Here is a 55810-nt window from a genome sequence, read left to right as displayed (position 1 = left end):
GGAAGCCTGCAACAACATCGGCCTCTTCATCGCCGGTGGCATGCTGACCAAGCCTGCACACGCCTTCTCCGCACTTCAGGCCGTCCTCATGGCCGCCTCCGCCGGCTCCTTCAGTCACCTGACGGACGAAGACTTCATCCTGGACAAGCGCGTCATCGGCGGCATGCAGCAGGTTTCGCTGCTGCAGGCAGCAGAGCTGGGCGACGACGTGGTCCTCAACAGCCCGGTTCGCACCATCAAGTGGGATGAGAACGGCGTGAGCGTCGTCTCCGAGCGGGCCACCGTCAATGCGCGGTTCGTGATCATGGCCGTTCCGCCGAACCTGTACTCCCGCGTCTCATTCGACCCGCCGCTGCCGCGCCGCCAGCACCAGATGCACCAGCACCAGTCGCTGGGCCTGGTCATCAAGGTTCATGCTGTTTATGACACGCCGTTCTGGCGTGAAGAAGGACTGTCCGGCACCGGCTTCAGCGCCGGCGCACTGGTCCAGGAGGTCTACGACAACACCAACCACGGAGATTCCCGCGGCACTCTGGTTGGCTTCGTGTCCGACGAAAAGGCCGATGCCGTGTTCGAGCTCAGCGCCGAAGACCGCAAGAAGGCCATCCTGGAGTCGATCGCCGGCTTCCTGGGCGACAAGGCCCTCACCCCCGAGGTCTACTACGAGTCCGACTGGGGCTCCGAGGAATGGACCCGAGGCGCTTACGCTTCCAGCTACGACCTCGGTGGCCTGCACCGCTACGGCAAGGACCAGCACGCGAACGTCGGACCCATCTATTGGTCCTCGTCCGACCTCGCAGCCGAGGGCTACCAGCACGTGGATGGCGCGGTCCGCATGGGCCAGGCAACTGCCGCCCGAATCGTTGAGGCCAACAAGTTGGCTTCTGTACCTGTCGCCTGACGCGATCAGCACCACACCGGCAGGCTGGGGGAGCACCATTCCCCGGCCTGCCGGCTCCACTGTTTAAACAGCACCACAGGAAGGACCACCATGCGCTACGTAGTGGGGTACACCGCCAACGCGAGGGGGCACGACGCCGTTCACCTTGCCGTCGCGCTGGCCCGGAACCACGATGTCAGCCTGGACCTGGTCCTGGTGATCCCGGAAGATTCCCCGTTTAACGCGGTCTACCCGCCTGAGGCCGGCTACAACGACATCCTCAACGAACAGGCACAGCGCTGGCTGGACGAAGGCCTTGCGCTGGTTCCGGCCGACGTCACCGCCCGCGCCCACATACGCCGCGGTGACTCCGAAGCCCGGACGCTGATTGACGCTGCCGTGGAGATGGACGCGGCGGCCCTGGTTATCGGCGCAACCAACGATGGCCTGTTCAAGCGGTTCACCATTGGCTCCGTGGCGAGTTCGCTGCTCCACTCGTCTCCCGTTCCGGTCGCTTTGGCGCCCCACGGTTACCGGCGCACCGAGCCGATCACGCGCTTGAGCTGCGGTTTCGGGACGCGTCCGGGCGCTGATGAACTGCTCGACGTCGCTGTCGAGTCCGCGCGGGACCGTGGCCTTCCGTTGCGGCTCGTCTCCTTGTTGGCGCTCGACGGCGGTAACTCGCCTGGGTTGGCCGACGCCGCCTGGATGCATGCCGCCGACCGTCTTGCCGCCGTCGGAAGTTCTGTGGACGCGGACGGTTCTGCGGACGCGACCGCCGCCGGTTCCCTTCAAGGTGAGCCGGAGATCGTCGTGGCGCAAGGCCGGACGATCGAAGAGGCCGTTGACCGACTCGACTGGGAAGACGGCGAAATCCTGCTGATCGGTTCCAGCCGCCTGGCACAGCAGCGGGCCACTTTCCTTGGCACCACCGCAAACCGGATCCTGCGTGCCCTCCCCGTTCCCATGATCGTGGTCCCCCGCGACTACACGCGACAAAGCTCCTAGCAATCGCCTGAGAGGCAAAACCCATGTCAACTGCACCAAAGACGGTCCAGTCGAAAGAGACATCCCTGAGTGAAAAGGGACTGAAAGCCGGATCGGTGGGCCTGATCGGCGCCGTCGTGATCGGTGTTTCCTGCATCGCGCCCGCCTATACGCTCACCGCGGCCCTGGGCCCCACCGTGTCCGAGGTTGGTGTGCATCTGCCCGCCATCTTCCTGGTGGGATTCATCCCCATGCTGCTGGTGGCGCTCGGTTACCGCGAACTCAACAACGCAATGCCCGACGCCGGTACCTCCTTCACGTGGGCGACGCGCGCCTTTGGTCCGTGGATCGGTTGGATGGGTGGCTGGGGGCTGATCGCGGCCACGATCATCGTGTTGTCCAACCTTGCCGCCGTCGCCGTGGACTTTTTCTACCTGATGCTCGCGCAAATTTTCAGTAACTCGGAACTGGGCGAGCTCAGCAAGATCCTGCCGCTGAACATTGCAACGACCCTGGTGTTCATCGCCCTGGCCTGTTGGATTTCCTACCGGGGCATGGAGACCACCAAGGGCGTTCAGTATGTACTTGTGGCCTTCCAGTTGCTGGTCCTGGGCTGGTTCGCGGTTTCCGCGTTCGCGCACGTGGCAAACGGAACGGCCTTCGATGCCACCGCCATTTCGCCCGACTGGTTCAACCCCTTCGCCGTGGACTCGTTCTCACAATTCGCCGCGGGCGTGTCGCTCTCGATCTTCATCTATTGGGGCTGGGACGTCACGCTAACCATGAACGAAGAGACCAAGAACCCGGAGAAGACTCCAGGCCGTGCCGCGACCATCACCGTGCTGGTCATCGTGATCATCTACATGACGGTTGCCTTGGCGACGCTGTCCTTCGCGGGCGTTGGCGAGACCGGTCTGGGTGCCGGCAACCCCGAGAATCAGTCCAGTATCTTCGCCGTGCTCGCAGGTCCTGTGATGGGCCCGTTCGCGATCCTGATGTCGCTGGCCATCCTGAGCAGCTCGGCCGCATCCCTGCAGTCGACGTTCGTTTCACCCGCCCGCACCATGCTGGCCATGGGCCATTACCGCGCTATCTCTCCTCGCTTTGGCCGCATTAGTCCTACTTTCAAATCGCCAAGCTTCGCCACCATTGCGGCTGCGATCGCTGCCGCCGGCTTCTACGTGATCACCCGGACGGTGTCCGAGAACGCGCTGTGGGACACCATCACGGCCTTGGGCATGATGATCTGCTTCTATTACGGCATCACCGCGCTGGCCTGCGTCTGGTTCTTCCGGGCCGAGGCTTTCCGAGGTGCCCGGGCGTTCTTCTTCAAGTTCCTCGCCCCGCTGGTGGGTGGCGTGATCCTGCTGGTCATGTTCGTGAAGACGGCCATGGACTCGATGGATCCTGAGTACGGCTCGGGTTCGTCCGTGGGAGGCGTGGGCCTGGTGTTCGTGCTGGGCATGGGCGTGATCCTGCTGGGCGTGGTGGTCATGCTGGTGATGTACCGGCTGCGGCCCGAGTTCTTCAAGGGCAAGGTTTTGTAGCTCTTCTACCTCGGCGCGGGTAGGGCGGGGACTCCTGCTGCCCGCTCCGCTGCGGCGAGGGCTTCAGCAAGGCGCTCGACGGCGGCACGGTAGTCGGTGCCGGCTGTCATCTTGCAGTATTCGGCCTCGCGCATGGCCCGCGTGAGCGCCGCCGTTTCCGCAGACCTCACATCCGTCATGGCTGGGAAATCGATGGTCTTCGCCGGATCGAGTTCGTAGCGACGCCACCGCTCCAGGATGCTCTCGTGGCGGGCAGCATCGTCCGGGAAGCCAGCACGACGCCGGGGCTCGGCTGCGTGGATCCGCTCCACTTTGCGGATGCTTACCACGGTTCCTGCCGCGGTGGCGATTCCGACGAAAACCATGATGAGTCCGGCCGGAGACCACTGCACGGTGGGGACGAGGATGGCGGGTGCTATGACTACGAGCCCCCCGAAAACATCCCAAAAGAGCCCGTCCGGCTCAGGGCCGCGGCCGTGGGTCAGTTTCCTGTGCAGGACGTATGTGGTTGCTGCGGTTGCGAGAACCAGAACTACACCCCACAGGAGCATCATGGCGGGCATCGGACCACCTCCAGGCGACATCACGCTGCTTTGACTTCAGTATGCGCTAGTGCCTGCGCGGGCGACACCTTCCACCGGACAATTCACCACCGCACGCGCAGGTGAATTGTCCGAATGAGGGTGATTGCTGCCCGGGCCCTGTCAGACCCGGGGCGTAGCCTAGGCACCATGAGACTGAAAATGTGCAGTATCCACGTCAAGGACCCCGCGGCCGCCCATGTCTTCTACACGGAGACCCTGGGTTTTGAGACCTTGATGGCTATGCCGGAGTACAACCTGTTCATCATCAAGGATCCCGGGGCTGACAACAGCAGTTCTCCCGGGCTGTTGCTGGAGCCCAGTGACAACCCCATCGCCTCGAACTACATGAACGCTTTGCATGAGTCCGGATTGGCCGCCATTACCTTCGGCGTGCCCGATGTCCAGGCTGAGTATGAGCGTTTGCTTGCCGCCGGCGTGAAGTTTCAAGGTGAACCGTCAGAGGATCCCTCCGGAGTCAGCGCAGTCTTCGACGACGGTTGCGGCAACTTCATTCAGCTCCATCAAGACTAGCTCGGCTTAAACAACTGTGGCCGGGACATCAAGTCCCGGCCACAGCTAGTGAAAGCTACGCGTGATCGCGCTTGGAAGTCTTCGGGGCGTCGCGCTTTGCGGCTGCGTTGTCCCGGGCTTCCTTGGTGGCGGCCTTCTTTGCGGCTTCATCCTTGACGCGCTGCGCTTCGGAGCGGACAGCTGCGTGCGTGGCGCGCTCGGTGACCAGCCACTGCGGCGGAGCCTGCAGCAGCTCGGTGATTTCCGCGGTCGTGAGTGCCTCCTCAACGCCGCCGCGGGCGAGGCCGCTAATGGAGATGTTGAGCTTGTGCGCGACTACCGGGCGCGGGTGCGGGCCGTTGCGGCGCAGTTCGGCGAGCCACTCCGGCGGGTTGGCCTGGAGTTCGGCGAATTCCTCACGGGAGATGGACGAATCCTGGAACTCCTGGGGTGTTGCGGGCAGGTAGATGCCGAGTTTCTTGGCAACTGTTGCCGGCTTCATGGACTGGGAGTTCGAGGACGTCATGCTTCAAGGGTATCTGGCCGGTACTGTGAGTGTGTGCCAGACGCTGAAGATTCCGCCGAAACAACCGAACCCCTAGCCGGCCTCCGCTTCGCCTATGTTGCGGGCGTGACTCCTGGGAAATGGATCCGGCGGTGGGAAGAGCGGATGCCCAATTTCCCGTTGCACTCCTTCATGTCCGACGACGCCGCTCAGGTTTCGGTGTTGCGTGACGGTTCCGCAGACCTCAGTTTCGTCCGGTTGCCCGTGGACCGTGAAGGCCTCAACGTCATCCCCCTGTACGAAGAGCAGCCCGTGGTGGTAGCTCCCAAGGGGCACGAGATCTCGGTGTTTGAGGAAGTCGCGCTGGAAGACCTCGCCGAGGAGAACTTCCTGGATGTTGACGAGATGGGCGGGCCGGACATGGCCCTCCAGGTGGTCGCATCCGGTGCCGGTCTGGTGATCATGCCGATGTCCGTGGCACGTCACCTGAACGCCAAGGACACTGTAATGCGTCGCCTTACCGGTGCTCCCGGGACGCAGATCGGCCTTGCCTGGCTGCTTGGAACGGACAGTCCCGTGATCGAGGAGTTCATAGGGATCGTGCGGGGCCGGACAGCGCAGAGCTCGCGCCAGCCTTCAGCCCAGCAGGAGAAGCCCAAGAAGGCGCCTAAGCCTGATCGTCGTGGTGGCGGCCCCAAGAAACCGGCAGTGGCGCAGCGATACGCCCCGAATCCGGACAAAGGCCGTGGCAAGGGTTCACGCAAGAAGGGCAAACGGTGACGCTCCTGCCCACTTAGCGGGTGGACGTGCCGGATTTTGCGGCCAGATCGCTGGCTTTTTGCTCTTTCGCCTGAGGCAACCGGGGAGGAACGCGGCCTATTCCGGGCTTACTCGCCGTGGATGGCGGTTTGCTGCTGTTCAGAACGGTTGAGGTAGGCCAGGAGCAGGTCCCCGGCGCGTTCCCGCTCGCCGGCTTCCAACGCTGAGCAGATCTGCTCATTTTCCTTCAGCCAATCGCTGTAGAAGTGGGCGTTCATGGTGGCCTTATGAAAGTAGAGCCGCATCTCGGCCAGGATCTGGGCCATGATCGTGTTCAGCCGGTTGCTCTCGGCCAAGGCAACTATTGCTCCATGAAAATGTTGGTTTGCGCTGCCCAATCCCTCATTATCGTTGGCGGCAGCGGCGCGCTTGCCCTCTTCGACGGCGGCCCTGACGGCGGCAATGCGTTCCGGCGAACCACCCGCTCGGATAGAGCTGACCTCGATTGCGCGACGAACTGTGTAGACGTCGTGGATGTCGCCTGCTTCTAGGGTGGCCACAAATACACCCTTATTTGGCTGACGCAGCAGTAGCCGCTCCCCGGCCAGCTCGGCGAACGCTTCGCGGACCGTGTTCCTGGAGACGCCCAAATCCTCAGCGATGGTGGCTTCGGTGAGCTTGGCGCCTGGGACCAGGAAGCCCTCAGCAAGTTGGTAGCGCAGTTCTTCGGCGACCCTCTCCGCAACGGACGGGACCTTCATGCGTACCCGTGCCCGCGCGCTATCAAAGCCGGCGTGTTCGCTGGAATCCTGATCTGCACCGGCCATAACTCCAAAATTACACGATTACCCACAATTCGGATCGCTGGATTGTTGAACAATCCGGCGATTTGATGCATGCTGGATGTAACGCACATCACGAGGCAGGGATCACATCATGGCAATCATCGATTTGAACAGCGACGTCGGAGAGTCTTTCGGACGCTGGACACTCGGCGATGACGCAGCCATGTTCGAGTCCGTCTCCAGTGCCAATGTTGCATGCGGATTCCATGCTGGCGACCCCAGCGTCATCCGCAGCACGTGCGAAAAGGCGGCCAAGGCCGGCGTCGTGATTGGCGCCCATGTTGGCTACCGCGACCTCGCTGGGTTCGGCCGCCGCTTCATGGACATCGATCCCATGGAACTGGCTGATGACGTGGTTTACCAGATCGGTGCGCTGCAAGCGTTGGCGGCCACCACGGGAGCCAGCGTCCAGTACGTGAAGCCGCATGGCGGTCTCTACAACGCAATCGTGAAGCACACCGCCCAGGCGCGTGCCGTCGTAGACGCCGTGAAATCGGTTGACCCCAACCTCCCGATCCTCGGCCTTCCCGGTTCCGAAGTCCTGCGTCTCGCAGAGGAAGCCGGCCTCCGGGCTGTTTCCGAAGCGTTCGCAGACCGCGCCTATAACCCTGACGGCACGCTTGTCTCGCGCTCCCAGCCGGGCGCGGTTCTGCATGATCCCGCCGAAGTGGCCGAACACGTTCTTCGGATGGCTACCGAACAATCCGTCAAGACCGTTGACGGTTCCATCCTGAAAATCCGCGCAGAAAGCATCTGCGTGCATGGTGACTCACCGGGAGCCGTGGCAATGGCTACCGCTGTGAAGTCCGCTCTGGCCGACGCCGACGTCAGCATCGGCTCGTTCCTCTAGCCCGCCCCGGGCTCCCCGCACCATCCCTCATCCCCCCGGAGAACATCATGACCAGCACCAACAACGCAGCCAAGGCAGCGACAAGGAAGCCACCGCCCGGCGCCATCAAGGCGTACGTCGCCAGCCTCACCGGCACGTCGCTTGAGTACTACGACTTCGCCATCTACTCGGTGGCCTCGGCACTCGTTTTCCCCAAGATCTTTTTCCCGGGCAACGACGAATTCGTTGCGCTGCTGCTCTCTTTCTCAGCCTTCGCGGTTGGGTACCTGGCTCGACCCATCGGTGGCGTGATCTTCGGGCGCCTCGGTGACAAGATCGGCCGCAAGTACGTCCTGGTCTTCACGCTGGTCCTGATCGGTGTGGCCACGGTGCTCATCGGGGCGCTGCCCGACTACTCTGTGATCGGCGTAGCGGCACCCACTATTCTTGTGCTGCTGCGTCTGGCGCAGGGTATTGGTGTTGGTGGCGAATGGGGTGGCGCAGTGCTGCTGTCCAGCGAATTCGGTGACCCCAACAAGCGCGGCTTCTGGTCCTCCGCGGCCCAGATCGGCCCGCCCGCCGGCAATCTCATGGCCAACGGTGTCCTGGCAATCCTTGCCGCTTCCCTCAGCGAAGAAGCATTCCTCTCCTGGGGCTGGCGCGTAGCCTTCCTTGCTTCCGCACTGCTGGTGGTCTTCGGCCTGATCATCCGACTCAAGCTCGAAGAAACCCCGGTCTTCAAGGCCATCCAGGCCCACGGCGACCGTCCCAAGGCTCCCATCAAGGAAGTCTTCACCACCCAGCCCAAGGCCTTGGTCGCCGCAGCACTTTCCCGCGTTTGCCCTGACATTCTCTACGCGCTGTTCACGGTGTTCGTAGCCGTCTACGCCACCAAGGAACTGGGCATGACCACAGGCAACGTCCTCTCCGCCATCTTGATTGGCTCTGCGTTCCAGCTCTTCCTGATCCCGCTGGCCGGCGCCCTGACGGACCGCTTCAACCGCCGGTGGGTCTACGGAATCGCCGCAGCGGCCACGGCAGCCTACATCCCGCTGTTCTTCCTCATGATCCAGGGCAAGTCCGTGGCCATGCTCACCATTGGCACCGTGATCGGCTTGGCCCTCCACGCCTTCATGTACGGTCCTCAGGCGGCCTTCATCACCGAACAGTTCCCCGCCCGGCTCCGGTACGCCGGCAGCTCGCTGGCCTACACCCTGGCCGGTGTGATCGGTGGAGCAGTTGCACCCATCATCTTCACCGCTCTTTACGGTGCAGCTGGCGGTGGCTGGTACCTGATCGCCGGTTACATCCTTCTGGCGGCCATCATCACAATCGTGGGCATGCTCCTCGGCCGTGACCCCAAGCCGGAAGAAGACGTCCGTTTGATGCAGGGGACGCACGCTCAGCCGGCGGCGTAACTAAAGATGGAAACCGTGATGCAAACCACCACCGCTAAAAGGGTCCGCTCTGTCAGACCCGTCGGCACCCGTGCGGTGCTGGCCGAGCTGGACGGACTGCAGGACGTCCTCGCCCTGCAGGACATGCTCTATAAGTCACCGCTTCCGGGTCAGGTGGACGTACTTGCCGCCGCAGAAACGGTCATGGTGGTGGGCGAGTCCGCAGCGGCAACCCGCACCATAGGCGCGCGGCTCATGGAGTTGGAACTGACGGCGCCGGAGGTCACTGACTCCGGACTGGTGGTCATAGATACCGTGTACGACGGCGACGACCTCGCCGATGTCGCGGAGCTCACCGGGCTCAGCGTGGAAGGCGTCGTTGCCGCGCACACCGGCCAGATCTGGACCGTAGCCTTCGCTGGCTTCGCGCCCGGCTTCGGCTACATGGTGGGCGAGAATGAAGCGCTCACGGTTCCTCGCCGCTCATCCCCGCGCACAGCGGTTCCTGCAGGATCGGTGGCCCTCGGTGGTCAGTATTCTGCCGTCTACCCGCGCCGTTCCCCGGGTGGCTGGCAGCTGATCGGCCGGACCGGCGCACGGATGTGGGACCTGAACCGATCGCAGCCAGCCCTCGTAAGGCCGGGCGATCGTGTGCAGTATCGGGCAGTCCGGGAAGTCGTGACCACCAGTGACACTCCGGCGCGCGAACCCGAAAAGGAGCACCACACTGAGTCCGGACTGAGGATTCTCAATCCGGGCGCGCAGAGCCTGATTCAGGATCTCGGCCGGCGAGGTTTTGGTCCGTTGGGCGTGTCTGCTGCGGGGGCCCTGGACAGGGCCTCGTTGCGGCGCGCCAACCGGCTGGTCGGGAACGCTTCCTCAGCCGCTGCCATCGAATCCGTCAATGGCGGGCTCACGGTGGAAGCTGTGGGTGATCAGGTGATTGCCGTGACCGGTGCGCCGACGACGCTGACCATCGAGTCGCCGTCGTGGGTTGCGTCTGACGACGACGACGACGGCGGCGCCCGGCCGGGTGCGAGGCGGACCGTTCCCATGGCCGCACCTTTCGCATTGCTCGACGGCGAAGTCCTCACCCTGGGCGCTCCGGAATCGGGGTTCCGAAACTACGTGGCGATCCGTGGCGGAGTGGACGCCCCGGAGGTCTTGGGCAGCAGATCCGCGGACACGATGTCAGGGATCGGGCCCGCACCGCTGGCCATCAGGCAGGTCCTCGCCACCGGCGAGCAAACTGCGTCCACGGCTGTTGGCGCCCCCGAATTGCAGCCGGACTTCCCTGGCGCGGGTGTCACAGTGCTGGACGTTGTCCCCGGGCCGCGCGCCGACTGGTTCGACCAAGAAGCCCTCGATTCCCTCTGCAACCAGGAATGGCTTGTCACGCCCCAGTCCAACCGCGTGGGCATGCGCCTGGACGGCAAGCCGCTGGAGAGAACACGGGAAGGTGAGCTTCCCAGTGAAGGCACCATGGCTGGCGCCCTCCAGATCCCGCCCGCGGGACTGCCCGTCCTCTTCCTGGCGGACCACCCCATCACCGGCGGATATCCCGTGATCGGCGTGGTGCGGGACGAACACTTGGATAGAGCTGCACAGGTTCCCATTGGCGGAAGAATCCGCTTCCGGCTGGTTCCGGATTCCGCAGACTTCACCACGACTACTACCAAGACCCCAGAGAAGTGAGTATTTGATGCGCAAGGTCCTGATCGCGAACCGTGGCGAAATCGCTGTCCGTGTCGCCCGAGCCTGTGACGACGCCGGCATCCAGTCAGTCGCCGTCTACGCAGACATCGATGCCGATGCCATGCACGTTGGCGCTGCTGACGAAGCCTTCAGCCTGGGCGGCAATTCGCCGGCTGACACCTACTTGAACATTGAAAAGCTGCTGGCCGTTGCGGAGCAGTCCGGCGCGGATTCCGTCCATCCCGGATACGGCTTCTTGTCCGAGAACGCGGACTTTGCACAAGCAGTCCTCGACGCCGGACTCGAGTGGATCGGTCCCTCACCGGAGTCTATTCGCCAGTTGGGCAACAAGATCACGGCCCGCGAGATCGCTGTCCGGGCCGGTGCGCCGTTGGTTGCAGGTAGTGACGGACCGGTGTCCTCTGCTGCGGAAGCCCGGGCCTTCGCGGAGGAACACGGTCTTCCGCTGGCTATTAAGGCTGCATTTGGGGGCGGTGGCCGTGGGCTGAAGGTGGTTCGCGAGCTCGCTGAAGTGGAAGAAGCGTTCGACTCTGCAGTCCGTGAGGCCGTGGCTGCCTTCGGCCGTGGCGAGTGCTTCGTGGAACAGTACTTGGACCGGCCGCGGCACGTCGAGGCACAGGTCATCGCGGACAAGCTGGGCAACGTCATTGTGGTGGGCACCCGCGACTGCTCACTCCAACGTCGCCACCAAAAGCTCGTGGAAGAAGCCCCCGCCCCCTTCCTGAGCGATAGGCAGCGGCAAAAGATCTACGAGGGCTCCAAAGCAATCATCCGTGAAGCCGGCTATTACGGCGCCGGGACCGTGGAGTTCCTGGTTTCGGCGGACGGAGCCGTGGCGTTCCTTGAAGTCAACACACGACTTCAGGTGGAGCACCCCATCACGGAGGAAACTGCCGGGATTGACCTGGTGCAGGAGCAGTTCCGGATCGCTGCAGGTCTGCCGCTGAGCATTTCCGAAGACCCGACTCCTCGAGGGCACTCGTTCGAGTTCCGCATCAACGCCGAAGACGTAGGCCGCGGCTTCCTGCCGTCCCCGGGAACAGTGGCTTCTTTTGAGGCGCCCACTGGTCCCGGCATCCGCATCGACACAGGCGTACGGTCCGGCTCATTCGTGGCACCGCAGTTCGACTCCTTGCTTGCCAAGCTGATAGTCACTGGAGCCGACCGACAGCAAGCCCTTCGCCGTGCGCGCCGTGCCCTCGCAGAAATCAAGATCACCGGCCTGGCTACAGTTCTGCCGTTCCACCGCGCGGTTCTGGAGTCCGACGACTTCACGTCAGTGGCTGGCCTGCGCGTACACACGCGCTGGATAGAGACCGACTTCGCGGACCAGATCCCCGTGGATCCTGACTACAACGTCATTGCCCCGAGCGGAGAACGCAGGACCATCACGGTGGATGTCGACGGCAAACGGCTCGCAGTGGGGCTTCCCGCAGACCTGCTGGACGGCTGGGCACGCTCCGGCCACGGGCTCCCGGCCACGGCGGACGTTACGGGACTGCCCGGATCCTCGGACAGCACTGACTCGCCCGCCGAATCCGCCTTGGTCTCCAGCATGGCCGGCACGGTGGTGAAGTGGCTCGTGGAGCCCGGTACTGCGGTAGCTGCCGGGGACCCTTTGGTGGTTCTTGAAGCCATGAAGATGGAAACCCAGGTCCCGGCACACCGTACGGGCACACTCTCCGAGGTGTCGTCGGCTCCCGGTGGAGTGGTGACTGCGGGTGCAGTGCTGGCCCACATCGAGTAGTTACGAGGTAACGGCCACACCCAGCACGCTGTCCAGGAGGCTGTTGGAGAACTTCCCCGTGGGGTCGTTGGCCTGGACTAGAGCACGGAAGTCCTCGAAGCGCGGGTAGAGCGCCGCGAAGTCGTACTCGCCGGGTGTGAAGAGCTTGCCCCAATGCGGGCGGGCGCCAAAAGGCCTTAGTGCTGTTTCAAGCTCGGGGAGTATTGCTTCTACCTCGGCCTGCAGCGGCTTCCACGTGAAGTGGAGTGCCACGCTTTGCTGCTGGTAGAACGGGCTAAGCCAGAACTCGTCGGCGGCCACGGTGCGAATCTCGGAGACGAACAGCAGCGGCGCGAACTTATGGGCGAGTTCCCGTACAGCCCGCAGCGCGGCGGGTGCCTGTTCCAGGGGAAGGAGAAACTCGCTTTGCAGTTCCTCGCCGTTGCTCGGGGTGAATTCGTGGCGGAAATGCGGCAACCGGTCCAGCCACTTGCCGGCGACGTCCAGTTGCTCGGTGCAGTTCTCGGCTGACATGTCCGGCAAGGGATGCATGGCCGCCGTCGCAGCCGTTGCCCCAAAGAGGTCGGTCAGCGGAGCCTCGGAGTCCAGGGCTTTGAACCACACCTGCGGGATGGTGTCGCCGGTGTAGTCGGTGAAGAAGCTAACGCTGTAAGCGCTGGAAGCGATGGCCTCAAAGTTTGCCAGCGCTCCTTCCCAGGAAAGTCCGGTGAGCACACGCTGCCGGACGTCATAGCTCGGCCGGACCGCGAGTTCCAGCCCTGTGACGATGCCTAGAGCGCCCATTCCCACCACGTTGGCGAGGAATTCGTCGTCGTCCGCCGTGAGGGTCACCAGCTCGCCTGAGGCGCGCACCAGGTCAACACTGACGACGGCGGCAGCCAAGGAGGGGTTGTTGACTCCACTGCCGTGCGTCCCGGTTTGGATGGCGCCGGCCACTGAGATGTGCGGAAGGGACGCGAGGTTGTGAATGGCGTAGCCCTGCTCTTCGAGCGCGCGGCCCAGGGCTCCGTAACTGATGCCACCACTGACTTTGACGGTATTCTTCGCGGTGTCCAGCACGACTTCCTGGGGCAGGGCGTCCAGCAGGATGTGTGTGCCGTCGGTGTCGGCGACCGTGTTGAAGGAGTGCCGGGAACCGAGTGCTTTGATCCGCGACGCGTTGGCTACGAGTTCCTGCAGCTCCTCCACCGACGTGGGACTGTGGACGTCCGCAGACGAGTACTCAAGGTTTCCTGCCCAGTTCTTCATCGAATCATCTTCCCGCTCTGATACTTATTGGCTCCCGCAATTGTTAACGTTCACAACTAATTGCGTCAAGGGGTGTCCACGCCGTTGCGGCTAGAGTTCAAGAAACCCGCCGTCTATCAGGAGCTGCACGTGAGCAAGGGATCCAAGCCCACCATCAGGGACGTAGCTATGGCGGCGGAGGTTTCGCTGACCACCGTGTCCTATGTGCTCTCCGGCCGGCACGGCGGCACTACCCGGATCAGTCAGCCCACGCAGGACCGGGTCCTGGCAGCGGTCAAGGAACTGGGGTACGTGCCCAATCAAGCCGCACGTGGCATGCGTCGGGGCAAGACGGACGTTGTGGCGGTGGCTATCGGCAACCTTGAATGGCCGTGGGACCGTGCCCTCGCCACAGCCGCAGCAAGGATCCTTCCCGAGCGTGGCTACCAGCCGGTGATCCTCTTGGGTGATGACTGGCGGAAGTTCATGATGTCCGGCGGCGCGGATGGCGTCATCATCGGCTACTTTCCAGAGGCCAGGTCCGAGGACGAAACCGTCACGGAATTAGCACGCCGTGGCGTCGCCCAGGTGGTGATCTCGGGAACCATGAAGCCTGCGGGTTTCGATGTCCTTGCTCCCGAGGCCGATGCCGGGCTCGCCGAGTGCATGGAGTTCCTCACCGCATCCCACCGCAGGATTGGCTGCATTCGAAGAGCGGACCCGGCCGGCAGGCCGAAGAGCCGGTTCGCCGCTTACGCAGCCGGACTGGAGAGGGCGGGCATCGCGCTGGATGAGTCTTTGGTCAGGACGTCGCACCACCGTCCGGCCACGGCGTATCAGTCGGCCCTTGAGTTGCTCCAGCTACCGGACAGGCCAACTGCCATCTTGTGCACCGACGACATGGAAGCCCTGCAGACCATCCGTGCCGCTTACCGACTGGGCCTCCGCGTCCCCGAGGACGTCCAGATTGTGGGCGTCGGAAACTCTACCGAGGGCCAGGACTACGATCCCGCCCTGACAACGGTGGGACCTGAACCGATCTTTGAGCAGGTAGTCCGGATGTTGCTCGATCGCTTGGCGGGAATTACGCCTGCCGAGGGCATTCGGGTAGCGTCGCCGTGGAAGTTGCACCGCCGCGGCACCACGCAGGGATAGCTAGTCCTTCAGCGGACGGCGAGCCAGCCAAGCAGCCACGATTGCGCCCGAGATGTTGTGCCACAAAGAGAACACAGCGGACGGCAGTGCGGCCAGCGCACCGAAGTGCGCAGTCGCCAGCGTCGCGGCCAAGCCGGAGTTCTGCATGCCGACTTCGAATGCGAGGGCGCGGCGCGCCTTGTCGTCCAGGCGGCCGAGCTTGCCGGCGAGGTAGCCGAGGCCCAGGCCGAAACCGTTGTGGAGGACCACTGCCAGAAACACGATGGCGCCTGCGGCAACGATCTTGCTGGCGCTTCCCGCCACAACAATGGCCACGATCAACGAAATCACGACGGCGGATGCCCACGGAAGTGCCGGAAGCACCTTTGCGACGAGCTTCGAGAGGAATAGCCGGGCCAGGAGGCCTGCGATCACCGGCAGCAGCACGGTCTTCACGATGTCCATCACCATGGCGCCGGCATCAATGTGCAGGAAAGATCCGGCCAGGAAGAGCGTCAGGGCAGGGGTCACGATGGGCGCGATCAGTGTGGAGACTGAGGCCACGGCTACAGAGAGCGCAACGTCGCCCTTGGCAAGGAAGGCCATGACGTTGGAGGCGGTGCCGGAAGGTGCGCAGCCAACGAGGATCAGGCCGACAGCCAGTTCGGGCGGCAACTGCAAAAGGACGGCAATAAGCCAGCCAGCGCCGGGCATGATCACGTAGTGCGCCACGATGCCGAGCGCTACAGCCAAGGGGCGGCGGGCCACCGAGGCAAAGTCCGGAGGGGTCAGGGTGAGTCCCATGCAGAACATGATGACGCCCAGCAGATAAGGAACCGCGACGCCCATGGGCTTGAACAGATCAGGAATCAGGAAGCCGAGGACGCCGGCTACCACCACGAGAAGCGGGAACACTGTGACGGCGATGCGCGCGATCTTGGCTTCAGCGGCAAGGGCGGCGTTCGCGGGAGCAGCGGGTTCTTCGGTTTTCGACGGGGTATTGGTTGCCTCAAGCATTCATCCATGCTCACATCTGCCCCGTAGCCCCCACTAATTCTTTACTTGCAGGGGAGCGTATATGTCAGATGACCGCTCTTTACCACCCAAATGCTACTTAGTTGGGCTAGGAGTTGAGCTTGCCGGCCAAGCGCTCACGCATACGGACGCTGGCCTCGTTGAGCCCAATGAACTCCACTTCCCGGCCGTGATTCCGGTACTTCTCAGTCACCGAATCCAGCACGGCCACCGTTGAGGCGTCCCAGATGTGCGAACCGTGCAGATCGATGATCACCCGATCTATGCCGTCCGAGGAATCCTTCGCGTAATCGAATTGCGTGTACAGATCATTGGACGAAGCGAAGAACAGCTCGCCGTCCACCGTGTACGTCGCAACCCTTTCACCGTTGAGTTCCAGTTCGGTCCGCTCCACGGTTGCGAAATGGGCCACCCGCCGCGCGAACAGCACCATTGCGGTCACGACGCCGACGCCGACACCCACCGCCAGATTGTGCGTCGCCACCACCGCGGCAACAGTGATGAGCATGACCGCGGTTTCGGACTTCGGCAGGCGCTTGAGTGTGGAAGGCCGGATGGAGTGCCAGTCGAAAGTAATCAGCGAAACGAAGATCATCACAGCCACCAACGCCGCCATGGGGATCATGCCCACAACGTCACCCAGGACCACCACCAAGATCAGCAGGAACACGCCGGCCAAGAACGTGGAGAGCCGGCTGCGAGCCCCTGAGCCCTTGACGTTGATCATGGTTTGGCCGATTACTGCGCAACCACCCAGACCACCAAGGAAGCCCGTGACAATGTTCGCGGCACCCTGGCCCCACGAGACCCGCGTCTTGTTGGAACGGGTGTCCGTGATGTCGTCCACGAGCTTGGCAGTCATCAACGATTCCAAAAGGCCCACCAGCGCCATGGACAAGGCAAACGGTGCAATGATCTGGAACGTCTCCAGGTTCAGGGGCACGTTGGGCAGGAAGAATCCGGGCAGGCTGTCCGGGAGTTCGCCCTTATCGCTGACGGTGGGAACGTCGACGTTCCCCAAAACAGTGACCAGCGTGATGGCTACGATCGCTACCAAAGGTGCAGGAATTGCTGTGGTGATGCGGGGCAGCCCGAACACGATCACCAAACCCACCACCACGATCGGATAGACCATCCAGGGCACGTCAAAGAGCTCGGGCATCTGGGACATGAACACCAGAATTGCCAAGGCGTTCACGAATCCGATCATCACGGACCGCGGGATGAAACGCATCAGCTTTGTGACGCCAAGGACAGCAAGGATGATCTGGAAAACGCCCGCCAGGATGATAGTGGCAATCAGGTAGTCAAGCCCATGTTCTTTCATCACCGGAGCGATCACCAGGGCCACGGCACCGGTGGCCGCAGAGATCATGGCCGGGCGACCACCCACAATGGCAGTGACCACGCCCATGGTGAAGGACGCGAACAGCCCGATGCGCGGATCAACGCCCGCAATCACCGAGAACGCGATGGCCTCGGGGATCAACGCCAGAGCCACTACGAGTCCCGCGAGGGACTCCGTCAGGAGCCGGCGGGGCGAGCGAAAGGTCGCCCGCAGTGACATGAGTTGCTCGGGAGTCATGGGTCCTTACAGTGCAGTTGTCTTAGAGCGCTGTCTGGCGGTAGCGCTCAATCTGCTTTAGACGCCGCTGGAGGCTGTCGCGCCGCGGGTGCGGGACGACGTCGGGCGCCTCAGCGGTGAGATCAATGTGTTCGGTTCCGTACTGCCACAGCAGGAGGTCATCCAGGAGGCGGTCGGGGCCGGGGGAGTAACGGTGGTCCAAAGCCTTGCGGACCTCGGTGATTCGGTTGGCGCTGAGCAGGCCGGCTAGCTCCACGGTCTTGGTGAGTCCGTGTGCGGCGAGCAGCTCGGCAGCCCATCCCCAGTCGTCATCAACTTTACGGTCAACGTGCGGTAGGAGCGTACGCCAAACGTCGCGTACCCGGTTTGGCGTCAGGGGCATGCCTCCATCGCCTTCGAGATCCCAGTAGCCGCGGACTTCCTCATAACGCTCGTGAAGATCGGCGAAGGCGCTCTCAACGGTTTCCAACATGGCGGCAGTGGCCGTGAACTGGCGGTCGAAATGTGGTGTCCAAGCGCGCGGATCTTCGGCCTTGAAACGGATGTCGTGCTCGATCTCGCTCCAAGCGTGTGCGAACACCGTGCGGATCTGGCACTCGAAGAAGTAGCTGCCGTTGGCGGGCATGTCCGGATTGAAGACGTGTTGGTACTCCTTCACGGCCTCGTTCTGGATGGTCCGCAGGATGAGGTGCCGGCTGGAGTATCCGTACGTTCCGGACTCGATGGAGCCGATGTCCTTCTCGCGGTCGCCGCGGCAATCGAAGAGCTGACGCTGCCGCTTGATGATGTTGGCTACCGCTGCGTTCTCAGCCGGCAGCTTGGTGATGACACGGATGCCCACCATGTCGTTCAACGTGCGGAACGGGTCCGGGAACTTGAGTACACGCGGCCCGCCGGGCTCCAACGGATCATCCGTGCGGGAAATCTTTTCGCGGAACGACTCAACGGTTTTGGTCCGCCCCGTGACAAACAACGGAGTGACCTCAGCATCGTTCAGCATATCCCTCAGAGTGAGCAGCACATCCCGTGTGACCCGCTTCAATGCAGGGCGAACACGCTCGTAGAGCGCCACATTCGCATCCACTGCGTCGCGCTGGGCCTGGTCCAGGCTGTCCCAATTGCTTGCCATGCCCCCAGCTTACGGGGCGGGTCCGACACTCAACCGAGCCACTCGCCGTCGGGGTGCCTCTAGCCAAACTTCCGAATCGTCACGATAGGCTCAGTACAAAGGAGGGCGCAATGTTGCGGCACAAGTACAGCTACGGCGAACACCCCAGTCAGTGGGGCGAACTCTTCATACCTGAACCGAGCAACGGAAACCATCGCGGCGCATCAGCTGTGGCCGGTGGAATCGCCGTTGTGATCCATGGCGGCTACTGGCGGTCACAGTACGGCGCTGAGCTTGGCGAGCCCCTTGCGCGCGATCTCGCCGCGCATGGCATCACCGCCTGGAACCTCGAGTACCGGAGGGCCGGAAACGGCGGTGGTTGGCCTCATACCTTCGAGGACATCCTGGCCGGCATCGACCATCTGTCCGAAATCGCCGGCCAGCACGACCTTCAGCTCGGCAGGGTGGTGGCACTGGGCCACTCGGCCGGCGGCCACTTGGCTGTTTGGGCCGCAGGCCGGCAGCGGCTTTCTGAAATCGGAACACCCGACGCCGACCGCCAACTCCAGCGCGGGCCGGAGGATAACGCCGTGCACCTGACGGGCGTCGTCAGCCAGTCCGGCCTCCTGAACCTCGCCGCCGCCGAGAAACTGAACCTCAGCAACGGCGCGGTCTGCAACCTCATGGGTGGGGACTCCGGTAGATACCCCAAACGGCATAAATACGCCGACCCCATGAGTTCCTTGCCCATCGACGTCCCCGTATATGCCGTGCACGCCACAGAAGACGAGGATGTTCCTGCGAGTCAGTCCGAAGCTTATGTCGCGGCTGCAACGGCAGCAGGCAGTGCGGCCCAGTTGTTGCGCGTCCCGGGTGACCACTTCGACCTCATCGACCCCAAGGCCGTGGCGTATAAGAAGTGCCGCGAGCTGGTGCAACGGCTGCTCTCGTAACCTGTGGTTCGTGGGGGCCGGCTCTGGCAGAGTGGTCCCATGCTGACAGTCATTGGTGAAGCCCTGGTCGACGTCGTTCAACGCTCCTCGGGAATCGAGGCGCATGTGGGCGGGAGCCCGCTCAACGTTGCCGTCGGTTTGGCGCGGCTGGATCACCCGGTGCAGTTCATCGGCCGCTACGGCAGGGACGCCTATGGTGATTCCGTTGCTGCGCACTTGCGCTCGAGTTCCGTGATGGTTCCGCTTCCGCCGGACGAGAAGCCAACCAGCGTGGCCACCGCGCAGATCGACGACGACGGCGCCGCCACCTACGCTTTCGACCTCGCTTGGGAGCTGCCCGGGCTCGCCGGACGGTTGCCGCTCATGCTGCAAGGCTCCACCCTGCTGCACACGGGATCCATTGCCACCTTCCTGGAGCCAGGCGCCGCGGAGGTGCTTGCCGCCGTCGAGTATGCCCACCCGAGCAGCACCATCAGCTTCGACCCCAACTGCCGTCCCAGCATTATTACGGACGTTGAGTACGCGCGGACGCAAGCCGAGCGCTTTGTGGTGCTGTCCGACGTCGTGAAGGCTTCTGACGAGGACCTCGAGTGGCTGTATCCCGGTGTTGATCCGACGGAATCCGCGCGTCGGTGGCTGTCTTTGGGCGGCGAAGAAGGTCCGGCGTTGGTGGTGGTGACTCGGGGTTCACGCGGGCCGTGGGGCGTCACAAGGGCAGGCGAAACCCAGGTTCCCGCACCGTCCGTGAACGTGGTGGACACTGTGGGAGCAGGGGATTCCTTCATGGCCGGGCTGTTGTCTGCGATTGTGGATCACGGCCTGGATGGCGCGCAGAACCGCGGCGACCTCAGGGCGATGCCCGCAGAAACGCTGGCCGCCATCATGGACCATGCAACACGGGCGGCTGCCGTAACCGTGTCACGGGCAGGCGCCAATCCGCCCACCCGGGCCGAGCTCAACCATGGTGTGGCCTAAGCGGAGCGCAGGCGCTTAACCTGCCCCGTGTCCGGCAGCCACTTCCTCACCGACCTTCACAGGACCCGGGGGAGTGCCTTCCCCGAATGGGCTGCCACCGAGCGATTCCCGTCCGTGAGGAGTGAGCCAGCCGGATAGATCCGGACCGGCGGGGACGATCTGCGTGGGATTGATGTCCTCGTGGACGATGTAGTAGTGCTGTTTGATCTGCACAAAGTCAGTGGTGTCCCCGAACCCGGGTGTCTGGAACAGGTCCCGGGCATAACCCCACAGTGCCGGCATCTCGCTGAGCTTGTTGCGATTGCACTTGAAGTGTCCGTGATAGACGGCGTCGAAGCGTGCCAGGGTGGTGAAGAGCCGCACGTCTGCTTCCGTGATGGAGTCACCCACCAGGTACCGCTGGCCTGTGAGCCGTTCCTCGAGCCAGTCCAACGCGTTCCACAAGCGGGTGTAAGCGGCATCGTAGGCTTCCTGGGAGCCTGCGAAGCCACACCTGTAAACGCCGTTGTTGACCTCGGTGAAGACGCGTTTGTTGACCTGGTCGATCTCCTCCCGCAGGTGCTCCGGGTACAGCTGCGGAGCGCCGGGACGGTGAAACTCTGTCCACTCAGTGGAGAAATCCAGCGTGATCTGGGGGAAGTTGTTGGTCACTACTGCGCCGCTGGCAATGTCCACTACGGCCGGAACGGTGATGCCGCGCGGGTAGTCGGGGAAGCGGCGGAAGTACGCTTCCTGCAGCCGTTCAATGCCCAAGACGGGATCTTTGCCCTCCGGGTCCACATCAAAAGTCCAGGATCGGGCATCGTGGGTGGGGCCGGGCTGGCCGAGGCTGATGACATCCTCAAGTCCCAGGAGCCTACGGACGATGACCGTCCGGTTGGCCCAGGGGCAGGCCCGCGCCGCAATCAGTCGATACCGGCCGGGTTCCACTGGCCAACCCGGTTCGCCGTTGGGTCCTGAAGCGCCGTCGCGGGTGATGCGGTCCTCGATGTAGTTGGTATCCCGGTTGAACTCGTTTCCGGTGACGTACGCGCCGCGTGTGCTGTGCTCTTCGCTTATGGTTTTGTCACTCATCAGCCCAGCCTATTCTCCGGTTTTGGGAATGTGCACGGTCAGCGAAGGGGGATTAGGCCACGCTGAGCCCACGTAGACTGACATGATGCGGCTCGTAGCAAGCGATATTGACGGCACCATCCTCGGTCACGACGGAAAAATCAGTGACCGGACCATCAAGGCATTCCAGGCGTGCCGCGACGCAGGGGTGGAACTCGTCTTCGTCACGGGTCGTCCGCCGCGCTGGCTGTACCCGCTCCAGGAGCAGCTGGGTCACAGCGGGATCGTGATCTGTTCCAACGGTGCCGTGGTGTGGGATCTCGAAACCGAGAAGGCCCTGTCCTCGTGTGTCTTGGACGCAGAATCCGTCTTTGAAGCCCGCCGCATTATCAAATCCATCCGGCCTGACGCCCTGTTCGCTGTCGAAACCCTCACGGGTTTCCAGCTGGAGCCGGGCTTCATCGAGAACGAAACCAGCGAACTGCTCGCGGAGTTCACCCCCAAACCGCTGGCCGAGACGCTCACGGCGGATGACGCCGTCGTAAAGTTCCTGGCGATCACCCGGGAAGGCACCCCGGACGAGTTCCTTGCCGAGGTGCAGCCCGCCGTAGCCCACCTTGTGTCCACCACACACTCAGCGCCGCGGACGGCGATGCTGGAGATGTCCGTTCCGGGCATCAACAAGGCCGTCACACTCGCCCAGTACGCCGAGTCGCTGGGGATCGAAGCCGCCGACGTTGTGGCGTTCGGGGACATGCCCAATGACATCGAGATGCTCCGCTGGGCCGGGCACGGTTACGCGATGGCCAGCGGCCACCCGGAAGCTATTCTGGCGGCTGGCCAGCAGGCGCCGCACTTCGACGACGACGGCGTAGCTCAGATTCTCGAGGCAAAGCTGACTGAGCAGCGGGTCTAGTTCCGCCCGACGCGGGGAATCCAGCAGCGTACTGAATCACGGTAGTGCCGGAACTCGGCTCCAAACCGGCTTTCGAGGTCTGCTTCTTCGAGCGGCCGGACAGCATAGTTCCACAGCAGCGAGCCGATCGCCGCGTATGCGACCACGAGCCATGAGCCCAGGATCAGGCCAACCGCAACGCCTTGGGTGATGCCGGCAACCGCCATCGGGTTCCGAACCCACCGGTAAGGTCCGGCGATAACCAGGCGGTTGGGCATGGCGGAGGGCAGAGGGGTGCCGCCTCCGGCAGAGGACATGGTCACCGCGGACGCGATACCGAGGCAACTGGCCAGCACCAGCACCACCAGGCCGGCTGGCGCTGCGGTGGAGGGAAGAGCCAGCGAAACGGCCCACCTTTGCTCGAACCAGCAGATGACTGACGGAAGCACAACCAGGAAGAGTCCCCAAAAGAGGGCCAATTGACCCATAGTTGCCGCTACGTTAGCCGCAGCGCCGCGGAGGGTGGGTGCCGGACGGAACGCGAATGGCCCCCGCACGATCAACTCCGTGGGGACACGGCCCTCCACCACAAGGAACAGCGCAATGGTTGAACAAGCGGCCGCAGCCAGCATGATCAGGACGCCCCACCCGGCTTCGGTACTGAATGTTGCGTAGGTGGCGAGGGCGACCGCAACGAGGCCGGTCCAGCTGGTAGCCACCATCGCGCCGGCCCGCACCCCGAAGGCGGCCCAAGCGGAAGCGACGACGAACAGCGGAACATCAAAGGCCGCCACAAGAACGGGGTCCAGACTGCCGAGAGTGGCCGTCCGAATGGCTGGTGACAGGAAAACTCCCACCCACCACGCCAGCCCAGCCACGGCTTGGACAGCGAAGTAGATCCGGCCCCACCCTTGCGCCCGCGAAGCGGTAGGAGCCTCGCGATTCACGGGTGCCGCACGCCCTCTCCTGCCAGCAACGCGCGGTAGCCCTCCTTGTAAGTGGGAAAGGTGAATTCGAAACCGGTCGCCCTAATCCGCGCATTTGAACAGCGCTTATTGCCGGGGCCGGCGTCGGACGCGCCGCCAGGTTCCGCCGTCGGGGGTTCCGGGCATCCCATCTCAGAGGCGAGGAAGCGCATGACGTCGCCCATTTCCGCCGCGTGATCATCAACGCCAACGTAGACCCTGTCCGGGGTTGGCGTCATGGTGGTGAGGTGGACGATCATGGCCGCGGCATCGTCCCGATGGACGCGGTTGGTGTGCCGGGGTTGGGCGGGAATGACGGCTTGGCCGGTCCGGACCTGGTCGATCAGCCGGGTGCGACCAGGGCCGTAAATACCGCCGAGCCTTAGGGAGATGGGCTGTGTGGCCGTGCCGCGAGTCCGGGAGAACAACAGCTCCTCAGCCTCCACCAAGACTTTCCCGCTGAACCGTGTGGGCTCCGTGGGTGTTGATTCGTCCACAACAGCTCCGCCGGAATCCTTGTACACAGCCGTTGAGGAGACGAAGAGGATCCGCTGCGGCTCAATGGATTGCCGTTCCAGCGCATCCAGGACGTTCTTTACACCGTTCAGATAGGCCGCGCGGTACGCCTCTTCGGTGGAAGCGTCGGCCGCGACAGCCACCACCACGATGTCCACATCCGCGGGTAATTCCGGCACACGCTTGGAGAGGTCCGCGAAGACACCCCGGATCCCGGACGGCAGCTTCTCAGGGGACCTGCGAAGGCCCACAACGTCATGGCCAGCGGCCGCGAAGCGGAGTCCGGCTTCGGTTCCAAGGTCGCCGCAGCCGGCAATCAACACAGTCATGCCCCTAGTTTGTCAGTACCGCAGTGTCATCCAGTTCCCAGCCTCCATACAACCGGCGTTCACGTTGCGCCCGTAGGCTTCCAGCCAAGGACCCGTTCGCATCGTGTCTTACAAGTCGGATTTGCAGGGGGAAACATGGCCAAGCGCAGGATCAACAACGTCAATACCGCGCCAATGCGTCGCATCGAACCGGATCACCACTGGCGGTCGCTTCGCCAGGGAGACCGGGTCAAGGTCACGCTGACGCCCGGCTTCGAATCGGCCGGAGTGGTGGACGCCGTTACTGGCGATGCCACCGCGGTGTGGGTGGAGCTCGACGGCGGTCGCGGCCGGACGCTGGTGCATGTCAGCGACGGCGTGGCGATCGTTCCGCAATCGACGGCGGTCCTCCCGCAGGAGAGCTAACCGCACCTTCGCCATGGGCTACGCTACGGGAGTGACGCTGCCCTATTTCTTCCGCAAGGACGGTTCGGTGGGCCCGTTGGCCTTCGCCCACAGAGGGTTCTCGTTGGACGGCCTGGAGAATTCCATGGCCGCGTTCCGGGCAGCGACGGAACTCGGAACTGTGCACCTTGAAACCGACGTCCACACGACGGCCGACGGCGTATTGCTGGTATTCCACGATTCATCCCTGGACCGGGTTACCGATTCAGTGGGCAAGATTTCCGAGCTGACCGCCACCCAAGTTGCTGCTGCCCGAATCGGCGGGGTGGAGCCGGTCCCAACCTTTGATGAGCTGGTTACCGCCCTGCCCCATGCCCGGCTGAACCTGGACGTCAAGGACTGGAACTCGGTGGGTCCCATGGCTGCTGCGATCGAGAAGCATGGTGTCCATGACAGGGTGTTGGTCACCAGCTTTTCGGACAGGCGTCGACGAGCAGTACTTTCCAGGCTGTCCCGTCGGGTGGCTTCCTCTGCCGGCAGCTCGCTGACCGCGCTGTTCGTTGTACTTGGCCCGGTGCTTCCGGCGCCTTTGGCACGCAAGCTGCTTGCCGGCGTCGACGTCTTCCAAGTCCCTGTCCGTTACGGGCGGGTCCCCGTGGTGACCCCGGGGTTCATACGCCGCGCCCATCGCCTGGACAGGCAAGTGCATGTGTGGACCGTCAACGATCCCGTGGAGATGGAGCGTCTCCTGGACCTCGGTGTGGACGGCATCGTGTCCGACCGCCTTGACCTGCTCAAGGAAGTCCTGGTGCGCCGGGGCCAGTGGGCGTAAACCGCCGCGCGAGTTGGTATTAATTGCCATTTCGGCGGGGGTTAGTTGCCGCCCTCGATCGCGGCCGGACGGGTTTGGCTTGCGCGGATCCTCTCCAGGTGGAACTTATTGCTGCGGTCGAAGTTGAAGATGCCGTTCTTCTCCTGGAAAACGTCCGTTAGCTGCGTGTAGCAGTAGCCGAACATGTCCGGGTTATCCAGCAGCACAGAGCAGAGGCCGTCGAAGCGGGTGTAGAACTCTTCCTCGCTGCTGACGCGCTGGCCGTAGCCCCATGACGTGGATACATCGCTTCCTTTCACCGCCTGGCGGGCTTCAACTTCGTTCCACCAGATGCCACCGAACTCCGAGACGAAGAACGGCTGGCCGGCGTAGGGCACAGAGTATTCCTCGCCGTCGGCTTTGCGGTTGATGTACGGCTTACCCTCGGCCAGGCCTTGCTGTTCAATGCGGAAGCGGTCCGGGTCTTGCTCGTAAGAGTGGGAATCGTAGATGTCCGTTTCCCGGATCCGATGCGCGTAACCGGATGCGTCGATGACAGGCCGGGTGGGGTCGGCGAGCTTGGTGGCCAGGAACATGGCCTCCGTGACGTCATCCAGGACCGTCAACCGATCGTGCAGAATCTGGTGTGTCTCATTGAGGGGGCACCAGCCGATGATCGAGGGGTGGTTGAAGTCGCGCTTGAGCACCTCGAGCCATTGGGCTACGAAGCTCGCCGTGGGTTTCTGGTTGTGGCCTATGGTGCCGCCGCCGGAGACACCCCAGTCACCGAACTCGCCCCACACCAAGTATCCAAGCCGGTCCGCGTGATAGAGGAATCGCTCTTCGAAGACCTTCTGGTGCAGGCGGGCACCGTTGAATCCCGCGGCCATGGACAGCTCGACGTCCCTGACCAGGGCTGCCTCGTCCGGGGAGGTCATGAGCGACTCCGGCCAGTAACCCTGATCCAGGACAAGCCGTTGGAAAACAGCCTTGCCGTTGATGCGGACAACCTTGCCGTCCAACGCAATCGATCGCACGGCTGCGTAGCTGCTGACGTGGTCAACAACCTCGCCGGAGCCGTTCCGCACACAAACCTCGAGGTCGTAGAGGAAAGGATCCTCGATGGACCAGGGCCGGAGGGAGCCCTCCGGAATGCTGAGACGGAGTGACGGAGTGAGGTCAAGATCGGCCTTCGCCGATTCCTCGATCCGCATCCCCGAACCGTCAGACAGGACGGCGGTAACCGTGTGCCCGCTCCTGTTCTGGCTGACGGGCACCTCCAGGGTGATGCTGGAGTCCGCGAGGTTGGGGGTCATACGGAGCCGCTTGATGTGAACTGCGGGGACGGCTTCCATCCACACCGTCTGCCAAATCCCGGTGGTCCGGGTGTACTGGCAGTGGGTGTTGTTGTACCAAGTGGCCTGCTTGCCACGCGCCTGCATTTCGTGCCGCGAGTCCCTGGCCCGCACCACGATCACAGCGTCCGTTCCGGGCTCGACGACTCCTTCGAGGTCCGCAGTGAAGGGCGTGAAGCCGCCGCGGTGGCGGGCTACTTCAACCCCGTTCACCCAAACTGTGGCGTCGTGATCCACGGCGCCAAAGTGCAGCAGGACGTTCTGACCTGCCCATTCCTGAGGGATTGTCACTGTTCGTCGATACCAGACGGCTTCCATGAAATCGACGTGCTCGATCCCCGAAAGGGACGATTCCGGTGCGAACGGAACCAGGATCTCGCTGTTGAGTTCGCGGGTGGTGAGTCCGCGTTCCAGACCGGAGTCGCCGGCGTCGATCTCAAAACCCCAGGTTCCGTTGAGGTTCATCCACGTCTCGCGGACCAATTGCGGACGGGGATGCTCGGGTTTGGGCATGGCGAGGGTCACATTTTGGCTCACAATCAAAAACCTAACGTGCCACGGGGTTGAGTACCACCGGCCGCCGCGCAAGGATGAATACCGTGACCCGATTCCGTTTAGCAATCCTTGACGATTACCAGCAGGTCTCCGGCGATTATGCCCCGTGGGATTCACTGCTCGACGACGGCGTAAAGGTCAGCGTCTTCAGCGCACCTTTCCTTTCGAAAGAGCAAGCCGTGGCCGCCTTGGCGCCGTTCGACATCATTGTGGCGATGCGCGAGCGAACCCGTTTTCCACAGGATGTCCTGGAGTCGCTGCCGAACCTGAAGCTGCTGGTAACCACTGGCATGGCCAACGCTGCGATCGATCTCGAGGCTGCGTCGGAGCGGGGCATCGTAGTGTGTGGAACGGGTGGTTCACCGGCTGCGGCGCCCGAACTGACGTGGGCTTTGCTGCTCGCTTTTGCCCGCAACCTGGCTGTGGAGGAGAACTCGCTGCGGGCCGGCGGCTGGCAGACCGGAGTTGGGTTTGAACTCGAAGGCAAGACGCTTGGAATAGTTGGACTGGGCAAGATCGGCAAGCGGATGGCGGGGTACGCCAAGGCATTCGGGATGGACGTTCTCGCGTGGAGCCAAAACCTCACGGCGGAAACGGCTGAGGCGGCTGGAGCCCGCAAGGTCAGCAAGGAAGAGTTGTTCAGGGAGTCCGACGTCGTGACGCTGCACTTGAGGCTTTCCGAGAGGACCGAGGGCATAGTTGGCTCGGAGGAACTCCGGCTCCTCGGCCCCGACGGCGTGCTGATCAACACCGCCCGCGGCCCCTTGGTGGATGAGGAAGCTCTGATCCGGGCCTTGGAAGAGGGGTGGATCCGCGGCGCCGCACTGGATGTCTTCGACGAGGAACCCCTTCCGGCCGGCCATGCGCTGCTGCATTCCCCGCGGACTGTTCTCTCGCCGCATATCGGCTACGTGACGCACGAGAGCTACCGCCAGTTCTACGGTGGGGCCTTCGAAGATGTGAAGGCGTGGCTTGATGGGGCTCCTGTGCGGGTGCTTGGCGGGTAGCTCCAGCCGTTGCTGTGCGCGCGTCGCACCCGTTAGCGCCAAGCGCACCCGTTAGCGCCGCACGCACCCGTTAGCGCCGCACGCACCCGGTGGGCGTGCTAGCCGCACCCGGTAACGCCAAGCGCACCAGAGGTTACGGGGGCGCGTGGCGGCTATTGGTGCGCCGCTCTGGAAAGAGGGCCTTCCATCGCCAACATTACGCGCCGGGCAAGCGCTTTCCGAGCGAAGCTGGCAAGATGGACCCATGCGTATCCTCATCGCCCCTGACAAGTTCAAGGGATCCCTGACCGCCGCCGAAGCCGCGTCAGCCATGGCCGAAGGCGCACTGCGCGTTTATCCGGATGCCGTAACCACCCAGTTTCCGGTGGCCGATGGCGGCGAAGGCACCTTGGATGCCGCGATTGCCGCGGGCTACGAGGAGCGGAACAACGCAGTCGTGGGCCCCATCCTCAAGCCCGTTGGGGCCTCGTGGGCGATCCGCAAGGATGCCTTCGGCGGCGCAAGCGCAGTCATCGAGACCGCAATGGCTTCCGGCTTGGCGCACATGGAGCCCACCCCTGAGAACTCGCTGCGCGCCCACAGCTACGGCTGCGGCCAGCTGGTAGCGGCAGCCCTCGACGCCGGTGCAACCGAGATCGTGCTCGGATTGGGCGGCTCTGCAATGTCCGACGGCGGCAGCGGCGCCTTGCGTGCATTGGGGCTCAAACCCCTTGATTCGGCCGGCAATGTGGTGCCGCTCGGCGGAGGTTCCCTGACCGACGTCGTTGCTTTGGACGTCTCCGAGCTGGATCCGCGGCTTTCGAGCGTAAAGTTCCGTATCGCCGTCGACGTCCAAAACCCGCTGTACGGCCCGGAAGGTGCCGCCCATGTTTTCGGCCCGCAGAAGGGTGCCGATGAGGACGCCGTTGAAAAGCTCGACGCCGGTCTCCGCAACTGGGCGTCGCTCCTTCGGGAAGCCACTGGCCGCGACGTGAACGTTCCGGGAGCTGGAGCAGCGGGCGGGTTCCCGGCGTCGTTCCTGGCTTTCACTGACGCCGCGCTGGAAGGTGGGTTTGCGCTGGTGGCAGGGCTGACGGGTCTCGCGAAGCACCTTGGCGAGGCCGATCTGGTGATCACCGGCGAGGGCTCCATGGACGAGCAATCGCTCACGGGCAAGGCCCCGATTGCCCTGGCCGACGCCGCGAGCGTGCATGGAATTCCCGTGATTGCAGTGGCTGGACGCATCACGGTGACGCCGGAAGACCTGGCCAAGCACGGAATCGTGGCAGCCGCTCAGTTGCTGGACGTAGCGCAGCGCAAGGATGGCGTTCCGGACGTCGCCGACGCCGTTGCGAACGCCGGGAAATACCTCGCGTGGGCTACGAGCCAGGTGCTCGAAGGCGCCTGATTACTGGCGGTAGCCCTCCACTTCGCTGACTGGTCGTGCCGAAGCGTCGTCAGGGTTCTCTCCTGCGTCCCTCTTTGCCCGGCGTTGGCGCAGCAAGTCCCAGCACTGGTCGAGCTGGGCTTCCAGCTGCGCCAAGCGGGCGGTGCTGTCGCCGCCGCCGTCATCCGACCCGGCAGCATCGCGGAGGCGGTGTTCCTCCTCCACCAGCGATTGAATTCGCTCCAGAAGATCCTGATTGTCCATTGTCATGACTCCTCGTAGTGGTTTGCGCGGTTAGTTAGCAACGTAGTCCTGCTGATGGGGTGCGTCTACTGGTAGCCACCGGCATACTTGGCTCATGAAATTCACTACCACCATCGTGGGCGATGGCAACAAGGCGGGCATCGAGGTTCCGGACGAGATCGTTGATGGGCTGGGTGCAGGCAAGCGGCCCCCGGTGGTGGTGACCATCAACGGCCAGAGTTATCGCAGCAGCATCGCCGTGATGGGCGGTAAATATATGGTGGGTGTCAGCTCGGCAAACCGTGAACTGACCGGGGCTGCGGCGGGGGACACCGTGGACGTCGGCCTTGAAGTGGACACCGAACCGCGGGTTATCGAGGTTCCCGAGGACCTGGCCGCCGCGCTGGACTCGGAGCCTGACGCGAAGGCGTTCTACGCCACTTTGAACTACAGCAGCCAACGGCGCTACGTCGAGCCGATCGGTGATGCCAAGACCGAGGAGACGCGCGCCCGGCGGATCGCGAAGGTAGTTTCGGATTTAAAGGCCGGCAAGAAATAGCATCCTTGGGACAGGCTCGTTGGCAAGAACTTGAACTGAATCACGACACGTTCCGTCCTCTGGGTTCACTACTAAGTCGTGACAGGCTGCAGGGCGCACTCCGGATGCGGAACAGCTGCCACAGTCGATGAGGAGATGAGACCCTCTTGTCGGCTGGTCACGGCGCACGAGCAGGGCCCCATCTCTCGGCTGGCCGGCCGTGCGTGTGTCCGCTGGCTCAACGGACAGTGTGGCCGGCTCTGACTTAGACCACCGGGGCCGGCCACATCCCGAGCGTTTTTGGTCCTGGCCTCAGGGCCAACGTTATGATGTCCGGGTTCCGTTTCTTGCCTTGATCGGGCGCTGGAGGATGAAGACCTAATGCTGACGACGCGGCGAATCATGGCCTGCCTGGCGTTCCTTGTCCCGGTTGCCGGGCTTTCAGGGTTCGCGGTGGTCATGGCCTCCAAGATCGTCAAACGGGGTCCCAAGGACTATCGCCGGGCTGAGATGACGGAAGACGGACGACGCATCCGCATCGACTTGGACGACTACACCAAAGCCCCGGGCGACTTCGGCGTTTTCGATCCCGCGACAGAGAAGTACACGCGAGTCGGCGAGGTCACGCTGGTCAATGAGGACAAGAAGTACGTAGAACGGCGGGTTGATTCTCTTGGGTCCGCCACGGGTAGTCTGGGGCCAATCGTCGACTGGACCCCGGACGTGTTTTTCGAGCCGTCTTCTGTCGGAGGAAGCTACAAAGAGGTGGACGTCCCCACGGAGTATGGTGCGGCGCCTGCATGGCTCTTCGAAGCTGAAAACACGGACGTATGGGTGATCCATATCCATGGCAGCTGGACCGACCGCTCCATCATGTTCAGAGACGTCCACGCATTCAGTCCTTTGGGATTCACATCCTTGGTCCCCACATTTCGCAGCGACCCGGAGGTCAGCCCACCACAGGCCGAATCGAGTCACCTTGGTCAAACGGAATGGCGTGACGTGGAAAGCGCCGTGTCCTACGCCGTAGCTCATGGAGCCAAGCGCATTGTTCTCTCCGGCTGGTCAATGGGTGGGACCATTGCCCTCCTCACAGCGGAGCACAGCGCCCACCGGGACCGGATCGTAGGGCTTGTCCTGGTAGGCCCCGTCACGAGCTGGCGGAAGGCCATCGCGGCAGGGGCAGTGCGGGCAGGGGTGCCGGCAATTGGTGCCGGCCTTGTTATGCGCCTGTTGGAGGCTCCGTTGTTCGCCAGGATGCTCGGGCTGGAGGAACCGATCGATTTCGATGCACTTGACTGGGTGGACGTACCTAGCCGGGTGGCAGTCCCCACCCTCGTCTTGCACTCCAACGCAGACCAAGAGGTGCCTTGGGAGATCTCGGCCGCGTTCCAACGTGCGAATCCGGCCACCGTCACCTTGATTACACTCCCTGAGGCTCACCATACCCAGGAGTGGAACGCCTCGCCCTCTGCCTTCACCAATGAACTCAAGAGCTGGGTCAGCAAGACGATCCTGAATTGACTAGAGCTACGTCTGCGCGTCCAGCTTGGCTTCAATGTGGCTGATCCGGCCCTGAACAGACTCCGGGAACTCCATCAAGTTCACCCGCTCGTAGTTGTGCAGGACTATAAGGCTCTTGTAGACGCCATTTTCGAGTGTCTCATTGAAGAGGTCCCATGCCGGACTGACGCGCGACCGATCTGCATTAACCCGCATTCTCATCGCAGTCAGCCACAGGGCATCGATCATCCAGAGACGCAACCTAGGGAGCTGCTTGGACAGGAAAAGAATCAGCCACCCCGCCGCCGTCACCGTGAGGCCTATATAGAAAAGGCGGTCGAACCAGGTTCCGATCGCTCGGGCGAAGTCGTCCCAGGGCGAGAAGTAGTACAGCACCACATACGCGATATGGCAGGAAACAGCCACTGCAACCACCATCAAGCCCGCTGAGAATGTTGCGTATGGTCCCTTGGCGTTGTGCCGAAGCATGTAGATGATCCTGAGCACGGTGAACAACAACGCGAACATGTACGTCCCGCTGTACACGGCAGTTGCCAGCTGGTCCATGCGGGTATCGATGAAGTCGGCAGCCGTTGGAGCTTTGTCCGCAATCAGGGAGAAGCTGGCAATCATGACGGGAATGCTCAGCAGCGGAGCGTAGTAGGTCCATCTGACAACGGGTACATTCGCCAAGCGCCGCACGCTGTCGTTGAAGAAGAAGATCGCCAGCAGCGCGAAGATGGCCTGAAGCAGGTTTGTCACGTTGACGCCACCGAGGTGGCTGTCGATGTCCTCCAAGGGTGTCACCGTTCCCAGGACATAGAGCGCCGCGAGTCCGAATACTGACGCCACCCACGAGGTCCGGGATTCCGCCACTTTGATCACCGATGGGATCCGAAGGAGGCACAGGGCGCTCAGCAGCGCGAAAAGCAGCAGTTTCATGGTCTGTTATAGGAAAGGATCAGGATCGGACGAGCTGCGTGAACGGGTCTTCTTCGACATCTCGAAAGCGAAGTCCTCCACCCACCGTTCCACGGGATGATTTGGAACGGACCGGCACGTGACACTGATTGCGTCCGCGGTTTCCCGCAGCATCTCTTCGGAGAGGTCCGGCAGAGCCAAGGCCATCTGAAAGCTCTCCAAGTAGATGTGTCCGAGCTCGTGATATATGCAGTGAAGTTTGTATTGTTGCGACTTCTGCGGGGGAAAATAGACGTTGATGCGGTCTTCGAATTCGGCTTTGAATGCCGTCAGCGCACCCCAGGACTCCTTGTACTCGATCAGATTGATCGGCTTCTTGCAGATCACGGTCAAGCGGTCCACAACTTCCTTCATGGACGTGGTGCCGTCACCGCATAACTCTCGAACCTTGTCCTGAACCGACGGGAGAGTCATTCATCCTCACCGTTCATCGACGCATCGATAATCCTGGTGATTGTCCTTAGCGTTTCGGGCGAAGTTGCCCCAAGGTTTCTCGCGGCAAAATTCTTCACCTTGAGCTTGCGCATCTGCACAAGGAACTCCATCCGCGCTTCTACCTCGGGAGGAGTCTCACTGTTGAGATCGACGAGGTAACTGGCTGGTACGGCAAAAACGAGCTCGGCGATGCCCTTCAGGAGTTCTTGATCCGTCACCAGGCTGCCAGTGCCATTGATTAAGTAAGACCACCGTGTTCGCGACATGTGGATTCCGTGAGAAGAAAGTGCTTCCTCGACATGAGGGTAAGTGAGCGCCGTGTTGTTATCGGACTCCCAGATATCCACCAGGATGCCCATGCGATCCGCCAGGCGCTCTTTCTTCTGTTGTTGCGTTAGGAACACTCTGGGGGCCCCATTTGCCATCGTTAAAGCTCCTTCAGCCAAGGTCAGCTGTTTATGGTGCGACCGCTGCACAGAGCAGGCGGACAGCCGACAAAGAATTTTACCTGATGCTGTTCACAGCGTATAGGCCATGAGTTACAACTGAGTTGTACATGTGCGGAGCATGTCTGTAGGCTGTCGCTTACTTGATTTCTTGGGGGATTCAAGTCCACACCGCCGAAACCCGCCCTGGGGACAGGTTCTCAGGAGCCGGGTTTCGGCGGCACTTACCGTGGCACTGTCACGAACCCTGCCGGCATCTCTCGTCCCCGGAGCGGATCCTGCTCAGATTACCTGCGCTGTCTTGCGTAATGAATCACCCCGGTGCGCCACATAAAGCGCGGGAGAGAAGTGGCGCTTAAGGGGATGATCTGTGGTGCAAAAGGACTGTCGGAACGACCACTGCCTGGAGGGGTGGATCTGGAAGCAAGTCGGTGAGTTCCCTGATGGGGCTTGCCCGGATTGCGTGGCCGAGGACCAGGGTCAATCTGGGACCAGGACCAACTCGGGAAACCGTCCGGCCCAAGCGTGCTGAGGAGTTGGCAGCGCAGGGTCCTCCGCAGATAAGCGCGTCTCTTTAGGCGACCGCCGCCGTCGATGCCTTCCGCGCTATCAGCGCGACGCCCGCTGACGATGCGAGGAAGACAGCACCCAAGACTACCCACCCCAGCGCACCATGTTCGACCACCGTGGCGGTCACCACGAGCGGTGCGAGCATGGCGCCCAGCGCTGATCCCATACCGAACATCCCTTGGTAAGCGCCGGCTTGGAGTGGGTTGGCGAGCTCGAAGCTGAGTCCCCAGGCTCCCGCTTGCGAGAGGATTTCCGCAAACGCATGAAGGAGAGCTGCGCCGCACAGCAGGGTGACGGCGGCGATGACCGGCGCCCCGCCCGCCGCTGCGTAGAGCACGCAGGCTACGGCCATGAGCACCCCACCAGTCAGCACGATCTTTCCTGCACGGCGAGGGTGGTCGGTGCCCCGGGAGAGCGGCACTTGCAGCAGGACGACACACACGGTGTTGATGACAAGGATGACGGATATCAGGACCTCCGGGGCACTGGTGTCCTGTGAAATCCACAACGGAACACCCATTTCGGCGAGTCCGAACTGCATGCCAAAAATACCGGACAACACGGTCAGCAGTACGTAGCGACGGTCCCTGAAGGGTGAGATTCCGCGCTTCGGTGCCGGGGCGGCGGGATCACGGCGCGGTGCGTCTACACGCTTGGGGAGGCGGCGGAGGTGCAGGGCGCTCAGGATGTAGACCACGCCGGCACTGATCATCATTCCCCGGAATGCGTCGGCGGTTCCGGCCAACAGTGCGAGTCCGGCAATCATGCCTCCAACAGCAATGCCGAGGTTGGTGACGGTGCGGAGGACTGCGCGCGCATTCACACGGTGAGGGCCGTCGAAAGCCCTGGCGATGATTGCGGAACGCGTGGCGTTCGCACCCCGATCGAGGCCTACCGCGATGCAGGCAAGCACGACGGCGGTACTGAAGTTGCCGGCGAACGTGTAGGTTGCGATCGCGAGGCCTTGGGTGGCTACCATCCCGACCAAGAGCCGGCGCGCGGAAAAGTGGTCGGCAAGTCGACCGCCGATATACGAAGTTGCGACGCCGACGCCGCTGGAAACCGAGAGGATCACTGCGATTTCCACGGCGTTCAGGCCGACAAAGCGGCTGAAGTACAGCACGGTCAGGGTAAGGAAGATGCCGCGGCCCAGTGTGGAAACGAGGATGGCTGAAGCGAGGATCTTGAGGGTGGGATCGGAGAGTGCCACGCGGAGGGTGCGCTGTGGGGCAGGAGCGGTGTCTGCGAGGGATTTAGTCACGCCCAGAGTTCTGCCACCCCCTGACAGCGGTTGGAATTGATGTAGCGTAATGCTTCATGTTGAGGTACGAATTGTCAGACGCAGACCTGGGCGGCGTGCGTTTTGGCATCTCGCCTTTGTGCGAACTTGGACTTTCCTTGAGGGCTATTCGCGATCCCAGCCAGTACCCACTTCAACTACCTTGGTTGCGTCGGACAGAAGAGGCCCGTTCGCGCCTGGACCACGAGGGTTTGCTGGCCCTGGTTGATGACCGATTGTGGACGCCGGACTTCCTGAACCCCCGGCCTGAGTCCCCACTCACCCGGATCGACGACGAGTTCGCGGCATTGGAGCGGATTTCCGCCGAGCAGTTTCATGGTGACCTCATCCGGGTGCACGGCGATGTTCCGGCTGTTTTCGCCGGCCCTGTAGGTCCGGCGATCCGGCGAATGGTCCGTATCCTCCGGGAGTTCTGGGATACCTGTTTCGCCCCGCACTGGCTGCGGATGCGCACCATCCTGGAAGCGGATATCGTCTACCGCGGCCGACAGATTGCGCAGGGCGGCCTGTTCACCATGCTCAACGATTTGTCCGGTGCAGTGGAGTTCGACGGCCGCGTCATTTCCGTGAGACTGAAGAACCCGGCGTCGCGGACCGAAACGACTGACGGTCTGGGGTTGACCCTCGTTCCCACCATGTTCACCCGCAGGGCTTCTGCTCCCGTGAACCACGGCGACCCGCCGCTGCTGATGTACCCGGCCCGGGGCCAAGGTGCCATGTGGGAGACCGAGCGGGTCACGAATCCGGCCGCGATAGTCGCCGTGTTGGGTGAGGTTCGGACCAGCCTGCTCACGGCCCTGGCTGCTCCCGCCTCGTCCACCGAGTTGGGCCTTCGTTTCGGCGTCACAACGTCCGCCGTGAATCAGCATCTCAGAGTGCTCCGAGACGCCGGACTCGTGACCTCAACCCGCTACGGACACAGCGTGCTCTACTTCAGGAGCGAGCTGGGCGCGTCGTTGCTGTTGGGGTGATCGCTGAGGCGGCCCGACGGCGGCAGGCGGGTGCCGCCGTCGTGCGTTCAGTCTTTGCGCAGACTGTATGTGCTGACTACGTTGCCCTTACTGGTGGCGTACTGGTTCTCGAGAACGAGCCGGTGTAGGGGATCGCCGTCTTCGAAAAGTCGTCGCCCGCTGCCGGCCACCACAGGGTGTGTCATCAGGGTGAGCTCGTCGAGGATGCCCGCGAACAGCAGCTGTCGGACCAAGGAGATGCTGCCGCAGACAGCGATTTCGCCGCCTTCCCGCGCCTTCAGGTCGGTGACGAACTGCTCAACATCACCCTCGATCAGGTGCGAGTTCTCCCATTCAAGGGGCTCGGTGAGGGTGCGGGATGCAACGAACTTCTCCACAGGGTTGATGAAGGCGGCAAAGTCGTCGTCTTGCTGCGCGTTCGGCCAATAACCGGCCCATTCCTGGTAGCTGACACGGCCCAACACCACGGTGTCCACCGTGTTGATCATTTTGGTCAGTCCCGCGCCCAGTTCGTCGTCGAAGCTGTCGAACTGGAACTTGAAGGGGTCCTGCACCACGCCGTCCACTGAGTGGAAAAGGCCAGCGGTAACTTTGCGCATCTGTGTCTCCTGTTGGGCGGCGGCGTTGAACGGCGCTGTTAGGCGGCGCGGCTGGTGGTTTGGAGGATGCGAGGCGCAAGGGCCGTCACGTTGCCGAACTCTGCGGGCAGACGGACCGGCACCTCGTGGAGCGCGGCGTACCCTTGGAGTTGATCCAACGCGTCCTCATCAATGGTCGCTTGGGTAAGGTCCATTTCAACTCCGAGGCCACCGCCCAGGCTCTTGGTCCGTTGGACCACGGGGTAGAGCCCCTGGAGGCTCAAAGTGGTCACACGACCGGTCGCTGCGATCTGGATCAGTTCGCCGTCAACGTCGACGCGAACAACTACGGAGAGCTTGTCGCTGGCCAATGTACTGCCTTTCATCCTTGCTGCCACGCTGCAGCGCCCCCCAGCGTATGCGTCGGGTGTGACCTGCGCAACATTGCGACGGCGGAACTGCCGCCAGCGCTGCGGTCACATAGCACGTATTTCTGCGAGGAAACTGTATTCTCTACCGAGAGGCCTCTATCAGGCCATCCATAGCCTGAATATTGGGGGAGAAGTGCGCTCAAATACCGACGCTGGCGTGCCGGAAAAGTCTCGTCAACGTAGGCTTTTGTCCAAGCTGACGGCTGCGCTTGTGGCCGTGCAGTTGATGATGGTCGGGCTCCCTACCCTGCCGGCCCAGGCCGCCACAGTGGCGAGCGAAGCTCCCCAACTCACAGCCGTGGAGTTGGTCTCTGCAGCCCAACTAGCGCCTGGGCAGACTGCGAAGGTGCGATTTACTTTGAGCCAACCGGCTCAAAGTGTCGTATTCAGCTACTACGACGAGTCGCTCTCGGAGACCCGCCAAATCAAGTGGTCGGGGAATCCCGGCCCGGGCGCCTTTACCGCGGATGCCTCGGCGGTCGTTGGCGGTGATGACTACTACGACGGCCTATACAGGTTGTCCTCCATTGACGTGAAATACGAGAAGCCAGGCGTGGATTACCCTTATGTCCGGTTCCTCCGCAATAGCACCTATGAGGCCTTAAACGTAGACGGCGCCGGGGACCCTCGCCTTCAGTCACTGGACTTTGTTATCAAGAACCCGTCTCGTGTCCTGCTTGTACCGCAAAACACCCTTGCGCCTAGCTTTGCAGCCAGGATGGATCTTGACTGGAGTCGGGCGGTTCAAGGAACGATTTCCCCGGGCTCGTGGACCACAGGCGTCAATATCATCAAGGTGCAATGGGTTGTGGACGGCCTGGTTGAGAATTACGGCACCATGGCCTCGACGAAACCCTTCGTTGGTTGGGCATCCTCGCCTAATTACGGGAAGAACCTCAAGCTTCGGATCACCACCATTACGCCCGGTTTCAAATCAGTATCCGCAGAGTCGGTGCCGTACCTGTTCGTTGCCGCCAGCCCCTTCGTTATATCAGGCAAGCCGTGGATCGGTTCCACGTTGAATACCAACTTTGATGTCGCGTCCGTTAAGGGCATTCCCCTCGGCGCGAAACCCAAAGTGGAAGTGCTTTGGCGAACACTTTCGACGTCCTATGCTGGATCACCGGCGGCTCCCGGCGCGAGCTACCTGGTCAAAGACTCAGATGGCGGGGGTTCAATATCGGCTCTAGTCGTCATTTCCCTTGACGGCAAAATTGTTGGTCGTTTCGGCAGTGAATGGACGGCCGAAGTGACTAACCCTGCTCCGTCGCGACAGTTTGAGAGTAGGGGAGTCAGCGACTATTACATGGTTCGAAGTGCTGATGGCAGGCTGTGGGAGTGGGGCCCGTATTTTGGAGCGTTCCCCAGGGAAATCGGAACGGGGTGGAATGTCTTTGACAAGATCTTCTCCCCCGGCGACTTCAACGAGGATGGGTTCCCCGATGTCATGGCCCGGAAACCGTCCGGAGAATTGTGGATGTATCCCACCGACGGACAGTCGTGGTGGAAACCCGCGTCCGTGGTGGGCGTCGGCTGGCAGGGAATGACTGAACTCATTGCTCCCGGCGATTTCGACTCGGATGGCCACGACGACGTCCTGGCGAAGGACCGCGACGGCAGGCTGCTCCTTTACCCCGGCAACGGCAAGGGCGGCTGGTTGGCTCCCCGACAAGTTGGTGCTGGTTGGAATATGTTCAAAAGGGTCTTCTCGCCCGGTGACTTCGACGGAGACTCGCACGCAGACCTCCTCGCCACGAACAGCAGTGGCCAGCTGTTCCTCTATTCCTCAAACGGCAGGGGAGGATGGCTAGGCGCCAAGGTGATCGGCTCCGGTTGGCAGTCCTTCAAAACGATCTATAGCGCAGGAGATAGGGACGGCGACGGCTGGCACGACGTTCTGGGTGTCGATGGCGCGGGGTACATGTACGTCTACCCATTCAAATCGGGTCACTGGAAGCCGCGCTATTTGGTTGGCGCGGACTGGGACGTCTTCACCGCACTGTTCTAAGCAGCGGGCAACTTTGTAGCGAAACGGCAAGTGCCGCCGTCGTACTTCCTGAAAGTACGACGGCGGCACTTGCCGTAAGTGGGCAGGGCCCGTTAAGCGGTTTGGCCGGCGTGCTGGCCCTCGGAGATCTCCTCCACAACCTTGCTGTTGAAGGCGGGGAGGTCGTCCGGAGTGCGGCTGGTAACCAGGCCTTGGTCCACAACGACTTCTTCGTCCGTCCAGTTGGCGCCCGCGTTCTTCAGGTCGGTTTGGAGCGTGTGGTATGAGGTGACGTTGCGGCCCTTGATGACGCCGGCGTCGATGAGGATCCATGGTCCGTGGCAGATGGAAGCCACCGGCTTGTGCTGCTCAAAGAACGCGCGGGTGAAGTTCTGCGCATCCTTGTCGACGCGGAGATGATCGGCGTTGACGACGCCGCCGGGGAGGACCAGCGCGTCGAAGTTGGAGGCATCCGCGTCGGCCACTGCAAGGTCGACGTCGAACGTGTCGCCTTTGTCCACGCCGTTGAATCCTTGGAGTTTTCCCTTGGAGGGGGCCACAAGGGTGGGCTCGCCGCCGGCGTCCTTGACGGCCTGCCACGGGCTGGTGAGCTCCACCTGCTCCACGCCGTCAGTCAGCAGAAATGCGACCTTCTTGCCTGCGATGTTGTGTTCTGACATTGTTCCTCCTCGTTGCGCAGCGGGGTGCTTTTTGGGCGATGCCGCCGCTGTGAGAGTTGTTTGTCTGACCTGTTCCACCCTAGGGAAGGATGCTTTAGTAAGCAAGCTGACTAATTCTGAGTATTCACTGGGAAAGTTGCTTAACTATCGAATAACGATAGAATCTCATTGTTGTTCGATAAAGGAGATTCCCATGGGAAAGCTGACAATCCTCGCGCTGCGGATCGTCATCGCGATGGTGCTCGCTGGCTCGCTGTTCATTCAGCTGTGGATGGTGCCGTTATTCTCGGTCGATCTAGTAGAGGCCGGAGCTCCGGACGGTCCGCGCATTGCGCTGCTGGCCATCGTGGTCCTGGGGATTCTGTGTGTCCAGGCGGTGGCAGTCTGTGTGTGGCGGTTGCTGACAATGGTGCGTCGCGGCACCGTGTTTTCGCATGGGGCTTTCCGTTTCGTGGACATCATCTTCGGGACCATCGCCTTTGCTGCGGTGCTGATGTTCGGTATCGCCGTGATCCTGGCTCCCGGTGAGATAGCGCCAGGCATCGTGATGCTGATCTGCGGGGCAGCGTTGATGATCGGGGGAGTGGCGTTGGTTGTGCTGGTGATGCGGACGTTGCTCGCCCAAGCCGTAGCCCGGGACGCAGAAGCGAAGCATCTCCGGTCCGAGCTCGACGAGGTGATCTGATGCCGATCATCGTGGATATCGACGTCATGCTGGCCAAGCGCAAAATGCCCGTAGGAGTGCTTGCCGAGAAAGTTGGCATCACGCCGGCCAACTTGGCTGTACTCAAGAACGGGCGAGCGAAGGCCGTGAGGTTTACAACGCTCGAAGCGCTGTGCGAGGTGCTGGAGTGTCAGCCAGGTGATCTGCTCCGGTGGGAGTCTGAGGATCGCTGGGATAGCGGAGACCCATCTGCCGGCGAGCTTCGTCCAACTGTTCCATCATCGCAACCGACTCCTCAGGAGTCATGAACGGGCTCTCCGCCAGTCCGGCCTGCAGGCAACGCGTCACCTCGCGCAGTTCGTAGCTGAATCCGTGCCCGGTCACCTCGAATCTTTCCGTTCGCGGCGTGCCGCTGCGTGGCTGGATAATGAGCTCGGCCGGGTTGAACAGGGGAGCAGAGGATCGCAGCCAACCTTCCGCCCCTCCGACCGTCACCATGCTGGGGCATTCTGCGCCGATTGACGTGATGAGCTGGGCATACGCCCCGCCCTGGTAGCTCAGGGTGAGGGAGTTCTGCAGGTCGACCCCGTCAGGAGTCAAGACTCCGCTGGCGAGCATACTCAGGGGTTCACCGAAAACTCCGAGCGCCCACGTCAGCGGATATACGGCGAGGTCCAGCAATGCTCCTCCGCCGGCTGCCGGATCCCAGATCCGCGATGCAGGATCAAAAGCAGGTACGAAGCCGAGGTCAGCCTGGAGCCAGCGCGGCTCGCCGATCTCCCCTGACCGCAAGATCTCGACGGCGCGGCAGAAACTCGGAAGGAACCGGGTCCACACCGCCTCCATCAGAAACAGTCCACGCTCCCGCGCGAGATCAACCAGCTCGCGCGCCTGCACGGCATCCATGGCAATGGGCTTCTCGCACAGGACATGCTTCCCCGCCCTAAGCGCCGCCAGCGCCACTTCGTGATGTTGCGCGTGGGGCGTGGCGACGTAAACGACGTCGACGGCGGTATCGGCGAGCAGCCGCTCGTAGCCCGGCGTCCCTCCGGCGTCCGAATAGGCCGTGGCAAACCCGAACTTCTCGGCAAAGGCGCGGGCCGATGCCTCAGAGCGGGAGCTGACAGCCTGCAAGATGGCGTCGTCGAGGAGCGCCAGGTCCTGCACCACTCGCGCTGCAATGGAGCCGGTGGCCACCACTCCCCAGCGGATGGGGCGACCTGTCGCGACGGAAGGAGCCACGGTGCTGACGGGAGCAGGAAGCATGGAAGAGCCTTTCAGGGCATGGGAACGCTAAACGGAATCGCGGATCACGATCGAGGTAGGCATCCTGGTGACGCGTTCCGCCGGTTTGCCCTCGATCAGGTTCACCAGGGTCTCGGCCATCTTCTTGCCGAGTTCAACAATCGGGTGATGCACTGTGGTGAGGGCAGGCGTCACGGAGGTAGCAAAGGAATCGTCGTCAAAACCGACCACCGCGATGTCCTCCGGGATGCGGAGGCCACGCCCCTGGATGGCGGTATAGGCGCCGGCAGCCATCTGGTCATTCGCTGCGAAGACGGCGTCAAGGGGAACGCCGCGATCCAACAAGCGGCGCATTGCCTGGGCGCCCGATGCCAAGGTGAAGTCGCCCTCCTCCACCAAGCTCTCCCCAAGACCTGCCTCCCGCACAGCGGTCCGCCAACCGGCAAGGCGGTCGAGCCCGGGCGGCATGTCTTGCGGACCTGCAATCGTGGCAACGTTCTTTCGGCCGCTCTCGGTCAAGAGCCGGGTGACATCGTAGGCCGCTTGCTCGTTGGCCACATCCACGTAATAGCTCTCTTTGCCGCCTACCAAGGGACGTCCCGCAAACACCATGGGAAGTGATCCTGAAAGATGCGTCCAGGAGTTGTCACCACTGTGGTGTGAGACCACCAGGACGCCGTCCACGTTGCCTCCGAGCAGGAAGCTGCGGGTTTTCTCGGGCTTCGACTCCGAGGAGATCACCATGTTCAGCGTGTACTCGGTATCCGTGAGATACAGGGCGATGCCTTGAACAACAGAGGCGAAGAAGGGATCCGCGAAGACCTTGGACGTTGACTCCGGAACGATCAGCGTGACGGCATTTGCCCGTCGTTTGGCGAGCGAGCGTGCCGCGCGGTTTGGCGTGTAGTCGAGTGCAAGGATGGCCTTCCTCACGGACTGCGCCATCTCAGGGTCTACGCTCGGGCTGTCATTGACTACACGGGACACAGTGGCCCGCGAGACCCCGGCCAAGGCAGCCACCATCTCAAGGGTGGGTACCGGCCGGGGGCCGCTGGTGTCCTGCGTCATCGTCATCTCCGGAACGTAAGAAAAGTATGCCTTTGAAGGCTACTTTAGGCGTTCACAGTGGCGCTCGCCGATGCCTTGGCTGACGCAATGACCCGGGCGTATGCCAGTCCGCTGTCCTTGACCGTCCGCTCAAAGGTGTCGTAGTCCACGCGAACCACCCCGAAGCGCTTGCCGTATCCCCAGGACCATTCGAAGTTGTCCAGGAGCGACCAAACAAAGTAGCCACGCACATCGGCGCCCTGATCGAGCGCCTCACCCACGGCTGCGATGTGGTCCAGGACGAATTCGGTCCGCTCGGCGTCGTGGACTGCACCGTCAGGACTGACGACGTCCTCGTATGCCGCACCGTTTTCCGTGATGTAGAGCGGCGGCAGCGCTGGGTATTCCTCGCCAAGGCGCACCAGAAGCATCCGAAGTCCATCCGGGTTGACCTCCCAGTTCATGGCCGTGCGTGGCAGGCCGCGGCTGGGGAAGGCGATATCTTCCGAACCGATCCAGCACGACGACGTCGGACGGGTTGCGCCGCCCGAGTGGCCGTCGCCGTGTTCAGCGGTGGGGTGTCCGCTGATGAGGTCATCGTGGTAGTGGTTGACGCCCAGGAAGTCGATGGGAGCCCCGATGATGTCCAGATCGCCGGGCTTGATGACATCCCGAATGCCGAACTGCTCAAGATCATTGAGGGTGTCCTCCGGGTAGGCGCCACGGAGGATTGGATCCAGGAAGATTCTGTTCTGCAGCGAATCGAACCGCCGGGCGGCATCGAGGTCCACAGGATCGGAGGGATCCCGCGGGATGGAGTTGCTGAGATTGAGCGTGATCCCCAGCTGTTGGGCGCCGCGACTCCGCAGCTCGTTGACCACCAAACCGTGGGCGAGGTGCTGGTGATGGATCGCCGCGACGGCTGCTTCCGGTTCCTGGCGGCCAGGGGCGTGGACGCCTGCCGCATAGCCAAGGAGTGATGAGCAGAACGGTTCGTTGAAAGTGGTCCAGTGCTGGACCCGATCACCCAGAGCCGAATAGACGTCGTTCGCGTAGTCGACGAAGCGGTAGGCGATGTCGCGGTTGGCCCAGCCGCCTTTCTCCTCCAGCGCCTGCGGCAGGTCCCAGTGGTAAAGGGTCAACCAAGGGAGGATGCCGGCGTCGAGCAGTTCATCCACCAGCCGCGAGTAAAAGTCCAGGCCCTCCGCGTTCACGGAACGGCCGCCGGGCCGGACACGGGACCAGCTGGTAGAGAACCGGTAGGAATCCAGGCCCAGCTCCTTCATGATCCTGACGTCCTGGGGCATGCGGTGGTAGTGCTGCACCGCGTCCTTCAGCGTCTCACCGTTGGCGATGGCACCCGGAATACGGGCGAAGGCATCCCACACGGAATCTTCCTTGCCGCCTTCGTGGCTGGCACCTTCCACCTGGGCTGCGGCGGTGGCCGAACCCCAGAGGAAGCCCTCGGGCCACACCCTGTTATGAGGTGTGATCGCTGGGTGGGTTGTTGCTTCGAATGGCATTAGCCCTTCACTGCTCCTTGCATGATTCCGGATATGAGTTGGCGTCCCGCTATGACGAAGAGAGCCAACAGGGGAAGTGTTGCCATGACGGCCCCGGCCAGGACGATTGAATAGTCCACGTAGCGGGCCGACTGCAGTTGGCTGAGCGCCGTCTGCAAGGTGGGGTTGCCGGCGTCGAGAACCAGCAGGGGCCACAGGAAATCAGTCCACGCCGTCATGAACGTGAACAGACCGAGGATTGCCATGGCCGGACGTGCGGCCGGGAGTGCCACATGCCAGAACGTTGAGATCATGGACGCTCCATCCATGCGTGCCGACTCGATGAGCTCATCCGGGATCACGTCCACCAGGTACTGCCGCATGAAGAAGACACCGAACGCTGTGACCAGCGTGGGGATGACGACGGCGCCGATCTCACCTGTCCAGCCCAGCGTGCGCATCAGCATGAACAGCGGGATGATGCCGAGCTGCGTGGGGATGGCCATGGTGGCGATGACTGCCACCATCAGCCAGTTGCGGCCACGGAAGCGCAGCTTGGCGAACGCGTACCCGGCCAAGGTGGAGAACCCCACAACAGAGACGGTGATGATGCCTGAAATCAGTACGCTGTTGCCAAGTGCCAGCCAGAACGGGATGGTGTCGAAGACTTCCTCGACGTTGGTCCAGAAGTTGCCGCCCGGGAAAAGTGGCGGCCACGTTTCCCCGAGGGCCTCGTTGGAGCGGCTGCCGATGATGACGGACCACCAGAGCGGGTAGGCCGAGGCCAGGAAGAACGCGAGCAGCAGCCCATAGGTGAGGAAGCCGGGCCGGCGGCCGTTGCCGAAGAGTGCATTCCGTGCGGTCAGGGACCGGGAGGTTCGCTGAGGGGCCGGTGCTTGTGGGCGGTTTTGCGTGAGGGTCATTGCCCGCTCCTCGGGGTTGAGTCTGGTGCGGCGGCCGGTGCCCCTGCCGCTTGGGCGGCGAGGCCGGCGTCGTCAGCTTTTGCGCTCGCGGCCAAAGGGCGCTTCCGACGGCGGCGGCTGGCGGCCCCGCGATCGTCGCCATTGGTGGCGATACGGCGTGAGATCAGCCAGTTCACGATGCCGAAAAGCAGGATGATCAGGAACAGGAGCCAAGCGATAGTGGAGGCTTTGCCGAAGTTCTGCCGCTGGAAGGCCATTTCCCACAGGTAAAGCACGGTGGTCTGGAACTGCCGTGCCGTTCCGCCTGCGGCCACGGGATCGAAGAGCCGGGGCTCAGTGAAGATCTGCAGCCCGCCGATGGTCGCCGTGACAATGACGAACACCATGGTGGGCCGGATGCTCGGGAGGGTGATGCTGAAGAAGCGGCGGACCGAGCCGGCGCCGTCGATCGCTGCGGACTCGTAAATATCGCGCGGCACCGACTGCATTGCCGCCAGGAGGATCAACGCGTTGTAGCCAGTCCAGCGCCAGTTCACCATGGTGGCGATGGCGATGTGGCTGGGAAGAGTGTCGTTCTTCCACATGATGGGGTCGATGCCGAAGCTCGACAGGATGTTGTTGATGAGCCCGTACTGCTCCCCGAACATGTTGGTGAAGATCATGGCCACAGCCACGGGAGTCACGACGTAGGGGAGCAGGATGCTCATGCGCCAAAAGGTCTTGGCGCGGAGATTCTGATCCAGGACCGCGGCAATGATGGTAGCCATGATCAGCTGGGGGATGGTGGAGATCAGGAAGATGCTGACGGTGTTGAACAAGGAGTTCCAGAAGAACCTGTCCTGCAGCACCTCCGCGAAGTTTTGGAATCCTACAAACTCTCCTTGGCCTTTGAGCAGGTGCCAGTCGAAGAGGGAGACGAAGAACGTGTAGCCCAGGGGAAAGAGGCCCACCAAGGCAAACAGGATGAAAAACGGGGCGATATAGAAGTAGGGGGACGCCTTCATATCAAAGACGCTCAAACGTTGGCGGAAGGTCGGTTTCGGTTTACTGGCAGCCGTTCTGCCGGCTGCCGGGCGATTCAATGTGGTGGTCATGGACGGGTCTCAGACTCTGTGAGGGGGCCTCCGGTTTCCCGGAGGCCCCACGGCCGGGTGCTGCTAGTTGTTGACCACGAGGTCGTTGAGGAGCTTGACGGCTTCGTTCCAAGCCTGATCGGCCGTGCCCTTGCCCGAGTCGAGCATCTTGAGGGCGGGACCAAACACGTTCTCCTGGATCACAGAGTCATCCGGACCCTTGAACTGGGCGATGACACCCTCAGCGCGGGACTCAAAGATCGCTCCGTAGGGAGCGTTGTTGAACAGTTCGTTCGGCTTGGCTGCTTCCACGATCTTTGCCTGGGCTTCGAGCGTGCTCGGGAAGTTGTTCGCTGCGGCGGACTGCTTGATCTGCTGCTCCGGTGCGGTCAGCCATGCTGCCAGCTTGGCTGCTTCAGCAGGGTGCTTGGAGCTCTTGGGAACCGAGAGGAAGGCTCCGCCCCAGTTGGAGGCGCCGCCCGGGAACACGTCAGCTACATCCCAGCCGCTTGCTGCCCCGCCGCCGGCGGACTCGAGCTGGCCCTTAATGGTGCCGAGCATCCACGCCGGGCATACGTGTGTTGCAAAGGAACCGTCCACGAAGGCCTTGCCGTTACCCCAGTCGAACTGGGTTTGGTTGGAGGACAGGCCATCGGCGGTGCCTGCAGCGAGCATGTCGAACTTTGCCCGCATCTCCTTGTTGCCCTCGACGTTCAGCTTGCCGTCTTTCGTGTAGTAACCCTCGTCCATCTGGTTGACCATGGAGTTCCAGACGAAGCCGGACTGGTCATACCAGGCCTTGCCGGTGGCCTCTTTGTACTGGCGGCCCAGCTTGAAGTACGTATCCCAGCTGGCGTCCTTGCCGCCGAAGAGCTCGGCCACCTTTTCGCGGTCGCTCGGTAGGCCGGCCGCTTCGAACAGCTTGCCGTTGAAGCACAATGCCTGCGGTCCGATGTCCGTGCCATAGCCGATCACGCGCCCGTTGGGGTCAGTGCCCTGCTTGTACTTCCAGTCCACCCAGTTGCCTTTGATGTCCTCGGCTCCGTGTTCCTTGAGGTCAACGAACTGGTCCGAAACCTCCATGATCGAGCCGAGCCAGCCTTCCTCGATGGCGGTGACGTCGCTCAGGCCAGAGCCGGCGGCGAGCTTGGTGAACGCATCGGTCCTGGCGTTGGAACCGCGGTCGATGTTGGTGGCCTCAATCGTGACGCCGGGGTTCTGCTTCTCATATTCGGCATACAGGTCGTCGTATCCGAACGTGCCGAACGTCGTCACGGTCAGTGTGACGGGGTTGTCGGCGCTCGCCGCCTTGTCGCCTCCGCCGCTGCAGCCCGCGGCCACGAGGGCCAGTGAGGCTACGCCCGCCAGGGCAGTGAATTTCCTTAGTCGCGAAAACTCCACGATCACTCCTTTGTGTGTTCGAGCGACCGTACGCCGATGGCGAGAGAGCGCTCTCTGAGATGTGGGTCCAATGTATGTGCTGCAAGTCACGTACGTCAAGAGAGCGCTCTCTGACGATTACTCTGTGTCTCTAAAAGACCACTCGCGCCGAGGGGTTAGCTCTCGGGGTTATTGGGGGCCCTTTCTGCCGAAAGCTAACCCCTCGACGAGCCGATATCCCACGCTCCTCGGCCCCTTTTCTGCTGCATGGTCTGTTGCCACTGGTGTTAGCGTTCGAGGGTGCATTCTGTTGAATACGGGGCGGGGACCCCAAGTCTGATCATCCACGGGTTCTGCGTTGCTAGAGCGGCGCGCGGCGTTCATGGAGGAAGTGGGAGTGTGACGTTGGATAGTAGGCTGGGCTGAACCACGTGGGGGCGCCGGTTCCTCTCGAACGTCGAAGGAATCGTCGAATGAAATTCTCCATGTCCAGCTGCTCAAGCCTCCCGAAAACTTCAGCCAAACCGCCGACACGAGGGTTCGCCGGCGCTAAAACGGCCGCTGTCCTACTCGCCACCATGCTTCTCGCCGCGTCTGGTGCAACGGCGGCCACCGCCTCCGAAGAATCGCCCATAGTCCAAAACGACCACGCGATGGGATCGACCATTCGTGGTCATGAAAGCGCAGGCCAATTGTTCTCCATTCAGGCCACAGATTCCGCTTCTTCATTACCGGGTGTGCCGGGCATGGATGTCAGTAGCCACCAAGGGGTGGTGGACTGGACCAAGGCTGCAGCAAACGGGGCCAAGTTCGCGTACGTCAAAGCCAGCGAGGGGACCGAATACAGCAACCCATACTTCGCTGACCAATATGCCGGAGCTGCTTCAGCCGGGATGCTGCGCGGCGCCTACCATTTCGCGCTTCCCAACGCATCGTCCGGTGCCGCTCAAGCCAGCTACTTCCTCCAGAGCGGTGCAGCCTGGACGCCGGATGGAAAAACACTGCCTGCCCTGCTGGACCTCGAATATAACCCCTACGGCAGCACTTGCTACGGTATGACCCCTGGCGAGATGGTGTCGTGGGTCTCCGATTTCGCCACCACCATCCTGTCGCGAACCGGCCGCCTTCCTGCCATCTACACCACCACGGACTGGTGGAATACCTGCACGGGTAGGGCCAATGGTTTCGGGAACCACCCTCTGCACGTCGCCAGGTGGGAGTCGACACCCGGGGTGCTGCCAGCTGGTTGGAATGCCTATACCTTGTGGCAGTACTCCGATTCCGGCGTGTTCCCGGGCGATCAGAATGTTTTCAACGGCACAGCCGAGCAGTTGTCGGCCTTCGCCAGCAACCCGGGCCCCATTTTTTCCGACATATCCGGCGGGCAGTTCACCACTGAAGTCAATTGGCTCGGGTCCCGCGGCATTTCAACAGGATGGACCGAGGCCAACGGGGCCAGGACCTACCGACCCTTGGCCCCCGTAGCCCGTGACGCCATGGCCGCCTTCATGTACCGGCTGGCAGGCTCACCCGCCTTCACAGCTCCCGCCAAGTCGCCCTTTACGGACGTAGCCACGACCAACCCGTTCTACAAACAGATCACCTGGCTTGCCAGCAAGGGCATCAGCACCGGGTGGATCGAGCCCACTGGGACCAAGACCTACAGGCCCTTTGAGCCGGTGGCCCGCGACGCCATGGCCGCATTTATGTACAGGCTGGCTGGTTCGCCGGAGTTCAATGCCCCCGCGGAGTCGCCGTTTACGGACGTTGCCACGACCAATCCGTTCTACAAACAGATCACGTGGCTCGCGAGCAGCGGCATCAGTACCGGATGGACCGAAGCCGATGGGACCAAGACGTACAGGCCCTTTGAGCCTGTGGCCCGCGATGCGATGGCCGCGTTCATGAGCCGTTTCGACACCAAGTTCGTGGACCAGTAGGGGCTGCTCGCGGCTTAACGCCGCATCCGAATTGTCCGGAAGGAACCCCTACTTCCCCTTCTTCCCGCCCCTCTTCGCCGCAGCGTTCATCGCCGACTTCACCGCTGGCGGCAGCCCCGCCGTCTCGGTTTCCGGTTCGGCGACGGTCCCGCGCCAGTGGGCCAGCCCCTTCATGCCGTGGTAGATCACCAGGGCAGCAGCGGACCCGAGCGCAATGCCCGTGAACTTCAGCTCGCCAATGGTCCAGGTGTAGTCCGCGATGCCGATAATCAGGGCAACAGCAGCCGTGGTCAGGTTTATGGGGTTGGAGAAGTTGACCTTGTTCTGCACCCAGATCTTCACGCCGAGCACACCGATCATGCCGTACAGCATGGTCGCGGCGCCGCCCAGGACACCGGCCGGGACAGTGGCGATCAGTTCGCCGAATTTCGGGGAGAAGCTCAGCAGGATGGCGAAGACACCAGCCACCCAGTAGGCCGCCGTCGAGTAGACCTTGGTGGCGGCCATGACGCCGATGTTCTCTGCGTATGTCGTGGTACCGGAACCGCCGCCGAAACCGGCAAGTACCGTCGCGGCGCCGTCGGCCATCAGTGCGCGGCCGGAGACGCCGTCGAGGTTTTGGCCGGTCATCGCGGCAACCGACTTCACATGCCCCACGTTCTCAGCCACGAGCACCAGCACCACCGGCACAAACAGGCCCACCACGCCAAGGTGGAATTCGGGCGTCTGGAACAGCGGCAGGCCAACCCACGCGGCTGCGTCCATCTTTTCGTAGGACACCTCACCGCGCATCATCGCCACGAGGTACCCCACCACAACACCCACCAAAATGCTCAGACGCCCCAGAATTCCGCGGAAGAGGACACTGACCAGGATGATCGTCACCAGCGTGATCAGCGCGGTGACGGGAGCGGCGTCGAAGTTTGCCTTCGCGGCTGGCGCGAGATTCAAGCCGATCAGCGCCACAATCGCGCCGGTGACGATCGGCGGCATGAGCCGGTTGATCCATTCGGCGCCAAACTTCTGGACCACCGCACCAATAAGCGCCAGTACGACGCCGGCAAGCACCACGCCGCCCAAGGCGCCGCTAACGCCGTACTGCTGCTGGGACGCCATGATCGGGGCGATGAACGCGAAGCTCGAACCGAGGTAGCTGGGCACCCGGCCCTTGGTGATCACGAGGAACAGTAGCGTTCCGATGCCCGAGAAGAGCAGGGTGGTGGCCGGCGGCATGCCGGTGATGATGGGGACCAGGAAAGTGGCGCCGAACATGGCCACCACGTGCTGCATGCCAATGCCGATGGTCAGGGGCCACGCAAGCCGCTCGTCGGGAGCCACCACGTGGCCGGGGCGAATGGACTTGCCGTTGCCGTGGAGCTTCCATTTGATGCCGAGCATGCTCATGGCGGGGCCTTCCTCAGAAGAGTATTGGGATTCGGTGCAACATTACCGCCAAATGCCCACCCACATGCGGCGCTTTAGCGGGGAACCAGCCTGAACAGGAACTTGGTTTTCACCATCACCCAAAGTATGGCGAGCAGGGCGATATACACGCCGGTGTTCAGCCAGAGGTTCCCGTCCCGCAGCACAGGGATGTTGGCGATGGCCACAATGAAGAACACGTGCATGATGAACACGTACAGCGTGGCTTGGCCCAGAGGTATGAAGAACCAGCCCACGGCACGTGACAGCGGCTTCCAGAAAGCACTTAACAGGGCGTACAGGGCGATGGTGATGAGGAAGACGTTGAGCACCCGCCCCGGCCCAAGGTAGGTCCGGCTGAAGAAGGTGTCATAGACAAACCGGAACGTCGTCTCAGGGATAAGCGCTAGCCGGATGTCCAGCTGGTTGGTCAGATACGGGCCGCTCCAAGAGAAGACGGCACAGGCGGCGGCCAGGAAAATGCACGCCCCAAGCAGCAGGCGCCGGCGAGGATCGGCGAACCACTCGATGATGTGATGTCGATGGAACCCGGCGGTCATTCCCACAACGAACAGGAGCTGCCACACGAGAAGCGGGAAGGAATCCTCGAACTGCGAGGGCAGCAGGCGGAAACGGAAAATTGATCCCGCGGTGTAAAGGCCGACGCTGAGCGTGAGGACCAGCCAGGTAAACCCGCGGGAAAGCGCCACGAGGATTAGCGGGCTGATGAGCAAGAGGACGACGTAGAGACCCATGATGTTGAACTGCCACGGCCCAACTTGCAGCAACAGGAGAGCCGGGATGAGCCCCTGCGGGACGGGGAACTGCAGCAGCCCCTCCATGCCTGCGTAGAGGTCATACGTAGTTCCCGCCGCCGCGCGCCCCGCCCCGCCGGTTCCTTGATCCGTGAACGTGGTGACTGCTGCGGCGTTGATGAAGGGCAGCAGGCTCAGGCCGTAGACGATCAGGACCACGGCGAGGGCTGTGAAATACAGCTTCCAGGCACGCTTGGTGGTCCCGTCCACCACGTCCCCGAGTTCGGTGGCAATCCGGGGACCATAGACCATGCCCAGGACCACCCCGGAGAGCATGACGAAGAGCTCCGCTCCGGAAACTACTCCGAGGGTCTCTTGGCTCAGCAGTTGGAATACGGAGTTGATGCCAACGTGGTTAACCACCACAAACACGATGGCCAGGCCCCGGAGCATGTCGATCCGCGCATCACGTTTACCCGTGCCGGTGTAGGACCATTTGCTGGCGAAAGCCCGTGAGGACAAGAACCACAACGCCGCCACAGCTACCAGCACTGATCCGGCAGAAGCCCATGCCGCCCAGCCTTGGATGACCGTCCCCGTCTTCGGCTGTGGTGCCTCAATGCCGGGCACGTTGTCCAGGCCCTTCTCGGTGACCGGTCCAATGGTGAGGCCTGAGGTGTCCAACGAGGTTCGGAAGGGGTTGGCCAGCGAGGGTTCGGCGGTAGCCCTCCAATCGATGGGCACCCGGCCAGGATCGCGCACTTCTGTGGTTTCGTTCCAGACCACTGCCCGGACGGACCCATTCCCGGGCTCCGCAACTGAGGCGAAAACCTGGTGCCACCACGTTTCCTTAACATCCAGCTCAGCGGCGCCACCGGCCCCGGGCGAGAAAAAGGCTCCGGTTTCAACCAGAAGAGGCTTGGTCCGGGCTTGCACGTAAGTGCTGTAGAAATTGTCGGTTCCGTCCCCACCACTTGACGCGTGCAGGGCTTCATTGAACTCGCCCGCGGCGGGCAGGGTATTACTGGCCGCGCCGGCGCCCGTTGTGTCGTGGTAAACGGACAGGCCAACCCAGTCCACCACGTCATCGCCCGGGTAATAGGGCTCGAAGGCGGAATCGTCCTGGTCCCAGATGCCGTTCCCGCTGGTGTCCAGCGATGCCAAGGGCACACCCTTGGGAGGGGTGGACGTCGCTACCTGAAAGGGGTAATCCTTCTCTGCGGTCGGAGACCACACCATCACGGGATCCGGCAGGGTGGCCCGGAGTGCTGCGGCTACGTTGTCGAAAGCAGCTCGATAAGCTTCCGGTTCTTGACCCCAGCTGACCCACGGGGCGTTCATTTCCGGTGCGAAGCGGACCAGGACCTTCCCCCGGAAGCCGGCTGCCGCCGTCGTGATTTGACGCGCAAAAGCGGACGCAACGTCCTGGTTGATGTCCTTAAGCGGGATCCCGGGGCGGACCGTGAGCAACGCATGCGAGCCTTGCTCGGCGATCTGGGAGAAGTAGCCCTTCAGGTATTCGCGGCCGCCTTCGTCCACGGGCAAGGACACGTTTTGGCCGTAGAGTGCCGCGGGCGCCCCGAGCCGCTGGGCGTAATCTGCTGCCGAATCCGTGTCCCAGTCCAACAAGGCACCAAAGAACCGCGTTCCGGGATCCTCGACGCCGGGCTGTTGAACGGAGCCCCAGGCCTGCGCGGTTGGCATCAGGAACATCGCCAGAAGCATGGCAAGAACAGCCAGCGCCCGCTGACGGGCCGCTAGGGGAAACGTAGGCATCAGGCCCCTTCTGGTGTCGTCATTCCCACGGCTGAACCTCCCCAAAGCGGCGGCAGCTCGTATGCATGATGCTACCGACTTTTGTGCTGTGCCCAACGTCACGGACCGTCACGGGAAGAGGACAACGGAAGTTGAAGTTGCAACCATGGAAAGCAGAAGTGCCCGGCCGGCTCAGGGGCCAGGGCCCAGCGAAAGGTTCACGAAATGACGATCGCCCACGAAGAAGCAGTCATTGACGCCGCAGCAGTCGACGCCATTTTTGCCGAAGCCCGTACTGCCAACAGCTTCGCCGGTGAGGTCACCGACGAGCAGGCCCGCGCCATCTACGAGCTCACCAAGTTCGGCCCCACTGCCTTCAACTCCCAGCCGCTCCGCGTGACCTACGTCCGCTCGGACGATGCCCGAGCCAAGCTGGTAGATGCCCTCTCGCGCGGCAACCAGGCGAAGACAGCCTCCGCGCCGCTGGTCGCCATCCTGTCCTATGACACCTACTGGCAGGGCCAGTGGGACAAGTTCCTGCCCGCCTACGGCGCGCCTAAGGCAATGTACGACGCCGACCCCGCTTTAGCCGCTGCTACTGGCAACAACAACGCACACTTGCAGGCCGGCTACTTCATCCTCGCCGTGCGCTCGCTCGGTTTCGCTGCCGGCCCGATGACCGGCGCCGACTTCGCCGCCATCGACGCCGAATTCTTCCCGGCCGGCGACCAGAAGAGCTTCTTGGTGGTCAACATCGGCCAGCCCGGCCCGGACGCCTGGGGCGAAGCCAAGCCGAAGTTCGCTTACGACGACGTTGTTCGCACCGTCTAGCGTTTCCCGACAAAAACGCCCGCTCACGTTCCGGTGAGCGGGCGTTTTTTGCATTGCCGGCACCCTGGACGCTCTCTCACATCCCTCGGGCTTTGGGCCATCGCTCTCTCACATCCCTCGGGCTTGGGGCCATCGCTCTCTCACATCCCTCGGGCTTTGGGGCCAATCAGGGCCGGTAGGTGAGAGAGGGATTCGGTTATAGGCGCGGGATGTGAGAGAGCGTCGGCCTTTAAGGGCTGGGATGTGAGAGAGGGATGGGTGCTGGTGGCAAACTATGCCTATGCGGAACCTCATCTGGGTGGCGTTCACGGAGCCCGTCTCGCCGGGGCTGGTCTTTCCGCGCAGCGACTGGCCGCTCCACATCACGCTGTTAAGGTTCGACGTCGGCGCGAACGTGAGTGCCGACGTCGCCGATGTCCTTGCGGACCAGGCCGAAGCGCCGGTCAAGGGGGCGCTTGGTACCCGGCTGAGAGTGGGCGAAGAGGCGGGCTTTGGGCATATGGGGTCCATCCCGGTGAGCCTGATCGAGCACAACCCGCTGCTTCAGGGGTTGCATGAAGAGATCGTGGACGCCGTGAACAGCATCGGCGGGAGGATAGCTACGCCGAACTATGTGATGGAACGCTACCGGCCGCACATCTCGCACCACGACGGCAAGAGACCAAAGCCCGGAGACGCCGTCGTGCTTGACCAAGTAGCCCTGGTGGACATGGCTCCCGAAGGCGACCACACCATCCGGCGCATCCTCAGGCTCTGGACTCAGGACACCGAAACCGGCTGAAGACACGGCAACGGGCTGAAGACACCCATATCCAAGCGTCCTCAGCCCGTCTCAGGACCCTTAGCGAATATGCGCGTCGCCAGCGGCCGAAGCCGCTGCCATCGCGGCACGAAGGTCACCCACAAGCACTACGCGATAACGCCGTCTACCAGTGCCTTGGCTTCTTTCTGCACCTGCGCCAAGTGGTCCGCGCCCTTGAAGGACTCGGCGTAGATCTTGTACACATCCTCGGTGCCGGAAGGGCGGGCTGCGAACCAAGCGTTCTCGGTG

General features: G+C 62.6%; 53 protein-coding genes and 1 pseudogene (2 of these 54 running past the window's edge). 26 read left to right on the top strand and 28 right to left on the bottom strand.

What is annotated here, in order from left to right:
- From AC1RJY_RS11580 to AC1RJY_RS11570, 3 genes are all read left to right on the top strand, one after another.
- Positions 1–901: the 3' portion of a flavin monoamine oxidase family protein gene (locus tag AC1RJY_RS11580; RefSeq protein WP_081589106.1), read on the top strand. Its footprint begins 527 nt before the window's first position; only the last 901 of its 1428 coding nucleotides appear in the window; its start codon lies off the left edge, out of view; the stop codon is at positions 899–901.
- A gap of 90 nt (positions 902–991) precedes the next feature.
- A complete protein-coding gene (locus AC1RJY_RS11575; protein ID WP_498602334.1) occupies positions 992–1888 on the top strand; it encodes a universal stress protein in 897 nt (298 codons plus the stop codon).
- A gap of 23 nt (positions 1889–1911) precedes the next feature.
- Positions 1912–3414: an APC family permease gene (locus AC1RJY_RS11570; RefSeq protein WP_498602333.1), complete on the top strand. Its 1503-nt coding sequence runs from the start codon at positions 1912–1914 to the stop codon at positions 3412–3414.
- Positions 3415–3419: 5 nt separating this feature from the next.
- Here AC1RJY_RS11570 and AC1RJY_RS11565 read toward each other — a convergent pair whose 3' ends face one another.
- The gene (locus tag AC1RJY_RS11565) at positions 3420–3977 is read right to left on the bottom strand and encodes a hypothetical protein (RefSeq protein WP_498602332.1); all 558 of its coding nucleotides are present in this window, start codon (positions 3975–3977) and stop codon (positions 3420–3422) included.
- A gap of 168 nt (positions 3978–4145) precedes the next feature.
- Between AC1RJY_RS11565 and AC1RJY_RS11560 the strand changes: the two genes are divergently transcribed.
- A complete protein-coding gene (locus AC1RJY_RS11560; protein WP_043805646.1) occupies positions 4146–4529 on the top strand; it encodes a VOC family protein in 384 nt (127 codons plus the stop codon).
- Positions 4530–4584: 55 nt separating this feature from the next.
- Here the strand turns inward: AC1RJY_RS11560 and AC1RJY_RS11555 are convergent, their stop codons facing one another.
- The gene (locus AC1RJY_RS11555) at positions 4585–5034 is read right to left on the bottom strand and encodes a DUF5997 family protein (protein WP_014920304.1); all 450 of its coding nucleotides are present in this window, start codon (positions 5032–5034) and stop codon (positions 4585–4587) included.
- 33 nt (positions 5035–5067) lie between these two features.
- Between AC1RJY_RS11555 and AC1RJY_RS11550 the strand changes: the two genes are divergently transcribed.
- On the top strand, positions 5068–5793 hold the full coding sequence (locus tag AC1RJY_RS11550; RefSeq protein WP_043469560.1) for a LysR family transcriptional regulator substrate-binding protein: 726 nt from the start codon (positions 5068–5070) through the stop codon (positions 5791–5793).
- Between the two features lie 107 nt (positions 5794–5900).
- On the opposite strand, the gene AC1RJY_RS11545 is transcribed toward AC1RJY_RS11550, so the two are convergent.
- Entirely contained in the window at positions 5901–6599 is a 699-nt protein-coding gene (locus AC1RJY_RS11545; protein ID WP_011772828.1) for a GntR family transcriptional regulator, read from the bottom strand.
- 109 nt (positions 6600–6708) lie between these two features.
- Between AC1RJY_RS11545 and AC1RJY_RS11540 the strand changes: the two genes are divergently transcribed.
- Genes AC1RJY_RS11540 through AC1RJY_RS11525 form a run of 4 tightly spaced genes read left to right on the top strand, consistent with a single transcriptional unit; the run spans position 6709 to position 12306 of the window.
- A complete protein-coding gene (locus tag AC1RJY_RS11540) occupies positions 6709–7467 on the top strand; it encodes a LamB/YcsF family protein (RefSeq protein WP_081589107.1) in 759 nt (252 codons plus the stop codon).
- A 47-nt stretch (positions 7468–7514) separates the two neighbouring features.
- Entirely contained in the window at positions 7515–8864 is a 1350-nt protein-coding gene (locus tag AC1RJY_RS11535; RefSeq protein WP_014920307.1) for an MFS transporter, read from the top strand.
- 6 nt (positions 8865–8870) lie between these two features.
- Entirely contained in the window at positions 8871–10538 is a 1668-nt protein-coding gene (locus AC1RJY_RS11530; protein WP_498602331.1) for a 5-oxoprolinase subunit B/C family protein, read from the top strand.
- A gap of 7 nt (positions 10539–10545) precedes the next feature.
- Positions 10546–12306, top strand: coding sequence for an acetyl/propionyl/methylcrotonyl-CoA carboxylase subunit alpha (locus tag AC1RJY_RS11525; RefSeq protein ID WP_498602330.1), 1761 nt, complete (start codon positions 10546–10548; stop codon positions 12304–12306).
- Here AC1RJY_RS11525 and AC1RJY_RS11520 read toward each other — a convergent pair whose 3' ends face one another.
- Positions 12307–13554 (bottom strand): D-arabinono-1,4-lactone oxidase, encoded by a 1248-nt coding sequence (locus AC1RJY_RS11520; protein ID WP_498602329.1) that lies wholly within the window; start codon positions 13552–13554, stop codon positions 12307–12309.
- Between the two features lie 129 nt (positions 13555–13683).
- Here AC1RJY_RS11520 and AC1RJY_RS11515 point away from each other — a divergent pair, with 129 nt between their 5' ends.
- A complete protein-coding gene (locus tag AC1RJY_RS11515) occupies positions 13684–14688 on the top strand; it encodes a LacI family DNA-binding transcriptional regulator (RefSeq protein ID WP_043469564.1) in 1005 nt (334 codons plus the stop codon).
- Here the strand turns inward: AC1RJY_RS11515 and AC1RJY_RS11510 are convergent, their stop codons facing one another.
- From AC1RJY_RS11510 to AC1RJY_RS11500, 3 genes are all read right to left on the bottom strand, one after another.
- Positions 14689–15684: a bile acid:sodium symporter family protein gene (locus AC1RJY_RS11510; RefSeq protein ID WP_498602328.1), complete on the bottom strand. Its 996-nt coding sequence runs from the start codon at positions 15682–15684 to the stop codon at positions 14689–14691.
- Between the two features lie 106 nt (positions 15685–15790).
- Entirely contained in the window at positions 15791–17287 is a 1497-nt protein-coding gene (locus AC1RJY_RS11505) for a SulP family inorganic anion transporter (protein WP_011772836.1), read from the bottom strand.
- Positions 17288–17309: 22 nt separating this feature from the next.
- On the bottom strand, positions 17310–18416 hold the full coding sequence (locus AC1RJY_RS11500) for a GTP pyrophosphokinase (RefSeq protein ID WP_011772837.1): 1107 nt from the start codon (positions 18414–18416) through the stop codon (positions 17310–17312).
- Between the two features lie 110 nt (positions 18417–18526).
- Between AC1RJY_RS11500 and AC1RJY_RS11495 the strand changes: the two genes are divergently transcribed.
- Both AC1RJY_RS11495 and AC1RJY_RS11490 read left to right on the top strand, forming a co-directional pair.
- Positions 18527–19348, top strand: coding sequence for an alpha/beta hydrolase fold domain-containing protein (locus AC1RJY_RS11495; protein WP_498602327.1), 822 nt, complete (start codon positions 18527–18529; stop codon positions 19346–19348).
- 39 nt (positions 19349–19387) lie between these two features.
- Positions 19388–20323 (top strand): carbohydrate kinase family protein, encoded by a 936-nt coding sequence (locus AC1RJY_RS11490; protein ID WP_498602326.1) that lies wholly within the window; start codon positions 19388–19390, stop codon positions 20321–20323.
- Positions 20324–20338: 15 nt separating this feature from the next.
- On the opposite strand, the gene AC1RJY_RS11485 is transcribed toward AC1RJY_RS11490, so the two are convergent.
- Positions 20339–21397 (bottom strand): glutathione S-transferase family protein, encoded by a 1059-nt coding sequence (locus tag AC1RJY_RS11485; protein ID WP_011772840.1) that lies wholly within the window; start codon positions 21395–21397, stop codon positions 20339–20341.
- Between the two features lie 85 nt (positions 21398–21482).
- Between AC1RJY_RS11485 and AC1RJY_RS11480 the strand changes: the two genes are divergently transcribed.
- Positions 21483–22292, top strand: coding sequence for an HAD family hydrolase (locus AC1RJY_RS11480; RefSeq protein WP_187329940.1), 810 nt, complete (start codon positions 21483–21485; stop codon positions 22290–22292).
- Here AC1RJY_RS11480 and AC1RJY_RS11475 read toward each other — a convergent pair.
- Entirely contained in the window at positions 22289–23218 is a 930-nt protein-coding gene (locus tag AC1RJY_RS11475) for a methyltransferase family protein (RefSeq protein WP_014920314.1), read from the bottom strand. The two genes, AC1RJY_RS11480 and AC1RJY_RS11475, sit on opposite strands and share 4 nt — an antisense overlap.
- Positions 23215–24081, bottom strand: coding sequence for an SDR family oxidoreductase (locus AC1RJY_RS11470; RefSeq protein WP_498602325.1), 867 nt, complete (start codon positions 24079–24081; stop codon positions 23215–23217). Before AC1RJY_RS11470 ends, AC1RJY_RS11475 begins: the two co-directional genes overlap by 4 nt.
- A 135-nt stretch (positions 24082–24216) precedes the next feature.
- Between AC1RJY_RS11470 and AC1RJY_RS11465 the strand changes: the two genes are divergently transcribed.
- Entirely contained in the window at positions 24217–24486 is a 270-nt protein-coding gene (locus tag AC1RJY_RS11465; protein ID WP_014920316.1) for a hypothetical protein, read from the top strand.
- A gap of 13 nt (positions 24487–24499) precedes the next feature.
- Positions 24500–25297, top strand: a complete 798-nt coding sequence (locus tag AC1RJY_RS11460; protein WP_011772845.1) for a glycerophosphodiester phosphodiesterase family protein — start codon at positions 24500–24502, stop codon at positions 25295–25297.
- Positions 25298–25338: 41 nt separating this feature from the next.
- On the opposite strand, the gene AC1RJY_RS11455 is transcribed toward AC1RJY_RS11460, so the two are convergent.
- Positions 25339–27156: a glycoside hydrolase family 2 protein gene (locus AC1RJY_RS11455; RefSeq protein WP_498602432.1), complete on the bottom strand. Its 1818-nt coding sequence runs from the start codon at positions 27154–27156 to the stop codon at positions 25339–25341.
- 65 nt (positions 27157–27221) lie between these two features.
- On the opposite strand from AC1RJY_RS11455, the gene AC1RJY_RS11450 reads away from it, so the two are divergent.
- Complete coding sequence (locus AC1RJY_RS11450) at positions 27222–28193, top strand: D-2-hydroxyacid dehydrogenase family protein (RefSeq protein WP_498602431.1); 972 nt, start codon at positions 27222–27224, stop codon at positions 28191–28193.
- Positions 28194–28437: 244 nt separating this feature from the next.
- The gene (locus AC1RJY_RS11445) at positions 28438–29580 is read left to right on the top strand and encodes a glycerate kinase (protein ID WP_043805651.1); all 1143 of its coding nucleotides are present in this window, start codon (positions 28438–28440) and stop codon (positions 29578–29580) included.
- On the opposite strand, the gene AC1RJY_RS11440 is transcribed toward AC1RJY_RS11445, so the two are convergent.
- Positions 29581–29823 carry a DUF2630 family protein gene (locus AC1RJY_RS11440; RefSeq protein ID WP_011772849.1) on the bottom strand — a complete coding sequence of 81 codons (243 nt, stop codon included), beginning with the start codon at positions 29821–29823 and terminating at the stop codon, positions 29581–29583.
- 94 nt (positions 29824–29917) lie between these two features.
- Here AC1RJY_RS11440 and AC1RJY_RS11435 point away from each other — a divergent pair, with 94 nt between their 5' ends.
- Both AC1RJY_RS11435 and AC1RJY_RS11430 read left to right on the top strand, forming a co-directional pair.
- Positions 29918–30361 carry a YdeI/OmpD-associated family protein gene (locus AC1RJY_RS11435; RefSeq protein ID WP_011772850.1) on the top strand — a complete coding sequence of 148 codons (444 nt, stop codon included), beginning with the start codon at positions 29918–29920 and terminating at the stop codon, positions 30359–30361.
- A gap of 360 nt (positions 30362–30721) precedes the next feature.
- A complete protein-coding gene (locus tag AC1RJY_RS11430; RefSeq protein ID WP_498602324.1) occupies positions 30722–31864 on the top strand; it encodes an alpha/beta hydrolase family protein in 1143 nt (380 codons plus the stop codon).
- Between the two features lie 6 nt (positions 31865–31870).
- Here AC1RJY_RS11430 and AC1RJY_RS11425 read toward each other — a convergent pair whose 3' ends face one another.
- From AC1RJY_RS11425 to AC1RJY_RS11410, 4 genes are all read right to left on the bottom strand, one after another.
- Positions 31871–32785 carry a hypothetical protein gene (locus AC1RJY_RS11425; protein ID WP_143711591.1) on the bottom strand — a complete coding sequence of 305 codons (915 nt, stop codon included), beginning with the start codon at positions 32783–32785 and terminating at the stop codon, positions 31871–31873.
- Positions 32786–32791: 6 nt separating this feature from the next.
- A complete protein-coding gene (locus tag AC1RJY_RS11420) occupies positions 32792–33238 on the bottom strand; it encodes a hypothetical protein (RefSeq protein ID WP_498602323.1) in 447 nt (148 codons plus the stop codon).
- Positions 33235–33705 (bottom strand): hypothetical protein, encoded by a 471-nt coding sequence (locus AC1RJY_RS11415; protein ID WP_498602322.1) that lies wholly within the window; start codon positions 33703–33705, stop codon positions 33235–33237. Before AC1RJY_RS11415 ends, AC1RJY_RS11420 begins: the two co-directional genes overlap by 4 nt.
- A gap of 574 nt (positions 33706–34279) precedes the next feature.
- Positions 34280–35536 (bottom strand): MFS transporter, encoded by a 1257-nt coding sequence (locus AC1RJY_RS11410; protein WP_498602321.1) that lies wholly within the window; start codon positions 35534–35536, stop codon positions 34280–34282.
- A 56-nt stretch (positions 35537–35592) separates the two neighbouring features.
- On the opposite strand from AC1RJY_RS11410, the gene AC1RJY_RS11405 reads away from it, so the two are divergent.
- Complete coding sequence (locus AC1RJY_RS11405; protein WP_210065187.1) at positions 35593–36546, top strand: ArsR/SmtB family transcription factor; 954 nt, start codon at positions 35593–35595, stop codon at positions 36544–36546.
- A 47-nt stretch (positions 36547–36593) separates the two neighbouring features.
- On the opposite strand, the gene AC1RJY_RS11400 is transcribed toward AC1RJY_RS11405, so the two are convergent.
- Entirely contained in the window at positions 36594–37145 is a 552-nt protein-coding gene (locus tag AC1RJY_RS11400; RefSeq protein ID WP_011772858.1) for a dihydrofolate reductase family protein, read from the bottom strand.
- Positions 37146–37183: 38 nt separating this feature from the next.
- Positions 37184–37510, bottom strand: a complete 327-nt coding sequence (locus AC1RJY_RS11395) for a hypothetical protein (protein WP_014920328.1) — start codon at positions 37508–37510, stop codon at positions 37184–37186.
- Positions 37511–37742: 232 nt separating this feature from the next.
- Between AC1RJY_RS11395 and AC1RJY_RS11390 the strand changes: the two genes are divergently transcribed.
- Positions 37743–39563, top strand: a complete 1821-nt coding sequence (locus AC1RJY_RS11390) for an FG-GAP-like repeat-containing protein (RefSeq protein ID WP_498602320.1) — start codon at positions 37743–37745, stop codon at positions 39561–39563.
- A 92-nt stretch (positions 39564–39655) separates the two neighbouring features.
- Here the strand turns inward: AC1RJY_RS11390 and AC1RJY_RS11385 are convergent, their stop codons facing one another.
- Positions 39656–40222, bottom strand: coding sequence for a type 1 glutamine amidotransferase domain-containing protein (locus tag AC1RJY_RS11385; protein WP_011772860.1), 567 nt, complete (start codon positions 40220–40222; stop codon positions 39656–39658).
- Between the two features lie 193 nt (positions 40223–40415).
- Between AC1RJY_RS11385 and AC1RJY_RS11380 the strand changes: the two genes are divergently transcribed.
- Together AC1RJY_RS11380 and AC1RJY_RS11375 are read left to right on the top strand one after the other, a co-directional pair.
- Positions 40416–40907, top strand: a complete 492-nt coding sequence (locus AC1RJY_RS11380) for a DUF2975 domain-containing protein (RefSeq protein WP_498602319.1) — start codon at positions 40416–40418, stop codon at positions 40905–40907.
- The gene (locus AC1RJY_RS11375; protein ID WP_071162400.1) at positions 40907–41194 is read left to right on the top strand and encodes a helix-turn-helix domain-containing protein; all 288 of its coding nucleotides are present in this window, start codon (positions 40907–40909) and stop codon (positions 41192–41194) included. The genes AC1RJY_RS11380 and AC1RJY_RS11375 overlap by 1 nt, the downstream gene beginning before the upstream one ends.
- Positions 41195–41360: 166 nt before the next feature.
- Here the strand turns inward: AC1RJY_RS11375 and AC1RJY_RS11370 are convergent.
- The 6 genes and pseudogenes from AC1RJY_RS11370 to AC1RJY_RS11345 form a co-directional block, all read right to left on the bottom strand.
- Positions 41361–42152 (bottom strand): annotated as a pseudogene (locus tag AC1RJY_RS11370) (Gfo/Idh/MocA family protein); the annotation flags it as partial.
- A gap of 27 nt (positions 42153–42179) precedes the next feature.
- Positions 42180–43199 (bottom strand): LacI family DNA-binding transcriptional regulator, encoded by a 1020-nt coding sequence (locus AC1RJY_RS11365; protein WP_498602430.1) that lies wholly within the window; start codon positions 43197–43199, stop codon positions 42180–42182.
- A gap of 44 nt (positions 43200–43243) precedes the next feature.
- A complete protein-coding gene (locus tag AC1RJY_RS11360) occupies positions 43244–44701 on the bottom strand; it encodes a GH1 family beta-glucosidase (RefSeq protein ID WP_498602318.1) in 1458 nt (485 codons plus the stop codon).
- Positions 44701–45603 (bottom strand): carbohydrate ABC transporter permease, encoded by a 903-nt coding sequence (locus AC1RJY_RS11355; RefSeq protein WP_498602317.1) that lies wholly within the window; start codon positions 45601–45603, stop codon positions 44701–44703. The genes AC1RJY_RS11360 and AC1RJY_RS11355 overlap by 1 nt, the downstream gene beginning before the upstream one ends.
- Positions 45600–46697, bottom strand: coding sequence for a carbohydrate ABC transporter permease (locus AC1RJY_RS11350; protein WP_011772865.1), 1098 nt, complete (start codon positions 46695–46697; stop codon positions 45600–45602). Before AC1RJY_RS11350 ends, AC1RJY_RS11355 begins: the two co-directional genes overlap by 4 nt.
- A 63-nt stretch (positions 46698–46760) precedes the next feature.
- Positions 46761–48077, bottom strand: a complete 1317-nt coding sequence (locus tag AC1RJY_RS11345) for an ABC transporter substrate-binding protein (protein ID WP_011772866.1) — start codon at positions 48075–48077, stop codon at positions 46761–46763.
- A gap of 452 nt (positions 48078–48529) precedes the next feature.
- Here AC1RJY_RS11345 and AC1RJY_RS11340 point away from each other — a divergent pair, with 452 nt between their 5' ends.
- Positions 48530–49996 (top strand): GH25 family lysozyme, encoded by a 1467-nt coding sequence (locus tag AC1RJY_RS11340; RefSeq protein WP_498602316.1) that lies wholly within the window; start codon positions 48530–48532, stop codon positions 49994–49996.
- A gap of 48 nt (positions 49997–50044) precedes the next feature.
- Here AC1RJY_RS11340 and AC1RJY_RS11335 read toward each other — a convergent pair whose 3' ends face one another.
- A complete protein-coding gene (locus tag AC1RJY_RS11335; protein WP_498602315.1) occupies positions 50045–51400 on the bottom strand; it encodes a uracil-xanthine permease family protein in 1356 nt (451 codons plus the stop codon).
- 74 nt (positions 51401–51474) lie between these two features.
- On the bottom strand, positions 51475–53949 hold the full coding sequence (gene opgC / locus AC1RJY_RS11330; protein ID WP_498602314.1) for an OpgC domain-containing protein: 2475 nt from the start codon (positions 53947–53949) through the stop codon (positions 51475–51477).
- Positions 53950–54153: 204 nt separating this feature from the next.
- Here opgC and AC1RJY_RS11325 point away from each other — a divergent pair, with 204 nt between their 5' ends.
- Entirely contained in the window at positions 54154–54759 is a 606-nt protein-coding gene (locus AC1RJY_RS11325) for a malonic semialdehyde reductase (protein ID WP_498602313.1), read from the top strand.
- Between the two features lie 280 nt (positions 54760–55039).
- The gene (locus tag AC1RJY_RS11320; RefSeq protein ID WP_498602312.1) at positions 55040–55540 is read left to right on the top strand and encodes a 2'-5' RNA ligase family protein; all 501 of its coding nucleotides are present in this window, start codon (positions 55040–55042) and stop codon (positions 55538–55540) included.
- Between the two features lie 128 nt (positions 55541–55668).
- On the opposite strand, the gene pgm is transcribed toward AC1RJY_RS11320, so the two are convergent.
- Positions 55669–55810 carry the 3' portion of a phosphoglucomutase (alpha-D-glucose-1,6-bisphosphate-dependent) gene (gene pgm / locus AC1RJY_RS11315; RefSeq protein WP_238324454.1) on the bottom strand. The gene runs 1520 nt beyond the window's last position, so 142 of the gene's 1662 nt are visible here — the last part of the coding sequence; its start codon lies off the right edge, out of view; it ends in the stop codon at positions 55669–55671.

Source organism: Arthrobacter sp. GW822-FHT05G07, assembly GCF_058799755.1.
Note: the sequence above shows the minus strand (reverse complement) of the source record. Positions and strands in the feature narration are given on the sequence as shown.

Excerpts from the sequence above, each read along its gene's own strand:
- AC1RJY_RS11575 (WP_498602334.1), top strand. The coding sequence starts at position 992 with ATGCGCTACGTAGTGGGGTACACCGCCAACGCGAGGGGGCACGACGCC.
- AC1RJY_RS11570 (WP_498602333.1), top strand. The coding sequence starts at position 1,912 with ATGTCAACTGCACCAAAGACGGTCCAGTCGAAAGAGACATCCCTGAGT.
- AC1RJY_RS11565 (WP_498602332.1), bottom strand. The coding sequence starts at position 3,977 with ATGCCCGCCATGATGCTCCTGTGGGGTGTAGTTCTGGTTCTCGCAACC.
- AC1RJY_RS11560 (WP_043805646.1), top strand. The coding sequence starts at position 4,146 with ATGAGACTGAAAATGTGCAGTATCCACGTCAAGGACCCCGCGGCCGCC.
- AC1RJY_RS11555 (WP_014920304.1), bottom strand. The coding sequence starts at position 5,034 with ATGACGTCCTCGAACTCCCAGTCCATGAAGCCGGCAACAGTTGCCAAG.
- AC1RJY_RS11545 (WP_011772828.1), bottom strand. The coding sequence starts at position 6,599 with ATGGCCGGTGCAGATCAGGATTCCAGCGAACACGCCGGCTTTGATAGC.
- AC1RJY_RS11540 (WP_081589107.1), top strand. The coding sequence starts at position 6,709 with ATGGCAATCATCGATTTGAACAGCGACGTCGGAGAGTCTTTCGGACGC.
- AC1RJY_RS11535 (WP_014920307.1), top strand. The coding sequence starts at position 7,515 with ATGACCAGCACCAACAACGCAGCCAAGGCAGCGACAAGGAAGCCACCG.
- AC1RJY_RS11530 (WP_498602331.1), top strand. The coding sequence starts at position 8,871 with ATGGAAACCGTGATGCAAACCACCACCGCTAAAAGGGTCCGCTCTGTC.
- AC1RJY_RS11525 (WP_498602330.1), top strand. The coding sequence starts at position 10,546 with ATGCGCAAGGTCCTGATCGCGAACCGTGGCGAAATCGCTGTCCGTGTC.
- AC1RJY_RS11520 (WP_498602329.1), bottom strand. The coding sequence starts at position 13,554 with ATGAAGAACTGGGCAGGAAACCTTGAGTACTCGTCTGCGGACGTCCAC.
- AC1RJY_RS11510 (WP_498602328.1), bottom strand. The coding sequence starts at position 15,684 with ATGCTTGAGGCAACCAATACCCCGTCGAAAACCGAAGAACCCGCTGCT.
- AC1RJY_RS11505 (WP_011772836.1), bottom strand. The coding sequence starts at position 17,287 with ATGACTCCCGAGCAACTCATGTCACTGCGGGCGACCTTTCGCTCGCCC.
- AC1RJY_RS11500 (WP_011772837.1), bottom strand. The coding sequence starts at position 18,416 with ATGGCAAGCAATTGGGACAGCCTGGACCAGGCCCAGCGCGACGCAGTG.
- AC1RJY_RS11495 (WP_498602327.1), top strand. The coding sequence starts at position 18,527 with ATGTTGCGGCACAAGTACAGCTACGGCGAACACCCCAGTCAGTGGGGC.
- AC1RJY_RS11490 (WP_498602326.1), top strand. The coding sequence starts at position 19,388 with ATGCTGACAGTCATTGGTGAAGCCCTGGTCGACGTCGTTCAACGCTCC.
- AC1RJY_RS11485 (WP_011772840.1), bottom strand. The coding sequence starts at position 21,397 with ATGAGTGACAAAACCATAAGCGAAGAGCACAGCACACGCGGCGCGTAC.
- AC1RJY_RS11480 (WP_187329940.1), top strand. The coding sequence starts at position 21,483 with ATGCGGCTCGTAGCAAGCGATATTGACGGCACCATCCTCGGTCACGAC.
- AC1RJY_RS11470 (WP_498602325.1), bottom strand. The coding sequence starts at position 24,081 with ATGACTGTGTTGATTGCCGGCTGCGGCGACCTTGGAACCGAAGCCGGA.
- AC1RJY_RS11465 (WP_014920316.1), top strand. The coding sequence starts at position 24,217 with ATGGCCAAGCGCAGGATCAACAACGTCAATACCGCGCCAATGCGTCGC.
- AC1RJY_RS11460 (WP_011772845.1), top strand. The coding sequence starts at position 24,500 with ATGGGCTACGCTACGGGAGTGACGCTGCCCTATTTCTTCCGCAAGGAC.
- AC1RJY_RS11450 (WP_498602431.1), top strand. The coding sequence starts at position 27,222 with ATGAATACCGTGACCCGATTCCGTTTAGCAATCCTTGACGATTACCAG.
- AC1RJY_RS11445 (WP_043805651.1), top strand. The coding sequence starts at position 28,438 with ATGCGTATCCTCATCGCCCCTGACAAGTTCAAGGGATCCCTGACCGCC.
- AC1RJY_RS11440 (WP_011772849.1), bottom strand. The coding sequence starts at position 29,823 with ATGGACAATCAGGATCTTCTGGAGCGAATTCAATCGCTGGTGGAGGAG.
- AC1RJY_RS11435 (WP_011772850.1), top strand. The coding sequence starts at position 29,918 with ATGAAATTCACTACCACCATCGTGGGCGATGGCAACAAGGCGGGCATC.
- AC1RJY_RS11430 (WP_498602324.1), top strand. The coding sequence starts at position 30,722 with ATGCTGACGACGCGGCGAATCATGGCCTGCCTGGCGTTCCTTGTCCCG.
- AC1RJY_RS11425 (WP_143711591.1), bottom strand. The coding sequence starts at position 32,785 with ATGAAACTGCTGCTTTTCGCGCTGCTGAGCGCCCTGTGCCTCCTTCGG.
- AC1RJY_RS11420 (WP_498602323.1), bottom strand. The coding sequence starts at position 33,238 with ATGACTCTCCCGTCGGTTCAGGACAAGGTTCGAGAGTTATGCGGTGAC.
- AC1RJY_RS11405 (WP_210065187.1), top strand. The coding sequence starts at position 35,593 with ATGTTGAGGTACGAATTGTCAGACGCAGACCTGGGCGGCGTGCGTTTT.
- AC1RJY_RS11400 (WP_011772858.1), bottom strand. The coding sequence starts at position 37,145 with ATGCGCAAAGTTACCGCTGGCCTTTTCCACTCAGTGGACGGCGTGGTG.
- AC1RJY_RS11395 (WP_014920328.1), bottom strand. The coding sequence starts at position 37,510 with ATGAAAGGCAGTACATTGGCCAGCGACAAGCTCTCCGTAGTTGTTCGC.
- AC1RJY_RS11385 (WP_011772860.1), bottom strand. The coding sequence starts at position 40,222 with ATGTCAGAACACAACATCGCAGGCAAGAAGGTCGCATTTCTGCTGACT.
- AC1RJY_RS11380 (WP_498602319.1), top strand. The coding sequence starts at position 40,416 with ATGGGAAAGCTGACAATCCTCGCGCTGCGGATCGTCATCGCGATGGTG.
- AC1RJY_RS11375 (WP_071162400.1), top strand. The coding sequence starts at position 40,907 with ATGCCGATCATCGTGGATATCGACGTCATGCTGGCCAAGCGCAAAATG.
- AC1RJY_RS11365 (WP_498602430.1), bottom strand. The coding sequence starts at position 43,199 with ATGACGCAGGACACCAGCGGCCCCCGGCCGGTACCCACCCTTGAGATG.
- AC1RJY_RS11360 (WP_498602318.1), bottom strand. The coding sequence starts at position 44,701 with ATGCCATTCGAAGCAACAACCCACCCAGCGATCACACCTCATAACAGG.
- AC1RJY_RS11355 (WP_498602317.1), bottom strand. The coding sequence starts at position 45,603 with ATGACCCTCACGCAAAACCGCCCACAAGCACCGGCCCCTCAGCGAACC.
- AC1RJY_RS11350 (WP_011772865.1), bottom strand. The coding sequence starts at position 46,697 with ATGACCACCACATTGAATCGCCCGGCAGCCGGCAGAACGGCTGCCAGT.
- AC1RJY_RS11340 (WP_498602316.1), top strand. The coding sequence starts at position 48,530 with ATGAAATTCTCCATGTCCAGCTGCTCAAGCCTCCCGAAAACTTCAGCC.
- AC1RJY_RS11335 (WP_498602315.1), bottom strand. The coding sequence starts at position 51,400 with ATGAGCATGCTCGGCATCAAATGGAAGCTCCACGGCAACGGCAAGTCC.
- opgC (WP_498602314.1), bottom strand. The coding sequence starts at position 53,949 with ATGCCTACGTTTCCCCTAGCGGCCCGTCAGCGGGCGCTGGCTGTTCTT.
- AC1RJY_RS11325 (WP_498602313.1), top strand. The coding sequence starts at position 54,154 with ATGACGATCGCCCACGAAGAAGCAGTCATTGACGCCGCAGCAGTCGAC.
- AC1RJY_RS11320 (WP_498602312.1), top strand. The coding sequence starts at position 55,040 with ATGCGGAACCTCATCTGGGTGGCGTTCACGGAGCCCGTCTCGCCGGGG.